Origin of the sequence: Paenibacillus sp. TC-CSREp1 (assembly GCF_050171015.1) — a bacterium.
Classification (GTDB): Bacteria; Bacillota; Bacilli; order Paenibacillales; family Paenibacillaceae; genus Paenibacillus; species Paenibacillus silvae.
In genome coordinates, this window is sequence record NZ_JBNOKM010000005.1 from 346,029 (window position 1) to 388,805 (window position 42,777).

A 42,777-nucleotide genomic window follows, 5' to 3' on the forward strand; every position below is an offset into this window, starting at 1 on the left:
AGTCTGGGGGCTGTCATTGCGAGTAATTTTTTCTACGATTTGCAGTATCCGTCTTCCAGCCGCATTCCTGAAATCATGGATGTAAATGCCGCGTTGGAGCGCGGGGATACACTGACTAATTTTTATACATTTGGTACAACGCTGCCCTTGTGGAGCCTGCGTTATGATGATTTTAGCAGGCCGATTCAAGTGCCTTCCTCACAAGCCGAGCAGCACTTTCCCGGGCTTGAGGGCGAATGGATCAATTTTTATGAACGAAACGATATTTTAGGATATCCGCTGCGTCCTATCGACCCGGCTTATGCAGCTGCGGTGAAGGAGGATATTGAGATTCGGGTGGGCGGACCGGCGACGAGCTGGAATCCGCTAAGTCATGGCGGGTATTTTGCCAGTGAGCGTATGAATCTGAGAATTGCACAAGGACTGGCACGAACATGGACTTGGGTGAACCGTTGAGCGAAGGGGAATCGAAAAAATCTGGGGATAACAGCGATTGGAAGGTTGTTCTGTCATCGAAGTGGTTAGTGTAAAATCTTTAGTTCAACTTATATAGAAGGAGGGAGCATCATTGGAATGCAGGGCTGGCTGTGCCGCATGTTGTATTGCCATTTCCATCTCATCACCGATCCCTGGTATGCCTGAAGGGAAACCGGCCGGGGAGCGATGTGTACAATTGACGGAGGATAATCGCTGCCGTATATTCGGACAGCCGGATCGCCCTGCTGTATGCAGCGGATTGCAGGCCGAGGAAGAGATGTGCGGCAGCACAAATCAGGAGGCCTTTACTATTCTGACACAACTGGAGCGTCAAACTGCACCAGGAAAAGTCCATTAACTTGTTTTAGGGTAAAAGGATAATTATACTTAATATGGAATGTTAATATTTAAGAGGGGAGACGTGAATGTGGACTGGATTAAACGCCTGATTAAAGTTGTTGGCGGCATGTTAAGTGATCTGTGGCTGGGCTCTTATCGCCGTAATTCGGATCATTATGATGAACAAGCTCCGGATTCAGCGCATCGATCCAAATATTACACGTTTGTAGTTCTGGCAGCAGTCGTGACCCTGGGTATCGTTATTTTGATCTATAATCCTAAGTATTGGTAGCACTAATTAGCAGAGAACCAGGCATAAAAACGATATAAATTTAAACATCTAAGCAATAGCAAAGAGTATCCCGCCCATGCCAGAACAGTGGGGATACTCTTTTTCGTTTGCCTTGCGATCAAGCTCTGCTGTCAAGCGCAGCTGCGGATGGCCGTGGTTCCTTAAACATGAAGAAATACATCAAGGAGGAGATGACGTAAAGACTCCCGGTAATACTGAATGTGATCGCATATCCCCAGTATGTTCCGTATGTGGTGACCAGATAAGATTGTACAGGCCCCATCGTTGCCCAACCGATCATAAATGAAGTCTGCATCATAGAGTTGGCTATCCCGCGGCGTTTGTCCGAGACCCGATCGACCAGAATCGCGGATTGAATCGGATTGGCTGCGTTCATCAGTGCCTGCCGGAACAAAAAGCTGACAGAGGCAACGAGAAGCAGGTTTGTAAACCCGGTTAACAGCAGGAAGGGCAGTGATAGTACCTGAAAAATAACGACAGCCCGTACACTGCCTACCCTGGCAGCCAAGGTAGGTCCAATCAGCATGGAAACAATGGTCATAATCTGACCCAGTGCAATGAGAATGCTCATGCCGCTTAACGATACCGCGAAACGATTCGTAAAATACAGATTAAGATACGGTACAACCAGTCCAGAGCCGAGGCCAATCAGCAGCTGTGTTATAACAAACTGAGCGATGAGCTTGGAATCCCGACTTTTTAAGGCTCGTTCATCACTCGCTGACACTACGGAATGCTTTGCATTTTCTTCTGCCTGAAGCCCGGTATCGGAGGGCTGTATCTTGGTTCGTAATCGCGCAGAGTCTGTCTCTGCTAACGGCATCTGTTTTTCACTTACAAAAAGCAGTGGAATAAAGGCGGCAAGTGTTGCCGCTCCGCCAAGAAACAGCACCGTTTGCAGGCTCGTCACCTTCGCCATTCCGGCCGAATGAAGCAAATCTGCAAGAACCCCGCCGCCCAGGCTGCCGAGCACCTGTGATGCCAGCACCAGAGATGAGTAATAGCTGAACATCTTGAGGCGCTGGCTTTTTTTGATGTTCTCCGCGAGATAAGGGATGGCGAGCACCTGAAAAACGCTGGCAAACAAGCCGGATAACACAGCGAACCAGAGCAGTCCACTCGAAGAATAATCGAAAGATCGCCCGATCAGGAATATACCGCTGAACAGCGCTCCGATGATCAACAGCTTTTTGCGGCTGAACTTGTCACCGCTAAAGCCGATAGGAATAAACATCATTGCTGTAGCCAGGGATTGGATGCTGACAATCTGACCATTCATCGTGTCGTCGTAGCCCAGTCCCTGAATGTACAGATTGTACAGGACCGAGAACATGCCGTTTCCGATCTGATACAGCAGACTTGCCAGAAAGAAAAGCTGAATATTGCGGGTCCATCCGCTAATCTCAACCTGTATCTGTCGTAAAGCTCTCAAGTGATTCCCTCCAGTCTGCCTTTGCAGTGATTCAAGTGTAACAGGAAAGGCAGATTTGCGGAAGAATTGACCACTGTTTATTTTGTCAGAGGAGCATCGGTGACACGTGCCATCACAAAACCGTCGTAGCCTTTCGAGCCTACCGTTTGCAGGGCTACCGCTTCAAGTCTAGGGTGATTGCCGATATGTTCAAGAAAGGTTCGAACGCCTTGAACCCGTGGGTCCGTGCTTGCAGCATGCATAACTTCTCCGTCCCTGACGATGTTATCTCCGATAATCAGGCTGCCCGGACGTGTCAAGCGTAAAGCCCATCTCAGGTAATCCGGGTTGCTGGGTTTATCCGCATCAATAAAAATCAGATCAAACGGTTCAGGGTAGTCTTCTTTCACATCGGGAAGGGTTGCAAGTGCTGGTCCAGTACGAAGGTCCACTTTATGCATTAATCCGGCTCGGGTCAGATTGGACTCGGCAACCGCTGCATGTTTGGCTTCGGATTCCAGGGTAACAATTCGTCCATGCTCCGGCAGCGCCCTGGCCATCCAGATGGTGCTGTATCCGCCTAATGTGCCAATCTCCAGCACCCGGGAAGCTCCCTGGATTTGCAGCAGCAATTGAAGAAATTTACCTTGATTTGGCGTGACATCATATGAGGGTAATCCTGCCTCGGCATTGGCCTGCAATGCCTCCTCCAGAGCTTTGTCTTCTGGGATAAGCAGCTCGTTCATATACTCATCCACTTGCCCCCATATCGCAGATTGAGGGCTGCTGTTGTTCCAATGTTGCATACTCATCTAACCTCTTCCTTTCCACTAGCTGATATTGGATTGCTTATAATTGAACTATAATCGAGATTTTTGTATAAATAAAATATATAATTTGTATGTAAATATATAATTAAGTTATATGTTGAGGTGAAAAGAAATGAATCTGCATGGATTACGCTTGTTTCACGCCATTGTACGTTACGGCGGAGTTACCCGGGCTGCGGAGGAGCTTAACATTAGCCAACCTGCTGTATCTTCACAGGTAAAGCGGTTTGAGCGTGAGATTGGCATTCAGCTGTTTGTGTCGGAAGGGCGAAAACTGGTGCTCACAGACGCAGGTACACAATTAATAACGTATGCCGAGCGTTTATTTATGCTGGAGCAGGAAGTGGAGCATTTCGTCGAGGATATGATCCAGGGCAGGAAAGGTTTGATTCGTTTGTCGGCAACGTACCTGCCCTCCAATTTTTTGCTACCCAGCTGGATTGCCCGCTTCAAGCAGGCACATGAAGATGTGGAAATTATCGTGAGCACAAGCAACACACAGATGGCATTTGACCAGCTGCTGCGCTACGAGGCAGAGATTGCAATCTATGGAGGGAGTGGGGTCAGCCATCCGGGGGTACATTGGGATAAGCTGTTTGAAGATGAAATGTGGTTTGTGGTGCATCCGGATCATGCTTATGCGGGACAAACGATTCCGCTGCATCAGATGGTGGCCGAGCCATTTATTATGCGTGAGCAGGGCAGTGCAACCCGCGAACGGTTAGCTGCACTGTGCACCAACAATAACCTGCCGTCCCCGCGGATTGCGCTTCAATTCGACGGGTTGAATGAAACGATCAGCGCAGTGAAGGCAGGTTATGGTGCGAATTTCATCTCATCTCTTGTTGTGAGAGACGATGTACAGCAAGGCAGGCTTTCTCGGGTGTTCGTTGATGACGTGCAGCTTCAGAATACGATAGCCATCTGTACACGGGCAGGAGAGAAGCTGTCACCAGCCGCAAGTCAGCTTGTGCAGTGGATCAGACAGGAGTCACTTGTGATGCAGCAGGAATGAACGTTCAGTACACTGCTCGCCTGTTTCATTCACGTGTCATCTTAACGGTAACAGCCTTTAGTGCTTATCTGCATCGCTCGCCAAGTACTTCTCCTTGCCCCAGGCAGCGATGTGTGCTTGAAGTGTTACTCCGGCAACGACAAGTACCGGAATCCAGACAGCCACCATTGGAATATGATGGAAAAGGAGTGCAGCCAGAATGACACCGCCCAGGTAGATCACAACCGCACCTGCACGCAGATACGAGTCTGCTGATAACGATCTGGCTAATGAGCGAATATTGACGTGTCTGATCCGGTGAAAAATGCTTACAGCATCTTCAACAACTGCGGCCAGATTGTTGGTAAGTACCGTGGTGGAGATGCCTGCGATGCCGATCCGTCTCGCTGCTGTAGTCTGCATGCCCATTGCAATCGCCACAAGCACAATCAAAAGAGTTGAGAATTGTCCGGCAAGCGGGCTAATCATGAGAATGGCAAACAGCAGAAGCAATATACTTTCGACGGTTAGAACGGCTGTGACTCGCGGCGACCAGCCATTCTTTGTTTTGACATGTCCGATCATATGGGCGGCGATGGCGTTACCCGCGATAAATCCGAGGAGCGCAAGCAGTGAGCGCAATACGACAAACTCTTGAGCACGGCCAACCGCAATGCCAAGCAGTACAATATTTCCTGTCATATTGGCTGTAAGTACGTGTCCCAGTCCAAGATATCCAATGACATCCGCCATACCGGCAGACATACAAAGCAGCAGGATGGCGTACTTCTGGAGTGAATTCTGTTTCATCGTGTTCCGTCCTTTCAGGTAAACAATAACACCTTCTAGTATACAGTGATGTTACTGACTTCATCAAAATGCAATTCTAATGCGCAGGAAGCTGCATGACCATAAATTCGTTTATTCGGGTGAGATGATTTATAATGGTATGGATGACATGTGAGAAGAAAGGAAGAAACTGATGATGAATGCACCACATCCGATCGACCAGTTCAAGAAATTCAAATACGAAATTACCAGATTTATGATGATTTATAAATTTGCACTGGATCAGATGGAAACCAAAATCGAAGTGCTCAAAGAGGAGTTCCAGTCACTGCATGATTACAGTCCGATTGAACATACGAAGTCGAGACTGAAATCTCCCGAGAGCATCATGAATAAAATGTTTCGCAAAAACCATGAGCTGACATTCGAAAGCATCAAGCAAAATATTAAAGATATTGCCGGTGTGCGGATTACATGCTCATTTATCTCCGATATTTACCGGATCAAGGATATGCTGTGCAATCAGAGTGATCTGCGTGTGCTTGAAGTGAAGGATTACATCCAGAATCCGAAGCCGAATGGCTACCAGAGCTTGCATTTGCTCGTTGAAGTCCCGGTATACATGTCCAATGGCGAGGAACGCGCATGTGTGGAGATTCAGATTCGTACCATTGCGATGGACTTCTGGGCAAGCCTTGAGCACAAAATCTTTTACAAATATAACAAGGATGTGCCTGAGCATTTAACAAGAGAGTTGAAAAATGCAGCCGATTCGGCCAATGCGCTGGATCATCAGATGGAACGACTGCACCGGGAGATTCAGGAGATCAAAGACGCCGAGAATGAGCGGGACGAAGAAGAATTACGCCGTATTATTATCAATAATCAACAATTTACATTGCCAAACAATTTGCTCCGATTGTTAGGCGATGGAGAGAACTGAAACAAGCAAGATGGAGAGAACTGAAACAAGCAAGATGGAGAGAACTGAAATACGAAAGATCAAGAGAACTAAAAACACGAAAATTGCAGAATAACTCAACTTGAAGGAAAAGGAATTGTTTTTGGGATGAAAAGTAATTCAGCTTCATTACAGCCCCATGCTGCGCCGCGGCGTATAAGGATGGCGCTCATTCTCGGGACACTCTCCGCATTCGGACCGTTGTCTCTGGATATGTATCTTCCTGCCCTGCCAGGCCTGGCGGACGAATTTGGCTCGTCTGCTTCTTATGCCCAGCTTAGTTTAACGGCTTGTATGATCGGGCTTGCGCTTGGGCAGCTGCTTGCGGGTCCGTTAAGTGATGTAAGAGGGCGCAGAATACCGCTTATTGCCGGACTTGTGCTGTATACCCTTGCGTCTGTATTATGCCTTGTCAGCCCGACGATGGGCTCATTTATTGTACTGCGATTTGTTCAGGGAGTGGCCGGGGCTGCTGGCATTGTCATCTCCCGTGCCGTGGTCAGAGATATGTATGAAGGACCTGAACTGACTCGTTTTTTCTCTCTGCTCATGCTTATTAACGGAGTGGCACCGATCGCGGCGCCGATTATTGGAGGTCAAGTGCTGGCCTACGCTTCATGGCGTGCCGTATTTATTTTACTCAGTCTGATCGGTGTACTGGCGCTTCTGACGGTGATCTTTGGTTTGGGCGAGACCCTGCCTGTGCATCGAAGATCCAGCGGGGGGCTCAAGCAAACACTGCTGACGTTTGGCAAACTGATCAGAGATCGCCGTTTTATGGGGTACGCACTTACACAAGGCTTTGCAGCAGCAGGCATGTTTGCTTACATATCGGGCTCACCGTTTGTCTTGCAGAAAATATATGGTGTGTCGCCGCAAATGTTCAGTGTATGCTTTGCTGTGAATGGACTAGGCATTATTGTTGCCAGTCAGATTGCAGGACGGCTTGCGGGTAAAGTATCGGAAACACGTTTGTTAATTGCGGGTCTGATTACAGCAGCCATTGGAGGAACATCCCTGCTGCTCTCCATCCTGGCCGATGGCGGACTGCTTACTGTACTTATTCCGTTATTTCTGGTTGTCTCCAGTGTCGGGTTGATTAACACAGCTTCGTTTGCGCTTGCTATGGGGAATCAGGCCAAATCGGCAGGAAGTGCATCAGCACTGATCGGCGTCATGACCTTTTTGTTTGGTGGCATCGTGGCTCCGCTTGTCGGACTTGGAGGGGAGCATACGGCTGTGCCGATGGGCATTGTGATCGCCTGTGCGGATCTGGGAGCGTTGGGCCTGTACTTCGTTATGATTGGAAAAAGTAAACCTGAGCAGAACACTCCTGATGTAGTGTAATGCCAAGGCTTAATCAGAACCGCCCGCATGGATTCCAGGCGGGCGGTTTTTATATGCCGGTAAAGTTAAGCTTGTGAACTACTTATTTACACTTTAGCGGAGAGGACAGAAAAAATCTGAAAAAGCGAAGCGGTCGCCTGAAAGCTTTCTGCAAGAAAGCTGCATCGGAAGCATACGCTTATCACCGGATTTTTCCCTTTGGAAAAGGGAATCCAAAAAAATCTGGGGATAACAGCGATTGGAAGGTTATTCTGTCATCGGAGTGATACGTGATAAACGTCATATTTCTATGCAGCTTCAATTGGTTTAACTCTAACATAAGGCAAACAATATTTGCGTATTCAACAAAATGCCCGGAGTCTGGAACGGATAGAAGTAACCAACGACAAAGCCGAACAGGTTCACTGCGGGCCACATTAAATATACATCATTATAGGTAAATACCAGAGACCAGCGGTTGTAACAGAAGTTTTGCAGTACACGCTGCTCCTGATTACGAGGGGCGGCTGCGCCAGTCTGGGCAAACTGAACCGCTTGAGTCAGACTCTGAGGCTGCTGCTGGATAAAGAGTGGAAGCAGGCCGGGGCTGCTTTTGATCAGGTTGTATAAAAATATCATCTCCGCTGGCGGCTGACCTATGGGACGAGGATACGCACTCAGAAATGAGGGCAGATTCCCTTGGGCGAGTTGTGCAGGTACGCCACCTGGACCCGTTCCCGGGAAATAAGGACCGAGAGGTGTTCCGCCCCCGCCGCCTGGAATAATCGGAGGATATGAGCCTGGCCCCCCGGGAATGCTTGGCGGAGTCTGACCACCTGGAAAACTTCCTCCACCGGGAAAGATCGGAGGCAATTGAAATGACCGCTCGTCGGTATAACCGTAGCCGCAATACCCTGCATAAGGGAAATAGCCGTAATTCATATCAAGAACATCCTTCCTGTCATCGTATTCTGCCATCAGCATATGGCGGCATTCGCCCATGTGTGATTGCAGGAAGCGCGTGTTTTGCGACCGAAAGCGGGTATAGGCAACGGAATGAGATATTATGAGAGATAAACTTATGCCATCGTTTTTTTTTGTTCTTTTGCTCCATATGCATATATAATAACGATGAAGAAGGAAGAAAAAAGAACATATTCAACGTATCAGCAGCAGGAAAGGGGATTTACATATGTATTCATTGAACCCGGAAGAGATCACAGCCAAAGATAACTATAAATTGATGAGTGGATCTGTCGTACCGCGTCCGATTGCCTTCGTTACTACGATATCCGACGATAATGGGGTAATTAACGCAGCACCATTCAGCTTCTTTAATGTGGTCAGCTCTGATCCTCCGATTTTGTCGATCTCGGTCGGACGCAAAAATGGTATTATGAAAGATACTGCACGTAACATCATTGCACATCATGAGCTGGTGGTGCATATTTGCGATGAGCATATCATTAATGAAGTGAATGAGACAGCAGCGATTCTGGAGCCCCATGAAAGTGAGCTGGGACGCACCAGGCTGACGACGGTTCCAAGCTCAGTTGTCTCTGTACCTGGAATTCAGGAGGCTTTGATTCGTATGGAATGCAAGCTGTATCAGCATATTCCAATTTCGAATGATGAAGGTCTGCCTGTGGCCGATCTGCTTCTGGTGCGGATTGTGCAGTATCATTTCAGCGAACAGGTCTACCGAGCGGACAAAGGTTATATTCTGATGGATCATTTGAAGCCGGTCAGTCGGTTGGCGGGTAATGATTATGCCAAGCTTGGTGAGCGATTCACCGTCATTCGGCCCGAGTAGAATAGGACAGGTGACTTAACATAGTAAATAGACGATGCCCCGTGTGCAGTTATGCATATGGGGCTGTTTGTGTTCCGGGGTTTCGTCAGAAACATAATTCTGTTTCAGCTGGAATAGACTTGTACTACACAAAGCACATGTCATTCTGTTCATAACGCAGAATCATTTTATTTTGGTTGCAGAGGAGTTGCGGTATGGGATATCGGAGCCTTGCTGCCCTCATCAGCCGATATCCACGGTTGATTATTCTCGGCTGGGTGTTTGTCATCGGGATGTCAGCCATCTGGGCTTGGAAGCTGCCTTATATTGTTCAGGATCATGGATTAAAGCTGGTTCAGGGGCAAGCGCAAGCTGTAGAGCAGATCATGGAGCAGGAGTTTGATTCGCCGCCTGATCCGATAGTGCTGCTGTTTCACAAACAACCGGATATCTCGGTCGAGGTGTTCAGGGAGTGGCTTACAGAATCTCTTGCCGCTGTCCGCACCTTGCCAGCCATATCCGCGGTGATCTCTCCCCTGGATGCTCGTACCCAAGGCAGGATGCTGCATGAAGATCAGGCTTACGCACTGCTTCATATGAATGTTGAGCCGCATCGAATAGGGGCTGTATTGAAGCAATTGCGTGAGCTTATTAGGTCGGACGAGCCGAGGCGTGAGCCGGGAACCATTCAACTGACTGGCAAGCATGTCGTGCAGCAGGATGTGAACCGCCTCAGCTTTCGGGACTTGGAACGGGCCGAGATGGTCGGGCTGCCGATCGCTTTAATTGTTCTCTGTGCTGCATTCAGGGGGCTCTATGCGGCATGTATTGCCGTTATGATGGGCATCAGTGCGGTCATTACAGCAATGGGGGTTACGGCTCTGCTTGGTTATCATCTGGAGCTGTCCAATTTTATTATTAACGTAATTCCAATGGTCGGAATGGCGCTTAGCATTGATTTTGCGCTTATTATTTTGAGCAGGTACAGGGAAGAGCTGCAGCGAGTTTATGCAAGAGAAGGTCATTTTCAGTTAAGGAGCGACAGCGCGATTCAACGCGAGCTGCTGCAGCAAACCTTGCGCACAGCCGGACGTGCCGTATTGTTCTCCGCTGCCTGTGTATTACTCGGTTTGCTGGGTTTGCTCTGGATCAGACTACCCATGTTTCTAAGTGTATCACTTGGAGCCATCATCGTACTCATCCTGTCCTTGCTGTTAAATGTCACCCTGCTGCCTGCCATTCTTTCACTGAATGCAAATCGGATCTTCAGAAGCTTTTTATTAAAAAACAGCAGTTCACATCCATCAGCAGTGAAGACAGGGCTTGAAGGCAGCTTCTGGCATCGCTGGTCAGCGATGGTCATGAAACACCCCGTATGGATGGGGCTAGCAGGCACTACGCTTTTATTATGGTGTGTATTTCCGGTCACACGGATGGAGTTAGCGGTTCCTGATGCCTCTTCCTTACCTGCCACAATGGAGTCACGTCAGGCAGCGGAGCAGGTACAGCACAATTTTGGTCAGGCACGGATGTCGGTCATCGATATCGTAATAGGTGAAAAAGGACAACCGTTAACAGCTTCTTATGTCAAATTGGCTGCTATCAAATTACATGAACTGCAGCAGGACTCAAAGGTAACACCTGTTCAAGCCTTATGGAATATTTCGGGTTCCTTTATGCAATTGACGATTGCTGTACAAGGTGAGCCAGGTTCAGACAAGATCAAAGACTGGCTTAGGCAGGCGAGAGCGGCTGATGTGGCAGCCGGGTCGCAAGGTATTCCGGTTCGTTACGGCGGTGAGGCGGTTTATCAGGATGAGATTATGCAGGAGGTTTTTCAGCGGCTGCCGAAAGTACTTGTATTTGTAATCGTAAGTAATTATCTGGTGCTGCTTCTGGCCTTTCGTTCACTGCTCATTCCGTTAAAAGCAATTCTGATGAATCTGCTCAGTCTTGCAGCTGCATTCGGTATATTGGTGTGGGTATTTAATGAAGGTCATCTCGGGATGCAGGCTTCTGCAGTTGCCATTATGATTCCGGTATTTATCGCAGGACTGGTATTTGGTATATCTATGGATTACGGTGTTTTTATGCTAAGCCGTATTCAGGAGGTCTACAGACAGACGGGGGAGAGCGATCTTGCTGTTCAGCAGGGGCTGGCTTCTACAGGGCGTTTAATTACATCAGCTGCAGGCATTCTGCTGGCTGTAACGGTTCCGTTTGCTTTTGCTGAAGTAGAAGGCGTAAGGCAGCTGGGCATCGGCATCACGGCAGCCGTGTTTATTGATGTGACTCTGATCCGTCTGGTGCTTGTTCCGTCTTTGATGAAATTGATGGGGAGATGGAACTGGTGGCTCCCTGGCCAGATAGAAGCGCATCGAAAACTATAATCAGATTACAAGGGTATTCCTGAAGCCTGAGCAGAGGTCTGGAATATCCTTTTTTTATTAATAATGAATTTATATTAAAAAAAGTGATGTTTATTACATGAAATATACATAATATTATACTATTATTTGGATGTTGTACCGTTTAGGAGGGAGGGTATCTGCAATGATTGAGATACGCAATTTAAACCTGAATCTGCAAGGCAATATCATTCTTGAAAATATCAATCTGGCGATTCACCCGGCACAAGTCTGCGCTTTAATCGGAGAGAACGGGGCAGGCAAAACATCGACAATTCGCTGCATCGCCGGTCTCTATCCACCAACCACAGGGGCTTGTATGATCTTCGGGGAGTCGGCCTATAACATGAGTCAGAAGAGCAGGAATCGCATGGGTATGGTGTTCGACGAGGGCGGGCTGTATGGTGAAATGTCGGCATGGGAAAATGTTCAATTTTTTGCACGTCTCAGAGGGGTAGACAAGGGTAGAATTCGAGAGCGATACAACAAGCTTATTCAACAATTTGAGCTGAGAACTTCGTTGAAGGTGGAGCGTTTTTCCAAAGGCATGAAGCAAAAGCTTATGATTATACGTGAATTAGTGCACGAGCCCCAGCTGCTTATTCTGGATGAACCTTTCAACGGACTTGATCCGGACTCCAAAATTTTTTTGCGGGACAAACTTCGTGAACTCTGTTCTGAGCAGGGAACCTCGATACTTATCAGTTCTCACGAATTATTTGATCTGGAGAAAATTGCGGATCAGGTCATCATGATTCATCAAGGTCAGATAGCAGCTAATCATGCAATACAAGAGATAACGGAGACGAATGAACGCTACGTAGTAATCTGCAGTAATCCAGAGCATACCATGAGTATTTTGAAAAATATGGATGGAATGATGATGTTGAGTCATGCCGGGCAGTCCGTAACATTTTTAGTACAATCGGAAGTTATCAAGCAGCCATTACAGCTTTTGATGCAGCATGGTGTTGAGGTGCAGGAGTTTTTTAAGGAGAAGAATTCGTTGGAGGATTTCTATAAGGCGACAAAACAGTCTGTTATACGACGTTAACCGAAGCTTTAAACGAATTGCGCTTGGGGAAAGGAGAGACTTTAATTTGTTGTCCTTGTTAAGAAAAGAGGTACAAACCCTCAACTGGAAACGATCATTGACCATGCAGGTGCTGATGCTGGGCATTTTTTTCGTGTTTATTATTGGTCAGCTGGGAGAACTGGAAGCAAGTCTTGGTTTGACTATAGATGGTCTTGTCCCATTACTTCATACATTAAATGAAACACCAGCGCATCGTTTAATGTTCACCCATTCACTGATTGCGATTGGCTTCCTGTCATCCGCACTTGTATTTGCACTGTATGTGGGTGTTCCACATGTACTGCAGTTCTTCACGAAGGAAAAAGCTGAAAAAAACCTGGGTTTTCTGCTGGCAGTAGTGTCTCGACCTGATAAAATAATGCTTGCCGTATGGGCATTTGCCCTGATCCGCACTGTAACAATGGCAGTCATTAACGGGGTTACAATCTGGGTTGCATTTACTTTATTAGGGTTTAGGTCGATCTGGTCAGCTGATCTGCTCTCTTCAACGCTAACGATTTTGTTATGTATCGCTGCATTTTTGTATGCGGCTAATGCAGTTGTGTGGGCTACCAATGGCAGTGAGATGGTACTGAAAATGTTCAGAATACTGGTTTTGATAGGCATCGTTGCAGCATTCCCGGCGGTAAACTACACGCGAATAGATCTCAGTTTTATTGACTTCCGTTACGCAGCGTTGAGTCTGGGGATTTTTATCATCACTGTACTCATCTCCAGATTGCTGACAGGAAGCATCAGAGTTGAAAAATTGCTGTAAGGCAATAAACTAGAGGTAGCGCGGGTGTCTCTTCTGATACTATAATAGACTGAGGTTACCAAATATTTCAAATCAGACGCTGTATTATTCCAGCACACATAGGAGGGACACGCAAATGTCCGAAATCGAATCTTATCTGCAGCAGCAAACCCAATTTCGCGGCCGTTCTGCTTATCAGGAAGACCTGTCTATGGAGACATGGCGCACGGAGCTGCGTCACCGTGTACAGGAGCGACTGGGGGATTTTCCAGCAGTGGCAGCAGCATTAAATCCTGTACAGCTTGAGCGCGTTTCATGTGACGGTTACACCCGTGAACGGGTGGAGATTACAACCTATGCAGGATTGCGAATGCCTATGTATCTTTTGATACCTGACAATGTAAGCGCTACCGAGGAGGGGCTGCCTGCAATTGCAGCATGTCACGGACATGGATATGGAAGCCGCGAAATCTGCGGTATGGAACCTGACGGTTCACCGCGGGCTGGAGATCCCGGATTACACAAGGACTTTGCGGTTGCTCTTGTGAAGCGGGGATATGTCGTTGCAGCGCCGGAGCTGCTTGGATTTGGTGATCGCAGGCTGGAGGAGGATCGTGATGCGCCGCCGGGAGCAAGCTCCTGCACGAAGATTGCGGTCCATCTGCTCATGGCAGGCCAAACGCTCGCCGGTCATCGGGTGTATGAAACAACACGTGTGTTGGATTATTTATCGACTCGGCCCGAAGTTGACCCGCATCGGATCGGGAGCATGGGCATATCCGGCGGGGGATTGGTTACAGCCTTTACAGCTGCACTGGATGAGCGTTGTCAGGTTGCTGTTGTCAGTGGTTACGCAAGCACGTTCCATGGAAGCATTCTGGATCGCAACCATTGTCTTGACAACTACATCCCCGGGATTTTGCAGGAAGCCGAGCTGCCTGACATCATCGGTTTGATTGCTCCACGCCCTTTATTTCTGGAGATTGGCAGTGAGGATCTGGTTTTTCCGCTTCATTCGGCCCGTGAGGCTCATGAACGTTTGAAAAAGATCTATAAACATGCCGGGGCTGAGCAAGCGCTGGATGCGGATTATTTTGACGGTGGACATGAGATTAGCGGTGCCAAAGCCTATGACTGGCTTGACCAGGTATTGTAAGTCGTGTGATGTTCAGCTTGAGCAAGCTTGAAGTGCACCAATGGAAGTATCTATAATTTGAGGGGAGCGGTAAAAGGTGAGATGGTCAACCTCTTTAAAAATGATGCTGTGTACTGTTCTTGCAACAAGTATGATCGCAGTTGGATTTGGTAGTGATGGTGGACAGGTTGCCGAAGCTGCAGCAGATCAGTACAAATTTGATTTTGGGGCAGGCGGGGTAGAGAACGGGTATACAGGGGTATCAGCGACAGAGGCTTACACGTCCGCGAAGGGCTACGGCTTCAATACACCGGCAAATATGAGAAATGTATCGGCGTCGGGCAGCGGTGTTCGAAGTGATGCGGTTCAATTCCTGACGTTTGGTACCAAAAGCAATAACACCTTTAACGTTGATCTGCCAAATGGTCTGTATGAAGTTAAAGTGATATTGGGTAACACCGCCAGAGCCAGTGTGGCAGCAGAAGGTGTGTACCAGATCATGAACATGACGGGCAATGGCGCAACCGATCAATTCCAAATTCCAATCACAGACGGGCAATTGAATCTGCTCGTGACTGAAGGCAAGGAAGGTACGGCATTTACGCTGAGTGCACTTGAGATTCGCAAGCTGTCCAGCCAGCCGGTCACGAATCGCACGATTTACATTGGCGGGGATTCAACAGTATGCAACTATTATCCGCTGAGCAGCAGCGTCCAAGGAGGATGGGGGCAGCTGTTCCCTTCATATGTAAATAATACGACCTTCCAGGTACGTAATATGGCGACAAGCGGGCAGATTGCCAGAGGATTCCGCGATGATGGTCAGATGGAGGCTATTCTGAAATATATTAAACCGGGTGATTACTTCATTTTGCAGCTCGGCATCAATGATACAAACGCCAAAAACAATACCACCGAAGCGCAGTTCAAAGAAATTATGCGGGATATGGTGCGAAAGGCGAAGAGCAAAGGGGCAACGGTTGTTCTCTCCACCCCTCAAGGCCGGGCCACTGACTTTAATGCATCCAATGTGCATCAGGCAGAGAATCGCTGGTATAACGCCTCTACACGTGCACTGGCACAGGAAGAAGCAGTTACGCTTGTGGACTTGAATAAGCTGAGCTCAGCTTACTTCACTTCTATTGGTCCAGCGGCAACACTCGCCTTGTATATGAATGGTGACAGTCTGCACCCGAACCGGCAAGGGGCAGCACAGCTGGCACGAATCGTAGCTGCGGATCTGAAACGTCAAGGATTAAGCGGCTTTTGATCACAGCAAAGAATGAACTAATCCTCATCATATACTTCTAACTTTAATGGACTAACTGCACTGACCCCATTAAATGGTATCGAAAATCCCCCAAGGATGTACCGCGGCATAGGCGGCTTGATCCTTGGGGGATTTTTTACTTTTATTTTTACTTTCACGTCTACATAAGTTGAATTATTTTTTACACATTAACGGAGAGGACAGAAAAAACCTGGAGAAGCGAAGCTAAAAGCTTTCTGAAAGAAAGCTAACATCGGAAGCATATGCTTCGCCTTTATCGCCGGATTTTCCCCTTTGGAAAAGGGAATCAAAAAAATCCGGGGATAACAGCGATCGGAAGGTTATTCTGTCATCGGAGTGTACTGTGTAAATCTATTCATTTAGACTACTCCATCATATCCTTTGCTTCATGATTCATCTTTTTGCCTTTTAATAATGGCTCCAGCTCATCCTGCACACTCTGCTCCCAGAGCGGCACATCGGTACGATATGCTGCCCGGCCGTTCAGATGCCCTGCCACAGGCGCGGTGATGAAAACAAACAGAATACCGAGCAGCAGGCGTGCACTGATATAATTGTCAAAATACCAAAAGAAGAAAAACGCACCGCTCAGGACACAAAATACACCAAGCGTCATGCTTTTGGTGGCAGCATGTGCTCTTAAATATACATCGGGCAGGCGAAGGATTCCGAAGGCACTAAGCGCACTAAGCAGAGCACCAAGCAGTACGAGCAGACCGATCGCTGTCTCAGCGGTTATGCTAACGATCTCCTTCATTTTTAAACACCGCCCCTCGTTCAATATACCGTGCAAATGCAACTGTGCTCAGAAAAGCGAGTATGCCAATCAGCAAAATAATATCCAGATAAGCTTGTGTCTGCAGCATCATCGACAGTACAGCAACAATCGCGATAACGTTGATTCCGATCGTATCAAGTGCAGTGATCCGGTCAGCCATGGAAGGGCCGCGAAGCACGCGGTACAAACAAGCCAGAATCGCTAGAGACAAAATGAGCAGAGAGATAAACAGCAGTGAGGATAACATTAACGCGTCACCTCCATAATAGCTTTTTCGAACGTATTCTGAATGTCGTTTCTCATACGCTCTTCGTCCTTGATATCTAGTGCGTGGATAAAAAGCTTGCGTTGATTGCCCGAAATTTCAAGCGGCAGCGAACCCGGAGTTAACGAGATCAGCAGACAGAGCAAGGTAACCTCCCAATCGGAGGATAGCTGGGTGCGATAGCTGAAGATACCGGGACGAATATCCAGCTTTGGTTTAATGATCTCGCGAATAACACCAATACTTGCCCGTACAAGCTCTTTAAACAGCAGGATGATCAGCTTGAAAATGGCCCATACCCTTACAATATAGAAGCGCTGCGGGAAGAAGCGACGCATGCCTCCGATCAAGAGCAGTCCAAGCATATATCCAATGAGAAAGCCAATGCCGTTCCACGAATTATTCAGAAACATCCAGACAAAAGCAATAATGAGATTGAGTACAATCTGAAAGGCCATAGACATCTACTCCTTCAATACCGCATCAATATAAATATTGGGATGCAGCAGAATATCGCCTGCGCGGGAAGTAAGCTGGAACATGCCTTCAGCGCCCAAGCCCATGACGATGATAAATGCAAACAGAATACCGGCAGGTATCAGCAGGCCGTTCACCGCGTAAGGGCGTCTAGCCATCCCTGCAGGAGGTTCGCCCCAGAATGCCTGAATGAAGATACGCAAGACGGAATACAGCATCAGCAGACTGGAGAGCACTGCTATCCCGGTCAGACCATATAATCCGGCCTCGAAGCCACCTTCGAAAAGCAACAGCTTGCCCGGGAATCCGCTGAATGGCGGCAGCCCGGCAAGGGCAAGTGCACTGATGAAGAACATCCAGCCCAATACCGGATAACGTTGGATCAGCCCGCCCATGTTATCGAGCCTCGATGTGCCTGCTACCGCAATCAAGGCCCCGCCAAGCAGGAATAACAAGGTTTTGATCAGCATGTCATGCAGCATATAGAACAGAAGACCCTCCAGAGCAGAACGGCTGGCCGCAGCCATGCCAAATGCAACGAATCCAACGCCGGCAACAACGTTATAGATCAAAATTTTGTTCACGTCACGATACGAGATCGCCCCGATGACACCCAGCACCATCGTTGCTCCAGCCATCCAGCCAATCAAGGCATGGAAGAAGTCGGGATCATGATAGAAGATCAACGTGAATGTACGCACAATCGCATACAGGCCTACCTTGGTAAGCAATCCGGCGAACAGTGCTGTAACGACAGCTGGTGGCGCCGCATACGAGCCGGACAACCAGAAGAACAGAAACAAACCGGCTTTGATGCTGAATACGATCAGGAAAAGAACTGCAATCAACGTGACAACTCCGCTTTGTCCCACTTCGGCAATTCGAACCGACAAGTCAGCCATATTCAGCGTGCCTGTAATGGAATACAGGAAGCCGATCGAGGCGACAAACAGGGCAGAGGATACGATGTTAATTAATACATATTTAATTGTTTCCCGCAGTTGTCGTTCTGTGCCCCCGAGCACGATTAGTGCATAGGAGGAGATCAGCATCAATTCAAAGCTGACAAACAGATTAAATAAGTCACCTGTCAGAAACGATGCGTTTACACCTGCAATCAGGAAATGAAAAAACGGATAGAAGTGATGCTGCTCCCGTTCCTTGTTAATGCTTCGGAAAGCGTAGAAAAGACAGGCCAGGGCAATAATGGAAGCAGCGACAACCAGCAGGGCGGCAACCATATCAGCGACAAGCACAATACCGTATGGCGGCACCCAGCCGCCCATGTTCAGCGTCATCACACCCGACCGTGCTACGCGTGTAATGAGCAGGGTAGAGGCGGTGGCCGTCGCCAGGAGCCCAATCACACTAACGAAACGCTGTACATGTATTTTTCGGAAAAACAGTAGTGCGAGCACGCCTGAGATGAGTGGCAGCAGAATGGGCAGAACGACGAGGTTATTCATATGGCCGCCCCCTGACTTCTTCCATGTCGTCTGTTCTGAGCTTCAGATACGAACGATAGGAGAGTACAAAGAAGAAAGCAGTCAGTCCAAAATTAATAACAATCGACGTTAGAATTAACGCTTGTGGAAGCGGATCAACGTATTTCTCAGCCATTTCTCCCAGCAGCGGAGGTGCTCCGGTCTTGAGACGTGACATTGTAATCAGTAGCAGGTGCACGCCATGCGTCAGTATGGACATGCCAAGCACGATACGGAGCAGGCTCCGCGACAAGATTAGAAATACGGCAACCGCAAACAGAATGCCCACAGCTACACACATCAATATCTCCATATCAACGATCCTCCCCGATCTGTAGAATGATAGTCATGGTGACACCCAGCACAGCGAGGTATACGCCAAGGTCAAACAGCATAGCTGTTGCAAGCTCGGTCTCACCCAGCAAAGGCAGTTCGAAATATCCGAACGTCTGACTTAGAAACGGAGCACCGAACAGAAATGAACCTGCGCCAGTGAGCAGCGCGATGCCAAGACCGATGGCGGTTAAACTCCGAAAATCAATGGGCAGCGCCTTGCGTATCGTATCTGTGCTGAAAGCGAGAGCAATAAGCACGAGCGCGGCTGCGGTCACAAGACCACCAATGAAGCCGCCCCCCGGATTATGATGTCCGGCAAAGAACAGGTGCATCGCAAACGTCAGAATAATAAATACGACGACCTTCGTTGTCGTTTGAAGCAACACATCATTGCTTTGCAAAGGAACCGTATCCCAGGACAATGTGCTGCGCTCGCGATTTCCGTATTTCCTTGTATTATCTGCTTCATCATCGAGCTCGGGTTCCTCATCGGTTCTCTCTTCTTTTTTGCGAAATTTGAGCCTGGCACCGAGATCCTTCGCTTCCAGATTCAGATTGATCATGGAATAGATGGACAGAGAAGCTACACTAAGAACCATAATTTCGAGCAGGGTATCGTAGCCGCGGAAATCGACCAGCAGCACGTTTACGACATTTTTACCTCCCGCCGAACTGTAGGCTTCCTGCAAAAAGAATGCGGAGATGCTGTCCAGCGATACCGTTCCGCTTGCAGCGAGGGCGACAAGTGTCATCACGATGCCTACAGAGATCGCCACAATCATGTTAACAGTGAGGTAACGACGGCTTGACTTGCCGCGCTGTAATTCGGGCAGGTGGTAAAAGCAGAGCAGGAAGAGTGCAACGGATACTGTCTCCACGATCATCTGCGTCAGCGCCAAGTCGGGTGCTCGGAACAGCACAAACAGCAAGGTCACCACGTAACCGACCGCTCCCGTCATAATGACCGCTGACAAACGGTTTTTGGCAAAAGGAATCGAAACGGCGGCTGCAATCAGGGTGAGCAGCAGTACAACCTCATAGAAGGAATAGGGTGCATGCTCCTGCACATTCCAGGTAATATTTTGTCCTGAGCGGAAGAAGGCATAGACCAACAGTGCCACCGTGAATGAGAAAATATATACCAGATAGTTCCGAACCGAGCCGTTCATATAGGCTTCCGTCCATTTGCGAGCATAATGCTGTACGTTGTCCAGCACTACATGATACATGTTGTTAATCGTTAAGCCTTGCGGGTAGTGCTCATAAATATTCCTCCATCGTGGCAGCAGCTTATACAACATGACTCCGAGTACAACTACCCCGATGGTCATGAATAATTCAGGAGTCCAGCCATGCCATAGAGAGAAATGTACATCAAAGCGTTCATCCCCATTCAGAAGGGAAGGCAGAACGGCAGCCATGGCCGGTTCGATCAGTGACCCGGAGAGCAGATCTGGAAAGAGTCCAAAGCCGATAACCAGAATGCACAGAACGAATGGTGGAATCAGCAGCCCTGCAGGGGCTTCATGCAGCTTCCCGGCAGGCAGTTCGCTTCGGCTACGACCGAGGAATGTTTTGAACACGATAATCAGAGCATAGATGAGTGTAAATACGCTGGCTAACCAGGCGATAACAGGGAATACAATGCTCCAGGAGCCAAGACCGAAGATACGCAGGTCGGTCATTTGCACCATCGCTTGAAAGAACAATTCTTTACTGAGAAACCCGTTAAAGGGCGGAATACCTGCCATGGCAAGCGAGCCGATGAGAGCGAGACTGAACGTAACGGGCATAAATGCCGCTAGTCCGCCGAGCTTGCGAATATCGCGTGTACCCCTCTCATGATCCACGATGCCAACAACCATAAATAACGCGGCCTTGAACGTTCCGTGATTGAACAGGTGAAGCAGACCAGCCGTAATCGCTACAGTGTACACTGCTGAAGAGTCGCCGTATCCGAAATAGAGAGCTGCAGATCCGATTCCGAAAAGGGACATAATCAGACCAAGTTGCGAGATGGTCGAATAGGCGAGAATGGCCTTGAGATCTGTCTTCTTGACGGCGAGGAATGACCCATATCCCAGAGTAAGCAGTCCGACACCTGTGACAAGCCAGAACCAGAGACCCTGTCCGCCAAAAATCGGGGTGAAACGGGCAACAACATAAAGTCCGGCCTTAACCATCGTAGCGGAGTGCAGGTATGCACTAACGGGTGTAGGAGCTTCCATTGCATCGGGCAGCCAGATATGGAATGGAAACTGTGCCGATTTGGTGAAGGCTCCGATCAGAATCAGCACAAGGGCCGGCAGGAAAAGCGGGCTATCCTGAATATGGCCCCACTCGGTAATGGTAGCACGGATACTGAAGGTTCCTGTCATGAGGTACATCAGCATGAATCCGGCCAGCATGGCGAAACCGCCGAAGACCGTGATCAGGAACGATTTCTGAGCGCCAGAGGTTGACGCTTTGCGTTTGTAATGGAATGCGATTAACAGAAATGACGTAATGCTGGTGAGTTCCCAGAATCCATACAGCACGATCATATTATCTGAACATACAACGCCAAGCATGGCGCCCATGAACATTAACAGGTAGAGATAGAACCGCTGTAAAGCTTCTGTTCTGCTCATATAAAAAATGGAGTAGAAGACAACGAGTATGCCGATTCCACTGATCAGCAGCGCTAAGAGTAAACTCAACCCATCTAGATACAGATTAAAACCGATGTCCAAGGACGGAATCCAGGGAATCTGACCCGAAATGGCATGGCGTTCTGATACAGCAGAGATCTGGCTTATAAAATAAATGAATAAGGATAGCGGTACAAACAGCACCGCCCATCCCAGATGAACGTTACGGAACAATCTGTGCAGCATGGCAAGTAAGAATCCAGCCGCAAAAGGAAAAATAACAGCAGCATGAAGCAGGCTCAACATTACACCCCCAGTGTTTATTTTCTCGTCATTTTTTGTATGTGACATTACAGGCGCAATTCTCCAAGGATATGCTTGCTCTCTATATTCATAACCCAAGTATGTATATACAGAATCGTGACTATTCTTTGAATGGAAGGAACTCGGGGTGTTTCGATGTAGTAATATATGGACACTTATATAAAAAAAGTGGTGATGCAAGCCGATATAGTTCAAAATGAAGAGAGCGATGTCTTGCCGTTTTACAGCAGAGAGTCTAGACAGGTAAAATTGTAAGAAAGATTCATCGTAGGTGCAGGAGGCCATCATGTCATTTAAACTAAGAACGGTGCTTACCGTTATTTTTGCTGCATTATCTCTGCTGGTCATCGTGACGATTGGCTCTATTTTCAGCAAAAAATCATTTGTAGCTGTAGAAACAGAGATTGGACATTCACTGGAAGGTACGGCTGCACAGGCAGCGGACAAGCTGGATCGGTTCATGTATTCCCGCTCAGGGGAGATGAATCTTCTAGGCAATATGTCGTCGTTAAATGATAAATTCAACCCGGCCGATATCCAGATTCTGCTGGATCAGCTGCAAAATAGTTTTCCCACCTTCTCCTGGGTTGGATACATGGACCCTAAAGGAAATGTACTCGCCGCTACAGATGGAGTGCTGTTAGGCAAAAATTTGTCAGAGCGGCCCGTGTTTCAAGAAGGAATCAAGGGTAAGTTTATAGGGGATGTACATAATGCAGTGCTGCTGGCGAAACTGCTGCCGAATCCGTCGGGAGAGCCGCTGCAATTTGTCGATATCAGTTTTCCGCTCAAGGATAGTCAGGGGAAAATTCGAGGTGTCCTGGCAGCTCATTTGAGCTGGGCGTGGGCCAAAGAAGTTGAAGAATCAGTCCTTCTTCCCCTTGAACGCGAAGAGAAGGATCTTGAATTTTTTATCATTAGTAAAAAAGACAATACAGTGCTGCTTGGTCCGAAAGAATGGATTGGAAAATCGTTGGTGCTGCAAGGAATTAGCCAGGCCCGATACGACAAAAGCACCTGGTCAAGTGAGAAGTGGCCGGATGGCAAGGAATACGTCACCGGGTATGCATACAGCCAGGGATATCGGGACTATCCCGGTTTGGGCTGGACGATCATTATAAGACAGGTAAAATCTACGGCGTATGCTGCCATCATTGACCTGATGTGGTTTAATATATGGACCGGTCTTACCGTTACGCTGTTGTTTGTACTGTTCGGCTGGTTAATCTCCAGATGGATATCTGCACCACTGGTTCGCCTGACTAGAGTGGCTAATCGGCTGGGTGCTGGGGAGAGTATTGAAATTCCGGACAATAAAGGAATCAAGGAGATTGAGGACCTGTCTCGCTCCTTGCGCAACATGGTATCTTCAATTATGGATAAAGACACAGAACTTGTCGTGATGCAAAGTCTTGCTCATTATGATCAGTTGACCGGACTCAAAAATCGTACAGCACTTGAGGTGTACCTTGAGGACTCGCTGGAAATGGAAAGCGAAAATCATACACTGACCTTCCTGTATCTGGATCTGGACGGTTTCAAAAGTGTCAATGATACGCTCGGACATCAGTCTGGTGATGTACTGCTCCAAAAGGTAGCTCAGCGGCTAACTGCTTTAAGTCACGAGCAGGGCATCACGGTCCGGCTCGGGGGTGACGAATTTCTGATTGTGCTTCGCTCTGTTGGAGATTTTCCTAGAGAAGAAGCGACTCAATATGCTCAGGATATTATCAAGAGCTTGAATAAACCTTTTATCATTGATTACGAACGAGTGCACATCGGCTGCAGCATTGGAGGCGCCGAGTATCCGACGAATAGTACGAATCCAAGTGAAATTATTCGTATGGCAGACGAAGCATTATATCTTTCCAAACGTGCGGGTAAGAACAGAGTAACTTTTTATTCCGAGTTGGATCAGGGGCGGTAGTATATACTAAGTATGTTGAGGGGAGGGAAAGAACTTTGTCTGGAAAATACACCAATGTGCCGTATGGCTTTGAACCTGCAGCTCCGACTCGTAAAGGAACACTGGTATTCTATGACTCGTTCCAGCATGTAACGGATGAGCAGCTCGAACGAGCGGCTACAATTCTGGATACACGAGCATTTAAACAATTAGTGCTTTATCCGCTGCATGAGAGCACGGTGAAACGAATGAGCCGGGATGCGGTGCAGTCCTTTTACCAGAGAGAGGATCGTCTTCATGAATGGCGGCGCGATCACTCGTCATTGCCCATTCGGGTAGAAGGATTGGAAGGGAAACGAAAGAAGTATACACCTATTGACTCAGCGCTGAGGCATATCCAAACAGAGTACGCGGCTCCTCTGTTTCTATATATGACGGCTGAGATGGCAAATCTATGGGCATCCTTTGACTCGTTCACAGAGTGGATCAAGCAGGTACGTTTGATTGTTGATGGTCAGCCCGGAGATATGCATCCCAAGCTGGAAAAGTATCGGCATCGCTGGGAGTGGGCGGTCTGACGCAGTCAACTCACTTGGCTTGGGGCAGCTAGGAAGAAGTGAAATAACGAAAAAAGTTGTGCGGTGTACCATGGCTTGTCACGGTATACAACACAACTTTTTTTGTACATATTGACGGTGGATCAGGCTGGAATCAGCGATGTCACCGTTTTATTTTTTCCTGTACGTTTGGCAGCATACAGACAGGCATCCACTTCTTCAAACAATTTGTCTTTACTCAGATTGAGATTGTATCCTTTCAGTCCGATGCTGACGGTGATTGCAGCTCCTTCAAGTTCAAGATGGCCCATAAGCGAAATTTTCTGTCTGATCTGCTCCACCAAATTATAGGCCTGTTCAAAAGACTGCTCTAACATTAACAAGGCAAACTCCTCGCCACCATACCGCGCTGCAATGTCACTTGCTGTGACGCTCTCTTGAATGATTCGGGATACTTTCTCCAAAATGATATCTCCCACCCGATGTCCATAGGTGTCATTAATGAATTTGAAATTATCGATATCAATAAGAGCCAGATGCAGGCTCATGCCGCTATTGGCATATTCAAATGCTTTTTCATAAAAGTCTTTAAACGAGCTTTGGTTGTACAGGTTAGTTAACCCGTCCGTTTTGGACTGCTTCGCAATGATGGCATTTCGCACGATAAGTTCCTGCTTGGCTTCCATACTCTGCTGCAAATCCTCCAGCACTTCCACGCCGCTGGTCACAATGATTTGTGCAACATAAGTAGCTATAATCAGAAACGCAGGAATAGACACCATGTCGAACGAGCTTAAATATGCGCGGTAAGCCGGATCGAACAAAAGAAGAGTGTAACCGGCCATTTGCAAGGAGAAAACGAACCATACCCGTTTGCTATTAAAGAACAGCACAGAAGCAAAGATAGGCAGCAGACATATGGCGAGCATAATTCTTATATCGTAATTGACATGAATAAGGGTCCAAGCGATTACTGTACTGGTAACGGACATCGTTGTGAACGAGCAGGAAGGAAACCTTCGATTTACATAACTGGAGAGCAAAATACAAACAATGCTGATCGCGGTAGGCCAAAACAGGATGTTTACTATAAAATCCGAAAGGGTACGGTCATATTTAAGAAAAAGATAACAACCAACCTGAATTAAAAAGTGAACAATGACAACAACCCAGTAGGCATGAAGCATTTTGCGTATCCATTTGGAATGCTTGCTCTCATACTCTGTCGGGATCTGACTGTTATGTACTGATGAACTGTTCATATATCACCGCTGACTGCATAGAAATGATACGACAGATGACTCTCGTATAAGTAGATTATAAGATACAATTGTCAAAACGCAAGCGATTTTATTTAAAGCATGACAAGAAACCTTACATAAATACCCAGTTGAAATACCAACTTTCGGGAAATGGACATACAAATTTACTTACTTGGCTACATAGACTGAAATAAGGCTTTGTTGCATGATTTAAATCATTACAGAATGGGAGGTGATATTCATTCCTCTTGTCGTTCGTTCAACCGTTAACGCTACAGGAGCTATTACGTTCACAGGCAACACACTTGGACTAAGCCGATCAGATACGGCTGGCGTGCCAGGGACTCTGGACAGTATCGGGGGGTTTACGACCACGAATACGTCCTTGACATACGGAACGTATCCGGCGGGCACCACGAGTCTGTACCAAAGCAACAGTTCCACTGCCATTCTGGTCTTACCTGCCGGGAGTACAGTGCTCTATGCGGAACTGATCTGGGGCGGAAGTTACATTAACGGATCGGTCAATCTCAGCTCCGCCATTAATAATCCGGTTTCCTTCACTACCCCTGCGGGCACCTTCAGTATTACGCCAGATCCGGTTACATACAATCAGTTTGATCTGGGGAACAATGCTGCCGGGTACGTTCGTTCGGCGAACGTGACGACACTTGTGCAAAATGGTGGGGCAGGTACATACGTAACCGGTGGAGTCGTTGGCACAATCGTCATTACCAATGATAGTACAGCCAATCATGCAGGGTGGACGCTGGGTGTCATTTACCAAAACGGAAATCTGCCTTTTCGAAACATGTCCTTGAGAGCCGGGGGAGTACTGGTGCAAGCTTCTTCAGCACCGGTGGTGACGACACTCACAGGTTTTGCAACTCCAATCTCTGGAGCCTTGGGGGGCAGGGCATTATTCAGTGCACAGGAGGGAGATGCGAACCGAACAGGAGATCAGGCGTTATTTGGGCCTACCTCTGCAACCTCAGTGGCATTATCCGGTCCGAACAATCTGGCGGCTAATTTTTTTGCGTCGCAAATTAACGGGGATACGGGAGCACTTAACACAACAGGAACCTTCGGCAATCGGAACCAGATTAATGGAGCACCGGGAACGAACATCGTAGGGGGACGTCAAGGCTGGGACATCACCAATGTGGATGTGTCTGCAAGACTGATCAATAATCAATCCTCGGCGGTGCTGACCCTCACTACATCCGGTGATGCTTACATCGTCAACGGCAACGCCATACAAGTGGACATTAATGCACCGCGGATCACGGTGTCGAAATCTTTCTCGGCAACGGGAGCCGTAGCCGGGGACAGTATCCTTTATACTGCAACAATTACAAATAGCGGTACAGCCAAAGCAGCCAGTGTCGTTCTGTCTGATACGCTGCCAACGGGTCTGACTTTTGTTCCTGGCAGTGTAACTGTAGCCGGGGTTTCTCTGCCCACACTTGATGTTACATCCGGTATACCTTTAGGCTCATTGGGTCTGGGAACCAACATTGTTGTTACTTACCGTGCCGCCATAGCAAACAATACCAGCATCCTGCAGCTAGTGAATTCAGCCAATGCAGCTTTTACTTTTCAAAGCGTAGCCGGTGGTTCAATTATTACAGGTATCATTCCGTCCAATAATGCCGTTCTCACCGTCTATTCACCCAATCTGTCCATCGTGAAATCAGCAAGCACATCAAATGCGACAGTAGGGGATCAGGTGACGTACACGCTGCAGGTGACGAATGGAGGCAATGTAGGAGCCAATGTAACGATCACCGACAACATTCCGGCTGGAAGCAGCTTTGTAGCCGGAAGTTTCCGTGTGAACGGAGCGGTTGTTGCGGGCGCTAATCCAGCTTCAGGGGTGAATGTGGGTACACTTTCCGCAGGAAGTGTCACCACAATTACGTTTCAAGTGCTCGTGACGGGGCTGCCTACACCCCCTACCCTGGTTGACCAGGCCACCGCTACTTATTCATTTAATTCCCCCGATGGACGGACGATTTCAGGCACGGTGGCTTCCAACACACTTACCATTCCGGTAACGCTGCCTAACGTAACCGTTCTTAAAACGGCAACAGTCACGGATGTTGCCGTGGGAGAAACCTTCACGTATTCCGTAGTCACAACGAATGCAGGCATCCAGCCGATCAACAATGTGATATTGACGGACAGCATTCCTTCGGGTCTGAGCTTTGTACCTGGAAGTGTAACGGTTCGGGGGACAAACGTAGCTGCTTCCAATCCAGCCAGCGGAATTACACTGGGTACATTAAATGCAGGTGCCTCCGCAACGGTGACTTTTCAAGTCACTGTTCAGTCGCTGCCAACGGGAGCATCACTGCTTAACCGGGCTTCTGTCTCCTACAGCTCAGGTGCGTTTACAGGCATCTCCAATTCAAATTCCATTACAACACCTGTGTATCAGCCCGTAATCAGTATCGTGAAGTCGGCAAGTGAAACGAATGCAACACTCGGAGATCAGCTTACGTACACATTGCAGGTCACGAATACCGGAAATCTGGCAGCACAAGTAAACGTGACCGATACCATTCCGGCCGGTCTGACATTTGTGCCTGATTCGGTGACGGTAAATGGTACAGCAAGACCAGGGGCAAGCCCATTAACCGGAATTACATTGGGGTCTCTTGCACCTGCCGGCAGTGCAACCGTCGTATTCCGCGCATCACTTGCGACGTTACCCTCGCCGCCAGTTCTAGAAAATCAGGGAACGGCCTCTTATACGTATCAGCTTCCCAGCGGACGTAATCTATCCGGCAGTTCAGTCTCCAACACTGTCCGCATTCCTGCATCAGCGCCCAACATCAGCATATCAAAAACAGTGAACACAGCAGATGCTGCTGTCGGAGATGCACTCACTTATACCGTTATCCTTACGAACGCAGGAGCAAGTGCAGTACAGAATCTGGTTCTTTCGGATACACCGTCTGCGGGTTCAGACTTTATCGCGGGTAGTGTTACCGTTAACGGATCTGTACAACCGAATGCAAGTCCTGTTGCCGGCATCGCTCTTGGCACGCTGAACAGTGCTGCAGTGGTGACGGTCAGGTATCAGACGAGGGTCACAGCTGTACCGACCTCGGGTGTGGTCAGTAATCGTGCAAGTGCTGCCTTTACTTCAGGAAGCTTTAGTGGAGTGTCCTCCTCAGTTACAGTGAATACGCCGATCTATCAGCCAGTCATTCAAGTGGTCAAATCCGCGAGTACATCGAGTCTGACCGTCGGAGATACGTTCAATTACAATATCCAGATTACCAACTCAGGCAACATTCCGGCTGTTATTACACTCACCGACCCGGTTCCTGCCGGAGCTCTATTTGTAACGAACAGCGTACTGATCAACGGCAACCCTTCACCGGGGGTTAGTCCAAACACGGGAATCAGTCTCGGTACTCTGGCAGCAGGAGCTTCCGTTACGTTGTCGTTTCTTGCAAATGTGACAAGTCTGCCTAATGCAAGGCAGTTGATTAATCAGGCGGTTGCTTCATACAACTACACACTGCCAAGCGGGAGAGTCATTACATCCTTTGTACCGTCCAACACGATCAGCATTCCGGTATCCTTGCCTAACGTTAGTGTTGTTAACAGTGATAATGCTGACTATGCGGTGTCCGGGGATGTGATTCGCTACACCTCCGTGATTCGAAATAATGGAACAACCGCTGTCAACAATGTGGTATTTGCCAACCCGCTGCCTTCGAACACCCCATTTATACCCGGAAGTGTCCTGGTGAACGGAAATGCATCACCGCTCTCCAATCCGACCGCCGGCATCCCAATCGGGACTTTGGCGCCTGGAGCCGAAGTCACCGTAACTTTTGAGGTGAGGATAACTATGCCGATTCCTTCCCAGATTAGCAATCAGTCGACGGTCAGCTTTACTTCCGGTTCGTTCTCGGGTTCTTCATCTTCCAATACAACACAGACCCCTGTCATACAGCCGCAGATTGCTCTCGTCAAAACGGCCAATACAGTCAATGCTACCGTTGGTGATACCGTTGTTTATACCATTGCAGTAAGCAATACGGGCAATCTGCAAGCAAATGTGACTGTAACAGACACAATCCCGGCAGCAACGACGCTTGTGCCTAACAGTGTTGTTGTTTCGGGTCTGCCGCAACCGGGAGTGACACCTGGCGCAGGCATTCCTGTCGGCATTGTAGCTGCCGGAGCAACGGCAATTGTAACGTTTGCTGTCGTTGTAGATTCGCTTCCATCTCCGCAGCAGCTCAGCAATTTTGCATCATCAACCTTTACCTTTACACCGCCAGATGGACGAACGTTAACCGGGACAGCAACCTCCAATACACTGACTTTCCCAGTCTCCTCTCCTAACGTAACGGTGGTCAAAAGTACAACATCTACCTCCGTAACTGTAGGAGACACGGTCTTGTATTCTATCGTGGTTACGAACAGTGGTATCGCACCTGTGAACAGTGTGCAGTTCTCAGATCCGATTCCTGCCGGCTCCACGTTCATAACAGGCAGTGTTACGGTAAATTCTGTATCACAGCCAGCGGCCAGTCCATCAGGAGGCATTCCGCTTGGAACCCTCGCGCCCGGAGGCACAGCCATTGTTACGTTCAGTGTTAGAGTTAGCGATATTCCTCCAGGCAATCAGTTAAGCAATCGTTCAACGGTAAGCTTCACGTCAGGCACATTCTCTGGAACAACGTTCTCCAATACGGTCAGTACGCCTGTATATCAGCCCGTTCTGACAGCACAGAAGACAGCAAGTACACAGAATGCGACCGTAGGTGATACCGTCAGCTACACTATCAATGTAAGTAATCAGGGGAATTTTGCGGCACTGATCAATCTGTCAGATAATTTGCCGACTGGCACGGTGCTTGTGCCCAACAGTGTGATCATAAACGGTCAGCCGCTCCCGGCAGCTGATCCGGCCTCAGGAATCGCTGCAGGAAGTGTAGCTGCTGGCGCGACAACGACAATTACGTTTTCCGTTGTGATCGAGACGCTGCCCAGCCCGCAGCAACTGATAAATCAGGCTACGGTAGCCTTATCCTTTACACTGCCCGACGGAAGAAACATTACGAGGAGTGTGCAGTCCAATGTGCTGACCATTCCTGTGTCTGCGCCTGACGTGCAGGTTGTCAAATCAACGACTTCGACAGCCGCTTCTGTCGGGGATACCGTCACATACAGTATCGCGATAACCAATAATGGCATTGAAAATGTCAGCAATGTGATTTTTACAGATGCTTTACCCGCTAGTACCGTACTATCGGCGGGAAGTGTCTTTGTGGATGGTGTGCTGCGCCCTAATGCCAGTCCATCTACAGGCATTACATTGGGTTCCATTGCACCCGGGGTTACAGTGACCGTTGTATTTAGTGTGAGAGTCACAAGCCTTCCGCTTCCTGCTGTGCTGAATAATCAATCCACCGTAAGTTTTACGTCGGGAGCACTTTCGGCGACTGCGTTTTCAAATACCGTATCAACGCCGGTATATCAGCCTATTCTGGCTGCGGTCAAAACAGGAGATCAAACGATAGCTACGGTAGGGGATACCGTGATCTACAGCATCGCCGTTAATAATACCGGGAACTATGGTGCGGCGGTCACGCTGACAGATACGATTCCTGCTGGCACCGAGTTTGTTCCGAACAGTGTCATTGTGAACGGAATATCCGCACCTGGGGCTGATCCGGCTTCGGGGATTTCACTCGGGGTTGTATCAACGACAACCATTGTTACCTTTTCGGTTGTTATTACGACACTCCCGGCAAGTCAGTCTATTACCAATCAGGCTTCTGCTACTTACAGCTACACACTGCCTGATGGAAGAACACTTGGGGGAAGCCTCGCATCCAACGCGCTGAATATTCAAGTGTCAGCACCGAATGTCACGGTTGTAAAAACAACGACATCGACAGATGCGGTTGTAGGGGACACGATTGTTTATGAGATGGTCGTGACCAATAACGGCATTGATCCGGTTAACAACATTGTCCTGACTGATCCGATTGCCCCGGCGACCACCTTTGTTTCGGGAAGTGTATTGGTCAACGGTACACCGCGTGCTTCAGCCAATCCTGCGCTCGGTATTGCGCTTGGTTCATTAGCACCTGGCGAATCGATAGCAGTATCCTATGCTGTGCGGGTCAATACACTGCCTTCACCATCGCAAGTCAGCAGTCAATCTGCGGTCAGCTTTACATCCGGGGTATTCTCGGGCGCAGCGTATTCCAATATTGTGATTACTCCAATCTATCAGCCGATTGTGACTGTATCCAAAACAGCCAGCACATCCAATGCTACGATTGGTGACAACATTGTGTATTCCTTTACGATTAATAACAGCGGTAACCTTGTTGCGAATCTGACACTGACCGATAACATTCCGAGCGGCGCTGTGCTTCTCCCAAACAGTGTACTGATTGACGGTGTACCGCAGCCAGGAGCGAATCCCGAAACAGGCATTCTTGTCGGCGCTATTCCACCGGGTGGTTCCGTGAACGTAACGGTTACATTAGGGGTTACAGTGGACTCCCTTCCTCAAAATCAGCAGCTGATTAACCAGGCTACAGCTAATTATACCTTTAGTCCGCCAGACGGACGTCAGCTGACAGGAACGGTCTCATCCAATGTGCTCATCATTCCGGTCTCGGCTCCTAATGTCGTTGTGACCAAAAGCACAAGTGCCACTGATGCTGTCGTTGGTGATGTCATTACCTACACCGTTGTGGTGACCAACAGCGGGATTGAGGCAGTAAACAACGTTGTTATGGTAGACCCTGTTCCGGCTGGAACCGTATTTGTTCCGGGCAGTGTGGTGGTAGATGGTGTGGCAAGACCGACAGGAAATCCGAACACAGGCATTACTCTTGGTTCGATTGCAGCCGGAGCTTCGATCACGGTTACATTTAATGTTGAGGTTGTGGTGATATGAGTGAGGTTCCAGGTATGTTGTCCCACTGGTTAAAGAATCAGTCCCTGGTTCGATTCAGCTCGGGTACGACTGAACTGGAACAGGTGGCTTATTCCAATACGGTCGTTACACCTTGGGTTGGTCCAAGAATCAAAGTCAGCAAAAGCTGTAATGTAACAACAGCAGCCTTGGGGCAATCTCTGACCTATCACATTGAGATCGTTAATACAGGAAACCGCACGGCAAGAGTCCGTGTGGTTGACCTGCTCACGCAAGCAACTTCTCTTCTGCCCAACAGTGTGCTCAGGGACGGCATTCCACTGCCTGGAGTCTCCCCGGCGGAAGGTCTGCCTCCTGCAGAGATCACACCCGGCTCTGTCCTGAATTACCATTTTCAGGTTGTTGTTGTTCAAGTGCCCCCGTCACTGCAGCTAATGAATCAGGCAGAAGTGTATTATGAGTTTGACACCTCGGAAGGCAGAACCGTTAATGGACGTGAGAAGTCCAACATGGTAGAGGTCGGGATAGAGACGTCACGGTTGGAAGTGAGTTTACAAGTAGACCGGACGCATACCTTTGCAGGCGATATTTTAATGTATACAGTCATGGTGAGCAATCCGGGTTTTGCTGCGGCGACAGATGCATACGTGACAGTGACTTTGCCACAAGGTACGGTCTTTATTCCTGCAAGTGTGATGATTAACGACATGTTTGCTCCTCAGGTTACGCCAGACAACGGCATTGAACTGGGAGAGATCGGACCAGGCAGTACCGTTCGTATTCAATACCGTATCCAGGTTGCAGGCGGGCAAAGCTTGGAACCGTTATCCAGCATAGCTGTCTTGACATACGTCACAGCGAGCAGAAGAGAGACCGTTTATTCAAATGAGGTCACACTGTTGGTGGTTGAGCCTCAGATTTCCATCGTAAAAAAGGTGTCACCGACTTCAGCAGCACCTGGTGATTCGGTGCGGTATCATATCACGGTTTCTAATGACAGCGGATATGCAGTGGATGCCAAACTGCAGGATGTTCTGCCCGCGGCATTATCCTTTGTGGAGGGCAGTATGAGCTGGAACGGGGTCAAGCGTCCAGGTGCCAAGCCAGGTGCAGTAATAGATCTAGGGACATTGACTGCGCGTTCCGGGCTCCATATTGAATTTGAAGCTCAAGTGGGATCAGGGGTTAGCTCCACATTTGTGAATCAGGCCTTGTTGCTGTACACCTACCGCATGCCAGACTCTCGCATTATTCAGCGCAGGCTGGTTTCCAATGAAGCAGTGCTCCGTCTTCAGGCTCCTGTAATTCAGGTGATGGTCAACGTTGTCCCTGACAGCGTGGAGCAGGGGGGGACAGTTACGTTTCAAGTAAGGGTAACCAATGCGGGCACACTGTCTGCTCGCGTGCAATTGGGGAACCTGCTTCCACCTGGTGCAAAATGGGTGGCACAGGAAGGTGGCCATATGCAGCTTCATGTGCCGGAGTATTCAACGCCAAGAAGCCTTCATATTGGTGAGCTGAGCCCGAATATGTCCAAAAAACTGGCATACGTTGTGCAGCTGGATTCTGAATATACAGGCATACAACGGGGATATTTGACTGCGTTTTACACATATGAGTTGAACGAACACAAACGTTCGGGAGAGTCCAGATCAAACGAATACAGTATTCTGATCGAAGACAGAGATGAGTAAGGCATTACACAAACGTAAATGAATGGTATACTAGCTGAATATGCACTCGGCAATCAACCGTGGAATCGGGACGTCGGAGTAAAGGAGGCAGCCGCATTGGCCAAAGCAAAAGTTGCAAAAAGACCCACACGGGATGAGTTTGAACTGGAGGAGCTGGGAAATCAACTGGTAGAAGCTTTTCATGAACGTTCAGAGGTGCTGTTAACGGTCTGGGGCAAGGAGGAGCAGGTGCAGGGCATTATTGTAAAAATGGATTCCCGTACCCGGCTCGTTCATGTGGAGCATACGGAAGAGGAGTTCACGGCAAAAGTACCTTTTATGGATATTATGCAGGTCCAGTCGCCACGGTATTAATTCAAAAAGAAGAAAACAGCATTTGAATAATAGGGCATTCGCCCTGTCAAAGTGCTCTTCTCTGCATAAGATAACCCATACCTGTTGCAGAGGAGGTACAGTCAATGAGCGAAGTTGTAGGTGGAGAAACAAGAGGTTACGGCTACGGTGGTTTTACTTCTGTAGGCGCGATTCTGGTTCTGTTCATCCTGTTGGTTATCATCTCCAAAGCGTTCTTGGTATAATGATCGCAACCCACGATCGAAAGGAGCTCTACCGTCACGGTAGAGCTTTTTTGATTTCGTTTAGACGGAACACGCTGCTTCATGACACGTTTGACGAATATTGTAGAATTTCGGATGCAAGCACCTTTCACGTTATGGTAAAATAAAACTATTCCAATGAAAAGAAAGAGGTGCTCCATCATGAGTCAAGAACTGACTGCGTCGTTGAACGAGCAGATGAACTTTGAATTTTATTCCGCTCATGTATATATGGCGATGGCCGCATATTGTTCCAGCAAAAGCCTTGACGGTTTTGCGAACTTTTTCCTTGTGCAAGCGGAAGAGGAACGGTTCCATGGTATGAAAATCTACAAATTCCTGAACGACCGCGGACACCGTGCTACACTTGCAGCGATGCCTGAACCAAAGAACGAATACAGCTCCATGCTGGATGTATTTGAGCATGGTTATGCCCATGAACAGCAAAACACCAAAAAGTTTTATGCGCTCGCGGATATCGCACTGAATGAGCGTGAACACGCTACGATGTATTTCCTCAAATGGTTCATCGATGAGCAGGTAGAAGAGGAAGCTTTGTTTGATAACATCATTCAGAAGCTGCGCCGTATTGAAAATGACAGCAACGCCTTCTACATGTTGGATGCGGAGTTCGCCAAACGTTCATTCACCGCTCCTGCGGAATAAGGCTTTTCTGGTACATACCGTACATCAAGTTACGTATCTGCGAAAGGGTCGCTTGTACAGAAAGGTCAATTGACAATGAAAGATGTAAGAGTACCATTAAAGATTACAAACTTTTTGTTTAAGAGAACCCCTTTCAAATGCTAACATTGTGCGGAAGAAAGCTTGCATGCGTGCAAGCTTTTTTGCTGTGTTTGTAAAATAGAAAGAAGCCGAGTCTATCAAATTGCTCAAATAGGGTAATAGACAATATGTCACAATGTATCTATCTTATGATCTACTCTCACGGGCATTTGTCAACGATTAAAATCTATCAAAATCGTTTTAATTTTTATGTTTATCTGACAAAAGTGTAACTCTACCGTAGCCTTTGGAGCGAGAAGAGCATGGAGAATCTCTGATACTATTAACATTAATCGCCATGGGATACGAGTAAGAACGATCACACACCCGGGGAAAAACACACACAAGGGAGACGTTTTCATTATGCTACATATTCGTAAAACACTAACAACTACACTTGCTATTCTACTATTGTTTCCGTTGTTGTTCCTGCCGCTGTCTGCTACTGCAACAGCAGCATCTGCTGATAAGGCTGCAAGCAAAGCCAATGCCAAAATCATCTATCTGACGTTCGATGATGGTCCTACAGCTCATACGGGTAAGCTTCTCGATATTTTGGATGAATACAAAGTGAAAGCTACATTTTTCATGCTTGGGCCTCATATGGAACAATATCAGCAAGCGACCAAGCGAATTGTAAAAGAAGGTCATGGACTTGGACTGCATGGTGTGACCCATGTTCCGGGGAAATTTTACAAATCAGCTTACAGCGGATTGAAGGAAATGCAGCAAGCGAATGAAAGTCTCAACAAGGTTGCCGGAGTCAAAACGAGTCTGGTGCGCACACCATATGGCAGTAAGCCATATCTTAAATCTGCATATCGTAATGTGCTTCTGGGTCAGGGAGGGTTCCATCTCTGGGATTGGAATGTAGATTCACTGGACTGGAAATACAAGAAGGATCATCAGAAGGTATACAATAACGTGATGCAGCAGGTGCACAATGTGAAAAAGCAGGGCACCACACCGGTTGTGCTGATGCATGATCAGGAAGCAACACTGAAGGTATTGCCTCAAGTGCTGAAAACACTGAAGGCTGAAGGATATCAATTTGAAGTACTAACGAAGAACGTGCAGCCGGTCAATTTCTGGAATGACAAGCGTTAAGTGAACAAACGAAAATCAACGTAAAAGCTGATCAAGCTTGACCTGAGGAGGTACACAACATGAAAAAACAAAATCTCTGGATGACCATTCCGGTGACAACAGCCGTTTTACTGGCTCTCACGGGCTGCGCTGGCGAACAATCGAACCAGGCATCCACAGGCAGCACCTCTGTTTCTACGTCTGGAGAGCAGACTCAAACGAGTAGCGGGAGCAATACTGCTTCGAATAGCGGAACTTCTGGAGCAGCAACGGGCACGAACACTAATCCATCTAATAGTGCCAATGCAGGTACAGGAAACGAAGGCTCGGCTGTCTCCAATGGGAGCAAGTCTCCATCAAAATTGTCAGATGTTAATGATGTTGTGAAGGCGCTTCGCGGTGAGTTGAAGCTGCAACATGTGAAACTTCCGACTTCATTTCCACTTAATAAAGGTCAATATTTGGGTGCAAACATCGCAACTAACCGTTCCGATGCTTTACTGGTGAACTTCTACATGGTGGCTGAACCAGTGGCTTTAAATGACTCATCATTAACGGCATCGGATAGTAAAGCGTCCTGGCTTGCCAGTTACGAGGTGAAATCCTCCGATAGTATGAATCAAACTGAACTTTTTCCAGAAACGGATCTGAAAAACATTCCTGACGATATGGCCGTAGACTTGGGACATGGCATTAAGGGATTAGCAGAAGGTGCGGCTGGCAGTCAGTATCTGACTTGGCAGGAGGGGCGCTGGACACTGCAAATTCACTCTGTCTCCGAGGATCAGATGAACAATCCGGCGATTGCCAAGAAAATCGTGCAATATCTGGAATCCCATAGGCTCCCGGCGCCCAAAGACAAAGGATTTGTCCAGGTAGACTATGCAAGTGGGGGTAAAACTGTTCAAGTGACGATCTCGTGGCAGGATGGCAAGCAAATTCATCAGTTGAAAACAAGTCAGGTGCCTCTGGATGCCCTTGATATGGTGGTATCCGTCAAATAATGAATGATCATCTGGATTAAATCAGTCGCAAACGTGATTCGTCGGTTATGACATATCACCAAAAAGCTTGGTATAGGGAAAGGCTCCTATACCAAGCTTTTGTTATTTTCTCTGGTATAAGTTCAGATGTATTACGCTTACTTGAACCAGCCCTTTTCCTTGGAGCGGGTGATGGCTTCAATGCGGTTGCTTGCATTTAACTTGTTGAGAATGATGGAAATATAATTCCGAACGGTTCCGGTTGTGATAAACAGATGACCGGCAATTTCCTTGGTGTTTTTTCCATCAGCCATCAGGCCAAGGACCGCATGCTCACGTTCAGTGAGCGGATTTTCCTCGACATAAGCCTCGTCCACCAGATCGGGGGCGAAAATACGTCTGCCGTTCATCACTTGACGGATTGCCTCGGCGAGCTCTTCAATCGGACTATCCTTGAGCAGGTAACCTCGTACGCCGCCTTTAAGCGCTCGCTCGAAATATCCGGTTCTGGCAAACGTAGTGAGGATGATGACTTTACAGTTCATGCCTTTCAGCTCTTCTGCTGCTTCTAGCCCACTCTTGACGGGCATTTCAATATCCATCAAACAGATGTCCGGTGCATGCTGCTGCACAAGGGCAAGCGCCTCCTGACCATTGCTGGCTTGTCCAACAACCTCCATATCATCCTCCAGATTAAGCAGGGAAGATAACGCACCAAGCATCATGCGCTGATCTTCAGCAATGACGATTCTGATCATTCTTCATCCTCCTTCATAGGTTTGCGAACCAACTTGGGCACATGAATGATAACAGCTGTGCCTTGTCGTTCTGAACCTGTCTTAATGTCTATGCAGCCATTCACAAATTCAAGTCGTTCCTTCATTCCGAGGATGCCGGTTCCCCGGCGATCCTGCTTGCGTGTACGCTCGATGCCAAGTCCATTATCCTGCACTGTTAATACGTTATGTGAGGGTGTTTCTTCTATTGTAATCGTACATGCCGATGCCTGACTGTGTTTGACCACATTAGTCACCGCTTCCTTCAGACACATGCCGAGAACATTCTCATTCAGCTGCGAGGTTTCCTGTAACTTGGGGCTGCCGTGTAAAATAAATTGAATGGATGCAGCCTTCAAAATCTGCTCTGCCCGAAACAGCTCATCCACAAGCTGCGTTCCACGCATCGTTGTTACCATATCACGCACTTCCTTGAGGGCGGTACTGGCCGTTTGTCTCAGCTCGTTTAATTCGATGATCGCCTGATCCGGATTTTTCCGAATCAATCGTTTCGCCAGATCGGTTTTGAGACCGATCAGCGAGAGCTTCTGACCTAGCGTATCATGCAAATCACGGGCAATGCGCTGCCGCTCCTCCATTTTCACCAGATCATCCAATCGTTTGTTGGCACTTTCCAGCTCTCCCTCCAGCTGCTCACGCTTGTTTTTGTTATACGTGCTGATCGGGAGCAGGATGGACGCCATCAGACTGATGAATACAAAGGGAAACTGACTAAGCAGCAGGGAGCTTTGATTGATAAAGCCATAGTTGACCGTCAGGAAGCTTGCGCCGAGATTTACTGAATAGAGTGTGAAAAATCCGGCTTTATTTTTAATATTGCCAATAAAAAAAGCAAGAAACAATGAGAAGTAAGCATAGTCATATGCAATTGTCATCGTTATAGAGATCGCAATTAGTAGTCCAATCCACATGTAGACCTGCCATCCTTTGGTGATAAAGGCGAGCAGATAACACACAAAAAAGACAAGGATAATAATAATGCCGGTGACCATCGTCCAAACCTTGGAATATTGAGAGATGTAATAGAAGGGCAGGATGAAAAAGACAAGCCACACGTACGGATTCAAGCCTGTATTTTTATAAAAAACCTGTGACCATTTCTGAATATGATTCTCCTCCTTGAGCAACAGCTTACCTAACTTTAGCCTGACTGTAGCACGACTGCCGCCTGAATACAAGAAAACGAATCCGGCAGAGTGATTACTTCTCTGTCAGACCCGTTTGTCTGGTTACTCGGATAAGGCTCTGCCTACATAGTTTTTTCGTGACTTTCGATTCAGCTCACGGAAGCTGATAAATTGTTTGCTCTGCTCATCCCACAGACGGAAACGAAGAGCCACCAGGCTGGAGCGAAGTGTGATTGTGGTTGCCTTTTGCAAAGGAGGGGTGGCGTTATGAGCTTCCTCCAGATAATAATTTGGAACTCGCGGGCTCAAATGATGCACATGATGGAATCCGATGTTACCACTGATCCATTGCAGCAGCTTAGGCAGCTTGTAATACGAGCTGCCCTCTACAGCAGCCTTGACGTAACTCCACTCGTCCTCATGTTCGAAATACGTCTCTTCGAATTGATGCTGTACATAGAACAGCCAGATGCCGAAGAAGCCGGAGAAGAAAAATACGGGTGCCTGCACCATAACAAAGGCCTGCCAGCCAATCAGCCAGCACATGAAGCTGTACAATGCAACAATCAAAACGGTCGTTACATGGGTATTGATTCGTTCCTTGCGTCTGGCTGCTTTGCGATTGAAACGGTAGGCAAGCAGAAACACATAGATAGGTCCGATGCCAAACATGATAACGGGATTCCGGTATACGCGGTAGAAGAGACGCATCCAGGGTGTAGCCGCCTTGTATTCGTCCACTGTCATTACCCATATATCACCTACACCGCGTTTGTCGAGATTGCCGCTGGTGGCATGGTGAATGGCATGCTCGTTTTTCCATTGCTGGTAGGGAGTCAGCGTTAATACTCCAGTGATCGTACCTAGGATATCGTTGGCCCGTTTGCTTTTGAAGAATGAGCCATGACAGCAGTCATGAAAAATAATAAACGTGCGCAGGACAAACCCCGATGCCACCAGTGCGATAGGAAAGGTAAGCCAGTACGAGATGGATAAGCTGTAATAAGCAGCGGCCCACAGTAAAAAGAGGGGAAGCAATGTATTGATTAATTGTCGGATACTAAGTTTGAGGTCATTTTTTTCAAAAGGGGTCACTTCTTTTTTCAGCGCCATTTCTTTGCTTCTGCTCATGCATGTTCCTCCTTATTTGGATACAACCGTAGTTCGCTGTATCAGGCGATTCCCGTTATGTATCCTGTAGGGAAGCGTTTTTATCATTGTAAAAGAATGCGCTCGTGACAGTAAGTCACAAATGTCAGCCTGCTGTAATGATGAATATCAAGCATGGAGCATGACATTTGTCATGGTCAACGGTACAAAGGCAGGGATACAGCATGGTGAAAAGATGACGTTTTCATATTTCCTTTGCACAATTTACGCAACAATTTGTATTTTGTATACAAATTTTGCGGTGAGCATGGTAAAATCAATCCTTGAGTGTATATGACATCATAGGCAGGATCAGATGAGCAGGCCGGGTTATGTATGATGAGATAAGATTCAAGCTGGGTTATGTATGATGAGATATGATTACAGACCTGGTTATGTACGATGAAGATTCAGGTTGAAAATCAGATAAGTGAAGTGAATTGGTAAGTGAAGCATCAGATGCGATGAGAGAAAAAGTACATTTTGCATGGATTGGATGGAGTGCTTAAATGAAAAAAAGAATTACGGATATTTTATTTCTTATGGCGGGTGCATTTTTGTTTGCGCTGGCGGTCAATCTGTTTGTCATCCCTAATGATCTTGCAGAGGGCGGCGTAACAGGCATTACGATCATTCTGTATTATCTATTTCATTGGTCACCAGGGCTGATGAACCTGATTCTTAACGGTATTTTATTAATTGTAGGTTATAAATTTCTGGACAAAACAACGACGGTTTACACCATTATCGCGGTTGTTTTTAACTCTTTGTTCCTGCATTTGACAGAAGACTGGAGCATTGCTTCGAATGAGCTGTGGGTAAACACCATTTTTGCGGGTGTCTTTGCGGGTCTGGGGATCGGTTTGATCGTGAAAGTGGGCGGCACAACAGCGGGAACGGTTATTCTGGCACGGCTGGCAAACAAATATCTGGACTGGAGCATCAGCTACGGCTTGCTGTTCTTTGATCTGATTGTAGCGTTCTCTTCATACTTCATTATTGGGCCGCAAGGTCTGATGTGTACCATCGTGCTTCTGTTTGTCGGAACCAAAACGATGGAGTTTATTATTGAAGGACTGAATCCGAAAAAAGCAGTGATGATTATCTCCTCCAAGCAGGATGAGATTGCGAAGCAGGTTATTGAAAAAATGGATCGCGGGGTTACAGTTCTGTCTGGTCACGGTTATTATACGAAGAATCCAAAGGAGATTCTGTATATTGTCATCAGTAAACAAGAGGTCCCGATGCTCAAAAAAATTGTGCGGGCCGAAGATGAGATTGCCTTCATTACCATTCATGATGTACGTGACGTATTCGGAGAAGGCTTTATTGAACTTTCGAAGTCCTAGGTGAACGACTTGGGAAGCAGATGCCAGTATTAATAGGAAGGTTTTAAAATGTTATTAAAAGGCTGTGAATAGAAGAGATGCAGGGCGGGACAGAGAACGATTCTGTTTCGTCCTTTTTTGCGCGGAGTAAATTTTGCAGAGAAATGGGGTTATGGGGAGCGTGAAGGAAAGGCCTGCCGAGGGGGCTCATTTGGCTGCGGACTATGGTGAGATGTGTGTGGTTCGCTAACGAATCGTAGAGAGCTTATTCAGGTGTTTTTGAGCGATCAGTAATTCTAACGAATCACAGAGCACTAGCCATGCAAATAACCTAACATTATAAATTAATATTTTTAGCAATTCTCTTTAACAGTGAAATAAAGAATATA

36 protein-coding genes (1 of these 36 cut by a window edge) are annotated in these 42,777 nt (G+C 47.7%); 22 read left to right on the forward strand and 14 right to left on the reverse strand.

Annotated features, from left to right (window positions below):
• From ACQSGY_RS10060 to ACQSGY_RS10070, 3 genes are all read left to right on the forward strand, one after another.
• A protein-coding gene (locus ACQSGY_RS10060; protein ID WP_427051778.1) for a chemotaxis protein crosses the window boundary here: on the forward strand, window positions 1-456 show its 3' portion. 393 nt of this gene lie to the left of the window's left edge; 456 of the gene's 849 nt are visible here — the last part of the coding sequence; its start codon lies off the left edge, out of view; the stop codon is at window positions 454-456.
• A 112-nt stretch (window positions 457-568) separates the two neighbouring features.
• Window positions 569-835: a YkgJ family cysteine cluster protein gene (locus ACQSGY_RS10065; RefSeq protein ID WP_427051779.1), complete on the forward strand. Its 267-nt coding sequence runs from the start codon at window positions 569-571 to the stop codon at window positions 833-835.
• 69 nt (window positions 836-904) lie between these two features.
• Window positions 905-1,108 (forward strand): hypothetical protein, encoded by a 204-nt coding sequence (locus ACQSGY_RS10070; RefSeq protein ID WP_427051780.1) that lies wholly within the window; start codon window positions 905-907, stop codon window positions 1,106-1,108.
• 118 nt (window positions 1,109-1,226) lie between these two features.
• Here ACQSGY_RS10070 and ACQSGY_RS10075 read toward each other — a convergent pair whose 3' ends face one another.
• A complete protein-coding gene (locus tag ACQSGY_RS10075; protein WP_427051781.1) occupies window positions 1,227-2,561 on the reverse strand; it encodes an MFS transporter in 1,335 nt (444 codons plus the stop codon).
• Window positions 2,562-2,638: 77 nt separating this feature from the next.
• Window positions 2,639-3,346, reverse strand: a complete 708-nt coding sequence (locus tag ACQSGY_RS10080; RefSeq protein ID WP_427051814.1) for an O-methyltransferase — start codon at window positions 3,344-3,346, stop codon at window positions 2,639-2,641.
• Between the two features lie 136 nt (window positions 3,347-3,482).
• Here ACQSGY_RS10080 and ACQSGY_RS10085 point away from each other — a divergent pair, with 136 nt between their 5' ends.
• A complete protein-coding gene (locus ACQSGY_RS10085; RefSeq protein WP_427051782.1) occupies window positions 3,483-4,385 on the forward strand; it encodes a LysR family transcriptional regulator in 903 nt (300 codons plus the stop codon).
• 57 nt (window positions 4,386-4,442) lie between these two features.
• On the opposite strand, the gene ACQSGY_RS10090 is transcribed toward ACQSGY_RS10085, so the two are convergent.
• Complete coding sequence (locus tag ACQSGY_RS10090) at window positions 4,443-5,174, reverse strand: YoaK family protein (protein ID WP_427051783.1); 732 nt, start codon at window positions 5,172-5,174, stop codon at window positions 4,443-4,445.
• Between the two features lie 175 nt (window positions 5,175-5,349).
• On the opposite strand from ACQSGY_RS10090, the gene ACQSGY_RS10095 reads away from it, so the two are divergent.
• Window positions 5,350-6,096: a GTP pyrophosphokinase gene (locus ACQSGY_RS10095; protein ID WP_184191058.1), complete on the forward strand. Its 747-nt coding sequence runs from the start codon at window positions 5,350-5,352 to the stop codon at window positions 6,094-6,096.
• A 126-nt stretch (window positions 6,097-6,222) separates the two neighbouring features.
• Window positions 6,223-7,461: a multidrug effflux MFS transporter gene (locus ACQSGY_RS10100; protein WP_427051784.1), complete on the forward strand. Its 1,239-nt coding sequence runs from the start codon at window positions 6,223-6,225 to the stop codon at window positions 7,459-7,461.
• Window positions 7,462-7,773: 312 nt separating this feature from the next.
• On the opposite strand, the gene ACQSGY_RS10105 is transcribed toward ACQSGY_RS10100, so the two are convergent.
• Entirely contained in the window at window positions 7,774-8,382 is a 609-nt protein-coding gene (locus ACQSGY_RS10105; protein WP_427051785.1) for a hypothetical protein, read from the reverse strand.
• Window positions 8,383-8,632: 250 nt separating this feature from the next.
• On the opposite strand from ACQSGY_RS10105, the gene ACQSGY_RS10110 reads away from it, so the two are divergent.
• The 6 genes from ACQSGY_RS10110 to ACQSGY_RS10135 all read left to right on the forward strand — a co-directional run bounded on the left by ACQSGY_RS10110 (window position 8,633) and on the right by ACQSGY_RS10135 (window position 15,877).
• Entirely contained in the window at window positions 8,633-9,253 is a 621-nt protein-coding gene (locus ACQSGY_RS10110; RefSeq protein WP_427051786.1) for a flavin reductase family protein, read from the forward strand.
• Window positions 9,254-9,447: 194 nt separating this feature from the next.
• Window positions 9,448-11,622 carry an MMPL family transporter gene (locus ACQSGY_RS10115; protein WP_427051787.1) on the forward strand — a complete coding sequence of 725 codons (2,175 nt, stop codon included), beginning with the start codon at window positions 9,448-9,450 and terminating at the stop codon, window positions 11,620-11,622.
• A gap of 163 nt (window positions 11,623-11,785) precedes the next feature.
• The gene (locus ACQSGY_RS10120) at window positions 11,786-12,694 is read left to right on the forward strand and encodes an ABC transporter ATP-binding protein (RefSeq protein ID WP_427051788.1); all 909 of its coding nucleotides are present in this window, start codon (window positions 11,786-11,788) and stop codon (window positions 12,692-12,694) included.
• Window positions 12,695-12,743: 49 nt separating this feature from the next.
• A complete protein-coding gene (locus tag ACQSGY_RS10125) occupies window positions 12,744-13,493 on the forward strand; it encodes a hypothetical protein (protein WP_427051789.1) in 750 nt (249 codons plus the stop codon).
• A gap of 115 nt (window positions 13,494-13,608) precedes the next feature.
• Window positions 13,609-14,628: an alpha/beta hydrolase family protein gene (locus ACQSGY_RS10130; protein ID WP_427051790.1), complete on the forward strand. Its 1,020-nt coding sequence runs from the start codon at window positions 13,609-13,611 to the stop codon at window positions 14,626-14,628.
• Between the two features lie 130 nt (window positions 14,629-14,758).
• Window positions 14,759-15,877, forward strand: a complete 1,119-nt coding sequence (locus tag ACQSGY_RS10135; protein ID WP_427051791.1) for a rhamnogalacturonan acetylesterase — start codon at window positions 14,759-14,761, stop codon at window positions 15,875-15,877.
• A gap of 385 nt (window positions 15,878-16,262) precedes the next feature.
• Here ACQSGY_RS10135 and mnhG read toward each other — a convergent pair whose 3' ends face one another.
• The 6 genes from mnhG to ACQSGY_RS10165 are packed head-to-tail and all read right to left on the reverse strand — an operon-like array spanning window position 16,263 to window position 22,171.
• Window positions 16,263-16,655, reverse strand: coding sequence for a monovalent cation/H(+) antiporter subunit G (gene mnhG, locus ACQSGY_RS10140; protein WP_111272653.1), 393 nt, complete (start codon window positions 16,653-16,655; stop codon window positions 16,263-16,265).
• Window positions 16,639-16,923 carry a Na(+)/H(+) antiporter subunit F1 gene (locus ACQSGY_RS10145; protein WP_110896037.1) on the reverse strand — a complete coding sequence of 95 codons (285 nt, stop codon included), beginning with the start codon at window positions 16,921-16,923 and terminating at the stop codon, window positions 16,639-16,641. Before ACQSGY_RS10145 ends, mnhG begins: the two co-directional genes overlap by 17 nt.
• Window positions 16,923-17,399 carry a Na+/H+ antiporter subunit E gene (locus ACQSGY_RS10150; protein WP_111272654.1) on the reverse strand — a complete coding sequence of 159 codons (477 nt, stop codon included), beginning with the start codon at window positions 17,397-17,399 and terminating at the stop codon, window positions 16,923-16,925. Before ACQSGY_RS10150 ends, ACQSGY_RS10145 begins: the two co-directional genes overlap by 1 nt.
• A 6-nt stretch (window positions 17,400-17,405) precedes the next feature.
• Complete coding sequence (locus ACQSGY_RS10155; RefSeq protein ID WP_427051792.1) at window positions 17,406-18,884, reverse strand: Na+/H+ antiporter subunit D; 1,479 nt, start codon at window positions 18,882-18,884, stop codon at window positions 17,406-17,408.
• Window positions 18,877-19,215, reverse strand: coding sequence for a Na(+)/H(+) antiporter subunit C (locus ACQSGY_RS10160; RefSeq protein WP_090920602.1), 339 nt, complete (start codon window positions 19,213-19,215; stop codon window positions 18,877-18,879). The genes ACQSGY_RS10155 and ACQSGY_RS10160 overlap by 8 nt, the downstream gene beginning before the upstream one ends.
• A gap of 1 nt (window position 19,216) precedes the next feature.
• Window positions 19,217-22,171: a Na+/H+ antiporter subunit A gene (locus ACQSGY_RS10165; RefSeq protein ID WP_427051815.1), complete on the reverse strand. Its 2,955-nt coding sequence runs from the start codon at window positions 22,169-22,171 to the stop codon at window positions 19,217-19,219.
• 307 nt (window positions 22,172-22,478) lie between these two features.
• Here ACQSGY_RS10165 and ACQSGY_RS10170 point away from each other — a divergent pair, with 307 nt between their 5' ends.
• Both ACQSGY_RS10170 and ACQSGY_RS10175 read left to right on the forward strand, forming a co-directional pair.
• Entirely contained in the window at window positions 22,479-24,119 is a 1,641-nt protein-coding gene (locus tag ACQSGY_RS10170) for a diguanylate cyclase domain-containing protein (protein WP_427051793.1), read from the forward strand.
• Window positions 24,120-24,154: 35 nt separating this feature from the next.
• Window positions 24,155-24,676: a hypothetical protein gene (locus tag ACQSGY_RS10175; RefSeq protein ID WP_427051794.1), complete on the forward strand. Its 522-nt coding sequence runs from the start codon at window positions 24,155-24,157 to the stop codon at window positions 24,674-24,676.
• Window positions 24,677-24,798: 122 nt separating this feature from the next.
• Here ACQSGY_RS10175 and ACQSGY_RS10180 read toward each other — a convergent pair whose 3' ends face one another.
• Entirely contained in the window at window positions 24,799-25,917 is a 1,119-nt protein-coding gene (locus ACQSGY_RS10180; protein ID WP_427051795.1) for a GGDEF domain-containing protein, read from the reverse strand.
• A 232-nt stretch (window positions 25,918-26,149) separates the two neighbouring features.
• Here ACQSGY_RS10180 and ACQSGY_RS10185 point away from each other — a divergent pair, with 232 nt between their 5' ends.
• From ACQSGY_RS10185 to ACQSGY_RS10215, 7 genes are all read left to right on the forward strand, one after another.
• Window positions 26,150-32,863, forward strand: coding sequence for a DUF7507 domain-containing protein (locus ACQSGY_RS10185; protein ID WP_427051796.1), 6,714 nt, complete (start codon window positions 26,150-26,152; stop codon window positions 32,861-32,863).
• Window positions 32,860-34,536: a hypothetical protein gene (locus tag ACQSGY_RS10190; protein WP_427051797.1), complete on the forward strand. Its 1,677-nt coding sequence runs from the start codon at window positions 32,860-32,862 to the stop codon at window positions 34,534-34,536. The genes ACQSGY_RS10185 and ACQSGY_RS10190 overlap by 4 nt, the downstream gene beginning before the upstream one ends.
• A 96-nt stretch (window positions 34,537-34,632) precedes the next feature.
• Window positions 34,633-34,890 (forward strand): YolD-like family protein, encoded by a 258-nt coding sequence (locus tag ACQSGY_RS10195; protein WP_090920584.1) that lies wholly within the window; start codon window positions 34,633-34,635, stop codon window positions 34,888-34,890.
• 104 nt (window positions 34,891-34,994) lie between these two features.
• Window positions 34,995-35,114: a dihydroorotate dehydrogenase gene (locus tag ACQSGY_RS10200; protein ID WP_111272660.1), complete on the forward strand. Its 120-nt coding sequence runs from the start codon at window positions 34,995-34,997 to the stop codon at window positions 35,112-35,114.
• A 180-nt stretch (window positions 35,115-35,294) separates the two neighbouring features.
• Entirely contained in the window at window positions 35,295-35,798 is a 504-nt protein-coding gene (locus tag ACQSGY_RS10205; protein ID WP_110896046.1) for a ferritin, read from the forward strand.
• A gap of 483 nt (window positions 35,799-36,281) precedes the next feature.
• Window positions 36,282-37,025 carry a polysaccharide deacetylase family protein gene (locus ACQSGY_RS10210; protein ID WP_427051798.1) on the forward strand — a complete coding sequence of 248 codons (744 nt, stop codon included), beginning with the start codon at window positions 36,282-36,284 and terminating at the stop codon, window positions 37,023-37,025.
• 59 nt (window positions 37,026-37,084) lie between these two features.
• Window positions 37,085-38,008, forward strand: coding sequence for a hypothetical protein (locus tag ACQSGY_RS10215; protein ID WP_427051799.1), 924 nt, complete (start codon window positions 37,085-37,087; stop codon window positions 38,006-38,008).
• A 137-nt stretch (window positions 38,009-38,145) separates the two neighbouring features.
• Here the strand turns inward: ACQSGY_RS10215 and ACQSGY_RS10220 are convergent, their stop codons facing one another.
• The 3 genes from ACQSGY_RS10220 to ACQSGY_RS10230 all read right to left on the reverse strand — a co-directional run bounded on the left by ACQSGY_RS10220 (window position 38,146) and on the right by ACQSGY_RS10230 (window position 41,042).
• Window positions 38,146-38,745, reverse strand: a complete 600-nt coding sequence (locus ACQSGY_RS10220) for a response regulator transcription factor (protein WP_110896048.1) — start codon at window positions 38,743-38,745, stop codon at window positions 38,146-38,148.
• On the reverse strand, window positions 38,742-39,890 hold the full coding sequence (locus ACQSGY_RS10225; RefSeq protein WP_427051816.1) for a histidine kinase: 1,149 nt from the start codon (window positions 39,888-39,890) through the stop codon (window positions 38,742-38,744). The genes ACQSGY_RS10220 and ACQSGY_RS10225 overlap by 4 nt, the downstream gene beginning before the upstream one ends.
• Before the next feature lie 123 nt (window positions 39,891-40,013).
• Entirely contained in the window at window positions 40,014-41,042 is a 1,029-nt protein-coding gene (locus tag ACQSGY_RS10230) for a fatty acid desaturase (RefSeq protein ID WP_216513686.1), read from the reverse strand.
• Between the two features lie 527 nt (window positions 41,043-41,569).
• Between ACQSGY_RS10230 and ACQSGY_RS10235 the strand changes: the two genes are divergently transcribed.
• Entirely contained in the window at window positions 41,570-42,409 is an 840-nt protein-coding gene (locus ACQSGY_RS10235) for a YitT family protein (protein ID WP_427051800.1), read from the forward strand.
• Window positions 42,410-42,777: the final 368 nt, after the last annotated feature.

Bases quoted from the DNA above. Each gene is read 5' to 3' on its own strand.
- ACQSGY_RS10080 (WP_427051814.1), bottom strand. From the start codon at position 3,346: ATGCAACATTGGAACAACAGCAGCCCTCAATCTGCGATATGGGGGCAA.
- ACQSGY_RS10085 (WP_427051782.1), top strand. From the start codon at position 3,483: ATGAATCTGCATGGATTACGCTTGTTTCACGCCATTGTACGTTACGGC.
- ACQSGY_RS10090 (WP_427051783.1), bottom strand. From the start codon at position 5,174: ATGAAACAGAATTCACTCCAGAAGTACGCCATCCTGCTGCTTTGTATG.
- ACQSGY_RS10095 (WP_184191058.1), top strand. From the start codon at position 5,350: ATGAATGCACCACATCCGATCGACCAGTTCAAGAAATTCAAATACGAA.
- ACQSGY_RS10100 (WP_427051784.1), top strand. From the start codon at position 6,223: ATGAAAAGTAATTCAGCTTCATTACAGCCCCATGCTGCGCCGCGGCGT.
- ACQSGY_RS10105 (WP_427051785.1), bottom strand. From the start codon at position 8,382: ATGAATTACGGCTATTTCCCTTATGCAGGGTATTGCGGCTACGGTTAT.
- ACQSGY_RS10110 (WP_427051786.1), top strand. From the start codon at position 8,633: ATGTATTCATTGAACCCGGAAGAGATCACAGCCAAAGATAACTATAAA.
- ACQSGY_RS10115 (WP_427051787.1), top strand. From the start codon at position 9,448: ATGGGATATCGGAGCCTTGCTGCCCTCATCAGCCGATATCCACGGTTG.
- ACQSGY_RS10120 (WP_427051788.1), top strand. From the start codon at position 11,786: ATGATTGAGATACGCAATTTAAACCTGAATCTGCAAGGCAATATCATT.
- ACQSGY_RS10130 (WP_427051790.1), top strand. From the start codon at position 13,609: ATGTCCGAAATCGAATCTTATCTGCAGCAGCAAACCCAATTTCGCGGC.
- ACQSGY_RS10135 (WP_427051791.1), top strand. From the start codon at position 14,759: ATGATCGCAGTTGGATTTGGTAGTGATGGTGGACAGGTTGCCGAAGCT.
- mnhG (WP_111272653.1), bottom strand. From the start codon at position 16,655: ATGAAGGAGATCGTTAGCATAACCGCTGAGACAGCGATCGGTCTGCTC.
- ACQSGY_RS10145 (WP_110896037.1), bottom strand. From the start codon at position 16,923: ATGTTATCCTCACTGCTGTTTATCTCTCTGCTCATTTTGTCTCTAGCG.
- ACQSGY_RS10150 (WP_111272654.1), bottom strand. From the start codon at position 17,399: ATGGCCTTTCAGATTGTACTCAATCTCATTATTGCTTTTGTCTGGATG.
- ACQSGY_RS10155 (WP_427051792.1), bottom strand. From the start codon at position 18,884: ATGAATAACCTCGTCGTTCTGCCCATTCTGCTGCCACTCATCTCAGGC.
- ACQSGY_RS10160 (WP_090920602.1), bottom strand. From the start codon at position 19,215: ATGGAGATATTGATGTGTGTAGCTGTGGGCATTCTGTTTGCGGTTGCC.
- ACQSGY_RS10170 (WP_427051793.1), top strand. From the start codon at position 22,479: ATGTCATTTAAACTAAGAACGGTGCTTACCGTTATTTTTGCTGCATTA.
- ACQSGY_RS10180 (WP_427051795.1), bottom strand. From the start codon at position 25,917: ATGAACAGTTCATCAGTACATAACAGTCAGATCCCGACAGAGTATGAG.
- ACQSGY_RS10190 (WP_427051797.1), top strand. From the start codon at position 32,860: ATGAGTGAGGTTCCAGGTATGTTGTCCCACTGGTTAAAGAATCAGTCC.
- ACQSGY_RS10200 (WP_111272660.1), top strand. From the start codon at position 34,995: ATGAGCGAAGTTGTAGGTGGAGAAACAAGAGGTTACGGCTACGGTGGT.
- ACQSGY_RS10205 (WP_110896046.1), top strand. From the start codon at position 35,295: ATGAGTCAAGAACTGACTGCGTCGTTGAACGAGCAGATGAACTTTGAA.
- ACQSGY_RS10210 (WP_427051798.1), top strand. From the start codon at position 36,282: ATGCTACATATTCGTAAAACACTAACAACTACACTTGCTATTCTACTA.
- ACQSGY_RS10215 (WP_427051799.1), top strand. From the start codon at position 37,085: ATGAAAAAACAAAATCTCTGGATGACCATTCCGGTGACAACAGCCGTT.
- ACQSGY_RS10220 (WP_110896048.1), bottom strand. From the start codon at position 38,745: ATGATCAGAATCGTCATTGCTGAAGATCAGCGCATGATGCTTGGTGCG.
- ACQSGY_RS10230 (WP_216513686.1), bottom strand. From the start codon at position 41,042: ATGAGCAGAAGCAAAGAAATGGCGCTGAAAAAAGAAGTGACCCCTTTT.
- ACQSGY_RS10235 (WP_427051800.1), top strand. From the start codon at position 41,570: ATGAAAAAAAGAATTACGGATATTTTATTTCTTATGGCGGGTGCATTT.